This is a genomic window from Flavobacterium sp. KMS (assembly GCF_000813005.1).
In the GTDB taxonomy this organism is placed as follows: domain Bacteria; phylum Bacteroidota; class Bacteroidia; order Flavobacteriales; family Flavobacteriaceae; genus Flavobacterium.
Window position 1 is genome coordinate 57,672 of sequence record NZ_JSYP01000026.1, and the last position, 57,671, is coordinate 115,342.

Genomic DNA, 57,671 nt, shown 5'->3' on the forward strand with positions numbered 1-57,671 from the left:
GTTTACCGTGAATTCATAACCAATCTTTTGCTGTTTTCCTAAGTTAATCGGAGTACTTAAAATAACTGGAATTCCATCAACATTATCTCCTGTTTGTAATCTTACGAATGTAAATACATCGGTTGTGTTTTCATAATACAAGGAAGTATTAAAAGTTACTTTATCCCAACGTTTTATATAACCTACATCATATTTATCGGTAAGCGAAGGATCTAAATCTGGATTTCCTCTAAAGATATTGATATTACTGGCATAATTTGTAGCTGGATTCATGAAACGTCCTCTTGGTCTGGAAATACGCTTACTGTAACTTACAGAAAGGCTACTGTTATCTGATATTTCATAATTAAGAAATGCACTTGGAAAAAGGTTATTATATTTCTTATTATTAAAATTATTGGTGTCCAATAAATTTACATCAATATTACTGTCTTCCCAACGTAATCCTAAAAGGTAGGAGAATTTAGTCTCTTTAATTTTAGACCCAAATTGTGTATAAAGTGCATTTATTTTCTCTTTATAAACTAATGTATTCGACAAGAAACCTTGGATTGGATTTCCTTGATCGTCAGTATTCACATTGTATACGTTATCTAAATCATTGAAATTTCCTTTATAACCAGCCTCAAACTGACTTCCTTCTCCAAATGGCAATACATAATCTGCCTGGATCTGAAATTGTTTCTGAACCTGATTGTTTAATGTTGCATTAAAATTTGGCGAACCTGTGATTGTACCATTGCTATCATCATTATTTTTAGAAATAGATATATCTGCAGTCAATTTATGTCCTTTATCATTAAAGTTTTTAATCAAGTTTGATGTAAACTCGACATTATCACTAGCTATATTAGTATTACTTAATCTATAAGATGATCCTGTATAATCATGATTTACATCAAAATTATTGTAGTCAATCAGGTCTTTATCTTCTCCACTATTTTTTTGATAATTAACGGCGTTTGTCCAAAATATTGTTGGAGTAATTTCCCACTCTGCTCCCACTCTGGCATTAAAACCTTTTCTTAATCTTTTGGTATCTCTTAGTTCATCAAGATAACTTTTAATAGATCCGTCTGGATTTAGATACTCAGAATTTGTTGAACCACCACCTTCAGTTGTTCTGTAACTGTATCCTGCAGTTGTAAAATAGTTTATTTTTTTAGTTTTATAATTTGCATTTGCACTTACTCCGTAGGTTTCTGGGATTCCTGTTGAAGCTATAAAAGTTCCGTTAAACCCTTGATTTTTCCCTTTTTTAAGAATAATATTTATTAATCCTGAACCTCCTTCGGCATCATATCGTGCTGATGGATTTGTGATTACCTCAACTTTATCGATTGCATCGGCTGGGATTTGACGCAAAGCTTCGGCTACATTTATAGCATTTGAAGGTCTTCCGTCTATTAAGATTCTAATATTATCACTTCCTCTTAAACTTACATTTCCTTCGGTATCTACAGAAACTGATGGTACATTATCCAGAACATCACTTACTGTTCCTCCTTTTACAATCATGTCCTGACCTACATTATATACTTTTTTGTCTAGTTTAATTTCTACTGTAGATTTCTCGGCACGAACCACAACTTCATTAAGTTGGTTGGCATCTTCGGATAAAGCAAATTGTCCTAAATTGATATTCTCAGCAATATTTTTCTGTTTGATTTCTATTACCTTAAATGAAATAAACTCAATTTTAATATCATAAACCCCAGGAACAGCATCTACGCTAAATTCTCCTTTGTTATTGGTGATTCCTCCTGCAAGTGCTTTTGGATTTTTGGTATTTACCAAAGTAATTGTAGCATATTCTAGCGGTTGGTTTGTCGTTTTCTCGACAACTTTACCAGTAACTTTTACTTTTGCTCTTTGCCCTTCTGGTTGTTGGGCAAAACTGAGCATGCTTGTAAAAAGACATACAAGCATGATGATTAATTGATTTTTTTTCATTTTTGGTAGTTTCTATTTGGCTTTTAGACTGCAAATGTAACTGTAGGTTTAAAATGAAAAATCATAAAAATATGTTAACAACCCTCTTTATAATGTTTCTAAAAAAGGTTTTAGCAATTCTAAATCTCTACCGATAATAGCTTTCCCGTCTTTAACAACAATAGGTCTTTCGATTAAGATAGGATTATCGACCATAGCTTGTATAACTTCACTATCGGTCATTGTTTTATTCTTGAAGTTCTCTATCCAGATTTTTTCTTTAGTTCGAACCAACTCTATCGGTTTTAAATCTAGTTTTTGAAGCAATTCTTTTAATGCATCAAACGAAGGTGTTTCGGTAAGATATGGGATTATCTCAAAGTCTTGTTTTGTATTCTCGATAAAAGCCAGACAATTTCTTGATTTCCCGCAACGTGGGTTGTGATATATTTGTATCATTTTTATTTTTTTAAAGAAGTAAACGTATTTGAAATAAAAAAAGGTAAATTAGTGCTAGCAAAAATAAGATTTATGCAATAAATCGAAGTACTATTTTAAATTAAAAATACATGTTTCTAGAACAAGGAGTTAAAGAAGAAAACAAATTTTGGAAATATTTATTAGGTTCCGTCTTTATAATAACCGCATCATTTGTTGGTCAAATTCCGCTTACACTCGCCATACTATATCAAACTCTTATAAACAAAATACCTTACCCTACGAGTGAAGCTGGTATTATGAAGATTTTTGAATCGAATATTACCTTGTTTCTTATATTGATTTCGTTTGCATTTGCCTTAGCAGGAATTTACTTTGTGGTACGATATATACATCATCAAACTTTTTTATCGGTAACTACATCCAGACCTAAAGTAGACTGGAATCGTATCTTATTTTCATTCCTTTTATGGGGAATTATTACTGCTGTACTAACTGTTTTATTTTATTATCTAAGTCCTGAAGATTTTGTAATTAATTTTAAACCTATTCCGTTTGCCATTTTATTTATAATAGGAACTCTTTTAATTCCTATTCAAACCAGTACCGAAGAATATGTTTTTCGTGGATATTTAATGCAGGGATTTGCAAATCTAGCCCGAAACAAATGGTTCCCGTTACTAATGACTTCGACCATATTTGGGGTAATGCATATTTTTAATCCCGAAGTGTCTAAAATGGGTTATATCGTTATGGTATATTACATTGGGACAGGATTATTTTTAGGAATTATTACTTTAATGGATGAAGGTATAGAACTGGCATTAGGTTTTCATGCTGCCAATAATCTAGTAGGTGCACTATTGGTTACTTCGGATTGGTCGGTATTCCAAACTCATTCGGTTTTTAAAGATATCTCAGAACCATCTGCTGGCGCAGATATTATCTTGCCAGTAATTGTTATTTATCCTATCATGCTATATATTTTTAGCAAAAAATACAACTGGACGAATTGGAAAGAAAAATTAACGGGTGAAATCGTTACTGAAAATAAGTCTGAAACTATTAAACTATAACCAAACTCAAATGTCAAAAATAACATATAAAAACGTCCACAATTTCTTCAAATTAAATGGAGACCATTTTAATGGAGAAGACTTATCTCAAATAGCCTATAGTTTCGTTAAAGAAGGCGAAGCTTATGAAAGAGCTATTGGTGAGTTTATCTTAGATTGGTTTGATGAGAAATCTTATATCGAGATAACTACTTCGGGAACAACTGGAGCTCCAAAAGTGATTCAGTTAGAGAAACAAGCCATGATTGAGTCGGCACTTGCAACGGGAGATTTTTTTGATTTACATCCCGGAGATAAAGCATTACATTGCTTGCCTACTCAATATATCGCCGGAAAAATGATGATTGTAAGGAGTTTAATTCTTGGACTAGATGTCGATTTTGTTGCTCCTAGCCTGCATCCTCTTACAAACAACAATACCAAATACGATTTTGTAGCAATGGTTCCTTTACAGGTTCAAAATTCATTGCCTGCGCTTAAAAATGTAAAAAAACTTATTGTAGGTGGCGCAGCGATGGATGCTACGCTTATAAAAAGTGTATCTAAGCTAAAAACTAAGGTGTACGAAACTTACGGCATGACCGAAACGATTACTCATATTGCTGCCAAACAAGTTGGAGAAAAGGCTTTTACCGTTTTACCTCATGTACAAATATCTCAAGATGATAGAAATTGTCTGGTAATTAGTGCTCCAACAATTTCCAGCGAAACAATTGTAACCAATGATATAGTCGAGCTAATAAACGACCATCAGTTTCTCTTTTTAGGAAGAATCGACAATGTCATTAATAGTGGCGGAATAAAATTAATTCCTGAGCAAATAGAAGAAAAACTTTCGGGTAAAATAGATACCAGATATTTTGTAATTGGTGTTCCTGATACGGCTTTGGGCGAAAAATTAGTTTTGGTTATTGAAGGCGAAAAACATACTATCGACAATGCAATCTTTGACAGTCTGGATAAATATCAAAAACCAAAAGAAATCATTTTTGTTCCTAAATTTAAAGAGACTGAAAACGGTAAAATAATCAGGAAGAAAAGTTATCTGTATAATATGTAACCCAAGAATCGATTAATAAAATTTTAGTTTAACCATATAAGCTATGTAAGTCCATTTAAGTTTTTAAAACTTATATTTTCTTATATAACTTATATGGTTTTCTTTTAAAATACAGTTTAGCTTTTCACTTCTCCCATTTCACATTCAACACAATTCAATAATTAAGCATTAAACCAAATCCCCAACCCATATCACTATCATAATGTGTAGAGATTCCTGCGTTTTTGGTCAGAATATATTTTAAACCTCCCATATATTCTTTATCTGTATTTACCATAAAAGCCATTCGTATTCTTGGCGAAATCGGAATATCTTCTCGGGATAATTGGAATCTAACATTTCCATCTGTAAAAACTTCGGCTTGAGCGATAACTAGCCAAGGCAAGGTATAATCAGCACCAATACTTAATACGGAACGATTGTCTTTGGTATTTTTTTGTCCGAAGATATTTTTCTCAACCTCATCATGTCCAAATTTTCTATAACGCCAATCGAATCCTATAAATGGCATAAACCACTGATTTTTTCCAATATAACGCCCGATATGAGTTTCGGTTTCATAACCATGCCTATCATTATATCCTAATCTCCACTCGGTACCAAAACTCCAACGTGCATTTTGTATCATTGCACGACCATCATTTCCATTAGTAGCAAAATCATTCTCTGCCATAATATGACTCATATTACTTTCTTTTTGCAATTCTCTGTATGCCCATTCTTTATCTGGTAATAACGGATTTGGTGGGGAGTTCTCATAACTAAAAACGCGGTTCATTCCTGCCATCATATGATATAAAATATGACAATGAAAAAACCAATCTCCATCGGCATTGGCACTAAACTCAATCGTATCGGTTTCCATTGGCATAATATCCAATACGTTTTTTAATGGAGAATATTCGCCTTGTCCATTTAATACTCTAAAATCATGACCATGCAAATGCATTGGGTGTCGCATCATCGAATTATTGTACAATACGATTCGTAATGTTTCTCCTTTTTTAATTAAAATCTTATCAGATTCTGATAATACTTTATTATCCATACTCCATAAATAGCGATTCATATTCCCTGTTAACTCGAAACGTAATTCTCTAACGGGAGCATCTTTGGGCAATGTGGTTACCGTAGGCGATTTAAGCATGCTGTAATTTAATGTTACAATGTCTTTAACGCTATCCATTTGATGGGCAGAATGATCCATTTTTTCTCCGTCGGCCATTTTCATCGGTTCTTCGGGAGTATGTTTCATTTCTTTAGATGCACTTCCTGTAATTTCGGGATACATTACAGCATTCATATCCATCTTTTGCAAGCTCATTCCCATTCCCATCTCGTTCATGGTTCCGTCCATATTCATCATGCCGTTCATCATTTTCATTCCCTCAAAATAATCGAGCTTTGGCAATGGGCTTGTTAATTGTTTTATGCCAGTTCCTAAATAAATCGACGTTGATTTTGTTCGGTCTTCAGGCGTAGCCAAAAATTCAAAAGCAGTATCATCGGCGGGAATTGTTACAACAACATCATACGTTTCGGATACGCCAATTATCAATCTGTCAACCTCAACAGGAACTACGTCGTTTCCATCATTGGCTACGACCGAAATTTTTCCTCCGGCGTATGTAAGCCAAAAATAAGACGAAGCACCTCCATTTGAAATCCTCAATCTAACTTTATCTCCCGCTTTAAATGGACCGGGAAATTCATTTTCTTTTTTACCGTTAATTAAAAATGCATCATAATACACATCGCTTACATCCATTGCCATCATACGTTTCCATTCGTTGTTGACTTTAGTTTTAAAATGACCTGCTTTTATAGCCTCAGTATAACTTTGGGTTGTTCCTTTTTTAATCGCAAACCAGTCCGAAGCATTATGTAGCATTCGGTGTACATTATCTGGATTGTAATCTGTCCATTCGCTTATCATTACAGGGATTGTAGGCAAATCATCGATTCCTTTTCTAAAATCAGGATCATCTATTTTCTTCTTCATTATCAAAGAACCATACATCCCTATTTGCTCCTGCAAACCACTATGACTATGATACCAATGTGTACCATTTTGGACAACAGGGAATTTATACACATAAGTTTCCCCTGGCTTTATAGGCATTTGTGTAAGGAAAGGAACTCCATCTTCCTGATTTGGCAAAAAGATACCGTGCCAATGCAAAGATGTACTTTCCTTTAACTGATTATGCACATGAATATCGGCGATATCTCCCTCGGTAAAAGTGAGCGTCGGCATCGGGATTTGTCCATTTACAGCAATTGCTCTTTTGGACTTTCCTGTAAAATTCACCAACGTATCTTTTACGTATAAATCATACCTCACAATTTTTTGTGCAGTCGTGCTTATCGCAAAAAGCAACAATATGAGTATTGAATAAATTTTCATTTTTTAGTTTTTAAAGTTTCAAACTTCTTAATCGCAATGCATTCACAATAACAGATACAGAACTAAAACTCATTGCCAAAGCAGCAATCATAGGAGAAAGCAATATTCCGAAAAACGGATATAAAACTCCCGCAGCAACAGGCACACCTAATACGTTGTATATAAAAGCAAAAAATAGATTTTGTTTGATGTTTGCCATTACAGCGTGGCTCAGGTTTTTTGCTTTTACAATTCCTTGCAAATCTCCTTTTACCAAAGTAATCTTGGCACTTTCTATCGCAACATCGGTTCCTGTTCCCATCGCAATCCCAATATCCGATTGTGCCAGAGCTGGCGCATCATTGATACCATCTCCCGCCATGGCTACAATTTTTCCTTCGGCTTGTAATTTCTCAATTACTTTTAGTTTATCTTCTGGCAAACAACCTGCCTGAAATGAAGTTAAATGCAGTTCGTCGGCAACCGCTTTAGCAGTATTTATATTATCTCCCGTAAGCATAATTACCTCAACTCCTTGTCGCATTAATTCTTTTATAGCGGCAGCACTGGTTGCTTTTATAGCATCGTTTATAGTAACAAATCCTACTACATTTTTATCTACAGCGATATAAGAAACTGTTTTTCCTAATTTCTGTTCAGCAATAATTTTCTCTTCGATAGCTCCAGAAACAATTACTCCTACTTGCTCCATTAATTTTTTATTCCCTAATGCAACCTTTTTATCAATCGCAGTTCCAATAACTCCTTTTCCTGCAATGTTTTCAAAATCATCTACTTTTATTAAAGAGATGTTTTTAGCTTTTGCAAATTTTACTACGGCTTCCGCCAAAGGATGTTCGCTATACTGATTTAAAGAAGCAATGTATTGTAACAATTCATCCTCTGAATATTGCAACGCAACAATTTTCTCTACCGAAGGTTTTCCCTCAGTAATTGTTCCCGTTTTATCAGTAATCAGAACATTTACTTTGTCCATTTTTTCTAAAGCTTCTGCATTTTTTATCAGAATTCCCGATTGGGCTCCTTTTCCAACTCCTACCATTACAGACATTGGTGTTGCTAAACCCAATGCACACGGACAAGCAATTATCAATACTGCAATTGCATTAATAAATCCGTAAACCATTGCTGGTTCAGGACCAAATTTTGCCCAGATAAAAAAGGTAAGTATCGAAATAATAACAACAATTGGCACAAAGTATTTAGCAATACTATCGGCTAGTTTCTGGATTGGTGCTCTGGAACGACTGGCATTATTTACCATTTGTATAATTTGCGAAAGCAAAGTTTCCGAACCTACTTTTTCGGCAATCATAACAAATGATTTGTTTCCGTTTATAGTTCCCGAAGACACCACATCACCTACTTTTTTATCAACAGGAATAGGTTCTCCAGTAATCATCGATTCGTCTATCGTACTTTCGCCATCGATAATTTTTCCATCTACAGGAATTTTATCTCCGGGTTTTACTCTAAGTAAATCTTCTTTTTTAATATCGTGAATTGCAATTACTTTATCGACTCCATCTATTACCAGAGTCGCTTCTGTAGGAGCGAGTTTTAATAATTCTTTTATTGCACCACTAGTCTGGCTATGTGCTCTTGCTTCTAGCAATTGTCCTAATAAAACCAGTGTAATAATTACTGTTGCAGCTTCAAAATAAAGATGAATTGTTCCGTGTCCCGATTTAAATTCTTCTGGAAATATATCAGGAAAAAACATTCCTACGATACTAAATAAAAATGCCATCCCTGTACCAATCGCGATAAGGGTAAACATATTTAAGTTCCAAGTCACGATTGATTTCCATCCGCGAACGAAAAACATCCAACCTGCATAAAAAATTACAGGAAGCGAGAAAAGCAGTTGCACCCAATTCCATTTCCCAACATCCATTATTTTTAGCAAAGGATTATCATGCATCATTTCTATCATGGCAATAAAAAAGATAGGAACAGTAAAGAGTATTGCAATTTTCATTTTTCGCAATAACTCTTTATAGACCTTATTCTCTTCGCTATCTGTTGGTTCCATTGGCACTAAATCCATACCGCAAATTGGGCATGCACCTGGTATATTACTTATAACCTCTGGATGCATTGGGCATGTATATTGCTGAACCTGAATAGCTGCTAGCTCTTGTATTAAATCCATTCCACACACAGGACAATCTCCCGCTTTGTCATACATTTTATCGCCTTCGCAATGCATGGGGCAATAGTATTTTCCTCCAGCATGATTATGTGGTACAGCTTCTTTTTTATGCTCATGTTTATGTCCGTCAGCACTGCAACACGATTTCTCGGCTGGCTTTTCGTGTGCCTGAACTGTTACTGGTTCTTGTACCAAATGCATTCCGCACACAGGACAATCTCCCGCTTTGTCATACATTTTATCGCCTTCGCAATGCATCGGGCAATAATATTTTCCTCCAGCATGATTATGCGCTACAGCTTCTTTTTTATGCTCATGTTTATGTCCGTCAGCACTACAGCATGATTTCTCAGCTGGCTTTTCGTGTCCATGATTCATAGTCATTTCAATGGTGTACTTTCCAACCGCAGTTAATGCTTCTTGCAGTTGCTCCGTCGGAATATGCTTTTCCATCGTGATCGTTGCCAATGGCGGATTTAAAGTAACACTTGCCTCGATTCCCTCGATAGCATTTAATGTTTTTTCTACTTTAGTACGACATCCATCGCAAGTCATTCCTGTGATTGTATAAGTATGAGTCATTGCTTTATTTTTTTATGAATTTCACTTTAACAAATTTCTAAAATAACGCTTCAATAAGCTTGTACAATTTTGGTTATGATTTATAAGATTTACAAATCCTCTATTTGTTTTCGCTTTTTGTCTTTCAACTTTTTATAATAGCTTGGCGAAAATCCTGTTACTTTTTTAAATTGATTACTCAAATGCGCCACACTACTATATTGAAGCTGATAAGCAATTTCGCTCAGACTTAATTCATCGTATATAAGCAACTCTTTTACCTTTTCTATTTTCTGAGAGATAAAATATTTTTCAATAGTTGTCCCTTCTACTTCCGTAAAAAGATTACTTAACGAGTTGTAGTCGTGTTGCAAATTGGTCGATAAATAATGGGATAAATTGGTGCTGAGGTCATTGTTTTTATAATGAACCAATTCGATGATTAAGGTTTTAGTTTTCTCAATAGTCAAACTTTTTTTATCATCTATAAGTTCAAATCCCAAAGAATGCAAGACATTTACTAGATCTTCTTTTAATGAATTTATCTCTTTTTCTTCTATTTCTACCTCACCCAGCTCTACTGCAATCGGATGAAGCCCGAGTTTTTCCAACTCCGACTTCACGACCATTTTACAGCGACTGCAAACCATGTTTTTAATGTATAGCTTCATTTACTTGATAGTTTCTACAGTACTACCACAGCTCAACATTTTCGAACCATAATATGGGTTTTTAATAGCACTTTCTTTACTCAACCAGTTTGCACCTTTTCCGTTATTTGCCATTGGGCAAAACTGATAATATGTTGGTGTATCCCCTTTTGAAACTTTTAATAACGCATATACATTTTTAGATAATGTTCCAAAATGGTCTCTTTGATGTGTTGCATCTTTTGTATCGGCAATATGTTCAGCATCTTCTTTTAAGTCTTTCAAAACTTTCATCCAAACCATGTGAACATCCATTGGTAAACTTTCCATTTTTACCCCATCAATAGCTGTTACTAATGTTTTGGCTTTCGCCGAAGCAGTAGCACCGTCTGTTTTTACCAATGCATCTTTGATTCCGAAATACGCATCAAAAACTGGTTTTAGAATATTTGCTTTTTGATCCACATCCGAAGAAGCCATTTCGTGACCAGAATGCGCTTCATGGTTCATTTTCTCAGCAGGAACAACCATTGCCATTTTTTTATTATTTCGCTCATATTGGCAACATTCTGGAAGTTTAGCATACGCATCATTTGGCGCTAAAAACTCATTGCTATCATATCCCGCTAAAGCAATACGTTTTAATATCTCCCCTTTGTTCGTTTTGGTGGCATCATAAGTAAGCGTTGCCATTTTAGAATCTTTATTCCAATCTACTTCGGCACTATTTTTTAAGTTACCTGCTTTCTCGATTGTTTTTTTACACATTTCGCAATTACCAAATATTTTTACAGTTTCTGTTTTTGCGTTTTTTATTTTTGCATCACATGCAGTGAATGATAACAATGCAACGATTGCTACCAATAAAGTTTTTATCGATTTCATTTTTTTATAGATTATCTGTCAAGAATGTAAAACTCCTGAACGTTATTTGATATTATTTTTTTGAATACTTAAAGTTAATATTTTCTATTAGACGCACTTATGGCTATAACAGAAAACTTTTAGCTTATTTTTGGCGGAGACCAGATACTATAAAAGCCTGAAGATAAAGCGGCTTCATGAGACTGAAAGAATTGTTTTTTATTCGAAAAATTAAAACAATTTAATGTAGTTTCATTCCATTTTTCGGAAGTAAACATCGAAATAACTGTAACACAACGGCAATTAGAATGATTGCATTTATCGGTACAACCATCTTTTCCTTTTTTATTAGAGCTTGAATCACAACAACCATCAGTTGATTTTGTTTGTGATTTTTCGGTTGTATGCTTCTTTTTTTCAGATTTCATACCACACGCTTCTACTTGCGTTGGCATCAAAAAGAAACCAAGCAAGAAAACAAAAAATAATATGTGCGTTTTTGAAATCATCTAAAATTTTGAAATTCAAAGATACAATATATTTTTTTTAATGATAAAATTATGTGGCTGCTGTGAAAATGGAACGCGGATGACGCGGATTTACTAAAGTAAAGACGCGGATAAAAACGGATTTTTAAAGTAATCCGTAAAGAAAAAAATCCGTTTTTATCCGTGTTTTCGCGATAGCGAATCCGCGTCATCCGTGTTCCGTGTTTTTTTTTGCCACAGATTAAAAGATTAAAATGATTCCTCTCGAAATTTAAAACTTTAAAAATCCGTTTTAATCCGTGTTTTCGCGATAGCGAATCCGTATCATCCGCGTTCCCTTTTTAGACAATCAAAAGAAACACAATACAATTTGAAATTAAAAAAAACTAAACCTCAATCGTAATAACATCTTTAAGTTTTGTAGAGAATTTGGGAGATAATCGTTCTTGTTTCATTTTCCATTGTCTGCCTAATGATTGTACTCCAAATTTGACTTTGTTATCGCCATAACTTAAATTCATCTTATCGATAACACTCATCAATGGCTGATGTTTCGGGTTGGATGTACTGAATAAATTAAGTTGCGTTTCGTCATTTGGCGTTAAGCCCATAACAACAACTCCGGCTCTTTTATAGGAATATCCGGTTTTATAAATTTCCTTTAATCCTCTTTGTGCGGCTTGATTTAACTCGATTGTGGAGTTGGTCGGAAAGTCGGTATTTATGGTAATACTACGCGAATATTGCGATTGGTCGTTTGCCAAATAATTTGTCTGAATAAAAACTGTTACCATATTGCAATGGCAACCTTGGCGTCTTAATTTTTCGGCACACGAAGCTGTAAAGGTGCTTACTCGTTCCGAAATCTCATCGTAAGTAGCATATTTAGTTTCGAATGAGCGTGTAGTCGCAATCATTTTTTTATTTCGAGGTGCTTCTAAATCTAATGTTGGTTTTCCCTCTAACTCATGTTTTAGCCGAAGTCCCACAACAGCCATTTCTTTACGCACCCAGGCATCAGATAATTGTGTAAACTGATAAGCAGTCAGGATATTTTTTTGTTTCAGACGTTTGGCATGCTTTCTTCCTATTCCCCAAACATCTTCTATTTTTGTCCATTTTAGTGCTTTGATTCTTTTCTCATCGGTATCAATCGAATACACATTCTGAGTTCGTTCAGAAAATTTCCTGGCAATTTTATTTGCCACTTTTGCCAAAGCTTTTGTTGGAGCAAAACCTACACTTACTGGAATTCCTGTACCTCTTGTAATCTTTTTTCGCATGTCGAGTCCCAAATTATGTAAATCGAATAATTCGAAACCTGAGAATTTCAAGAAAGCTTCGTCGATACTATACAGTTCAATATCGGGAGTATACGTTCTAAGCATATTCATTACCCGATTACTCATATCGCCATACAAAGCATAATTAGAAGAATACACATAAATATTCTTTTCTTTAAACAATGCTTCAAATTTAAATGCGGGCGCTCCCATCGGAACTCCTGCTAACTTTGCTTCATCAGAACGCGCAATAACGCAACCATCATTATTAGAAAGGATAACGACTGGTTTTCCTATCAAATGTGGCTCGAATACCCTTTGGCAAGAGGCATAAAAATTATTACAATCGACTAAAGCAAACATTGTTTATTTATTTTTGAAACTATTCTTTCTCTCTGTGTGTTGAGACGCACTGCGGTGCGCCTCTACGATTCCTGGATTATGGATTTTTTTTAACCACAAATTACACGAATTTTCACAAATTATATCTTTGTCAAAGTTTTGAACTTTGACAAAGATTGCGTAAAAAAATCCGTTTTTTTCAGCGTTTTTACGGAGTAAATCCATTTAATCCGCGTTCTATTTCAATACAATTAAAAAGATTTTATCGAATGAACTACAATTCCCCAAATTAAAAGTTCATTTTCGGCTGTCACTTTTATAGGTTCGTAATCTTCGTTTTCGGCGATAAGCCAAACAATATCTTTTTCTATTTTAATGCGTTTTACAGTGAATTTACCATCGACTTGGCAAACTGCAATTTTGTTATTTTGGGGTTCTAAACTTTTATCAATAATCAACAAATCACCATCATTTATCCCGACATCTTTCATGGAATGTCCTTTTACTTTGGCAAAAAAAGTAGTGTCTTTGTTTTTAATAAATTCTTTGTTGAGGTCTATCGTTAGCTCGATAAAATCATCGGCTGGAGATGGAAATCCCGCGCTAATTCCCACATCAAAAAAAGGAATTTCTAATTTTGATGAGTAATCCGGAATATAAAATTCTAGGGGTGTGTCGTCGTTATTTAAACTTCGTAATTTCATAGTTTCACAAAATTACGGAAGTTATATTTTCGCTGTTAGTATTTAACACTAAATAGTTATCAACGATACCGATCTTTAATTATTTGGAGATGTTTTCTTGCTTAATCTTCTTCGGAATTTATGATACGTATTATGGTATTTATTATGACTTGGATATTTACGATATGAAGTAAGATTATTAAATATCAAAGCTATAATAAGCAATACTGTAACTCCTGTTAATACTGGTGAGATAACATACCAATATCCCAGATCTTTTATCTGGCTGGAACCTGTAACTGCGATAAGTGCAGTTGCTCCTCCTGGTGGATGTAATGTTTTGGTTACTTGCATACAAACAATAGAAAGTGATACTGCCAATGGTGCTGTAATCCAGATAATATCTGGCGCTAGTTGTTGTACTGTTACTCCTATAATTGCCGAAATAACATGTCCTCCTACAAGGTTACGAGGTTGTGAGAACGGACTTCTAACTTCTCCATAAACCAAAACACTCGAAGCTCCAAACGAACCAATTAAGTACACTAAATCTGAACCTGTAAAATGTTGGGTTTGGGTATAAGCAATCAATCCGATACCTACAAATGAGCCTAAGAATGACCAGAATATCTCTTTAGAATTAACTAAAGTTTCTTTGTAAAGTATATATCTTGTTTTGCGGTAGCTTCTTTTTATTTTGGTAACACCTCCCATAAATTATTTTATTTTGATATGCTTGGTAAAAATGTATAAACTGTATGCGGATAAATCATTTTTGCTGTGTACTTAGAAATCAAGCAAACAACTAAGATTGGCAAAAATAAAGTGTAATCATTCGTTAGTCCGCAAACTAAGAATATTGCTGTAAATGGCGCATGAATACTAGCGCTTAAAACAGCTGCCATACCAATTACCATAAAGTTTAACGGAATTACTTGTGCATTAAAAAACGTATTTAAAACTGATGCCAAAAGCAATCCCAAAAATGCCCCTATAAAAAGACTTGGTGCAAAAACACCTCCGTCACCACCAGAAGCCAATGTTATAGAAGTTACAATAGGTTTTAAAAGTAAAATCCCGATAAAGGTGAAAGTTAATGTAAGCGTTAACGGAATTGCCGAATTTGTAAAAATTCCATTTATTGCATGATATCCTTCTCCGTAAAGTTGTGGAAATATAAATAAGGAAACACTAAGAACAATTGAACCTAAAATGATTTTATAATAATGTGTTTCTATCTTAGAGAACTGACCTTTAAAAAACAAAACACAACGAGTTAAATAAACCGAATTTATTCCTGCTAGAATACCTAAAAGAATAAAATACGGAATCGCCTTTAAGTGCCAAGTTGTAATATTTACAGCAAATAATGGTCCTTCGTTTAAAATTGTAATTAACCCGAAAGCAATAGAAACTGCAATTAAATTGGAGATTATAAAAGCTCGTGTTACTTTTCTTGAAATTACTTCGATTGCAAATAAAATCCCCGCAATTGGACTGCTAAATAATGCCGTAACTCCTGCCGCAACTCCTGCGCAAATTAATTCGGTTTTATATTGGCGAAAGATATTTTCTTTTTGTTGTGCTACCGAACCAATCGTTGCTGTTGCTACAACGGTAGAAACTTCGATTCCTGTAGAACCTCCAAAAATAACCGTCAATAAGCCATTAATAAAATGCGATGGAATTTTATAATTAGGCAAGTTTTTAGATTTCGATTGGGTACTTTCAAAAACTTCTTTGATCCCTTTATTTTCTTTTTTCTTGAATAAATACTGACGCAAGAAATAAATTACTGAAAGTCCGAAAACAGGGAAAATCACATAAAAAATCGGATTTACCGTAGCTTGGTGAAAAAATATTTCTTCGTAGTACTCCGTTATTTTCTTGAGAGAAATTCCTAAAAATGCCGAGAGAAAACCAATTAAAACAGAAACAATAACTAATTTTCGAAATTTAATAAATTGATGATTCTTTTTGATTTGCGCCGTTTTGTTCATCAGAAGTTTGAAGTTTAAACTCACTTTTTATAAGTGGTTTGCAAATTTAGAGAAACAGAACCATATTCGATTTAAAACATACGAATATTGCATTTTTTTAACAGTAAAGTAAGAAAATTACCTTTCATAAAATTCTAACGGTAAATCATCTGGGTCAGCGATAAAAGTAAATCTTTTTTGGGTAGTTTCGTCAATTCGTATTGCTTCATAAGCGACATTCTTTGATGCTAAAAATGCAATTGTTTCGTCTAGATCAGACACCTCAAAAGCTAAATGTCGTAAGCCTGCTCCTTCTGGTCGGGAAGTTCTTGCTGGCGGATTTGGGAACGAAAATAACTCGACAATATACTCTCCATTTAATGCCAAATCAAGTTTATACGACTGGCGTTCTTCGCGGTAAATTTCTCTGATTATAGTTAAACCCATAATCTCGGTATAAAACAATTTGGACTTATTATAATCACTACAAATAATAGCAATATGATGTACTTTATTTAATGAAAGCATTATTTATTATTTTCTGATTCTTGATTTAATTTTCGGATAACTTTTGCCGGATTCCCAACTGCAAGCGAATTATCAGGAATATCTTTTGTTACAACCGATCCTGCTCCTATTACGCAACCTTTCCCAATGGTTACTCCTGGGCAAATTACGGAGTTCCCTCCAATCCAGCAGTCATCTCCTATAGAAATTGGCAACGCATTTTCGAGTGTTTTTCTTAATTCTGCGTCAAGCGGATGTGTAGCCGTATAAATTTGAACATTGGGTGCAAAAAATACATTCGACCCTATAGTTACCGGAGCACAATCCAGAACAACACAATTTACATTAAAGTAAACATTATCGCCACAAGTAATATTGTATCCATAATCGCAATGAAACGGTGGTTCTATATAAAAACTCTTGCCTGTATTGGGGATTAATTCTTCTAAAATTAGTTTGGCTTTTTTAGTCAAACGGTATTCTGTTACATTTAAACGATGCAGCAAATTTTTAGCTCTTCTACGATCTTTTACTAAAATTGAATCACCAGCTAAGTAGTAATCTCCTGCAATCATTTTTTCTTTTTCAGTTTTCATAAATAGTATTACATTTTTTTCTTGGCGATTTTTTCATGAATCTTTAATGTTTCCTGCAAAGCTGCAGTTGCGTACCAAGGTATTAATTCGGCTTCAAGCAAATTTGCATTTATTGCGGGATCTGTTGCTACAAGTGCTTTTGCCTCTTCAATAGTTGCTACATTAAAAATATAAATCCCTCTATAATTTTTATCGTTCTTCATAAAAGGTCCAGCTACAACTAATTTTCCTTCTTTGGCTAATTTGCCAATATTAGCCATATGCCCTTCAAATAATTTCTTGGTTTCTTCTTTTGAAGCTGTTGTATTTGTTCCAGATTTTAAAAGACAGAATACATATTTCTTCATTCCGTAATCGTCCGCATTTAGAGATTTTGCTAAATTCTCATCAAACTTAACTTCTGTTTCCTGCGAAAATACGATAACATTCATAAATAAAAACACGAGTAATACTATTGCTTTTTTCATAAAGTGGATTATAACGTTTTGAGCATTTTTTTAAGAATAACAATTTGACCTAAATGATAAACGTCATGCTGAATGATTCCATGAATATGTTCGTAATAGGTATGATTATTATTGACATATATTTTATCTAAATCGGCATCATCAAAATCATCTAAAAATGAATTCCATAATTCTTGCGATTTTGCCAGACTTTGAAGTGATTGCTCCCAAGCTGCTTCAGATGAATCTAAAATAGGTACAAAATAATTATGATCAGGAGTAGTGACAGTTTCTCCCTGAACGCGTCTTAAAATGTTTCTTCTCCATTGTATAAGATGATTGACAATTTCCCAAATCGTATTTAAATTAGGATTTATTTTCCTGTATGCCTGATCTGCACTTACATCTTTTAATGTATTTGCTAAATTAACTTCTAGCCAAGGATTTCCATTATAAATAGACTGATATAGATTTGAAATTCTTTTATTTTCTGACATAATAAATCGTTTTTTGAAATACAGAAGCTAAGATACAAATAAGTATTTTACAACTCATCCTCAAAATTCTACAATTGGGTTACTTAATATTTTAATGTTAAAATTAACAAAATATATTTGTCTCATCAAAATCAAAAAACATGAAAACCAAGTGTCTAGAATTAAATAAAAACGGAATAGGATTAAAAACCAAATCCCTTTTTACAATCTTATTTTTAGTAATAAGTTCAGTTATTTTTGCCCAAAATACACTTTCGGGAAAAGTAGTTGACGGAAAAGGAAAGCCAATCGCTGGGGCAAACATATATATAGATGGTACTTACGATGGTGCTACAAGTGCCGAAAATGGAGAGTTTTCATTTACAACCGAAACTTCAGGAAATCAAATATTAATAGTAAGTTTTTTAATTTATGAAACTTCAACTACATCAATAGATCCTGCCAATTTTAAAAATCAGACTATAAAACTAAAGGAAAACGTAAATTCATTAGACGCCGTTGTTATTACTGCCGGAACTATGGAGTCTGGCGATAAAGCCAGGGTATCGGTTTTAAAACCTCTGGACATTGTTACCACTGCTGGTTCTGCCGGAAATATTATTGCTGCTCTACAAACCTTACCAGGAACTCAAAGTGTGGGCGAAGATGGGCGTTTATTCGTTCGTGGTGGGGAAGCCAACGAAACACAAACATTTGTTGATGGTATTAGAGTTTCTCAGCCTTATGGCGCAACGGTTCAGAACTTACCTACTCGTGGTCGTTTTTCTCCTTTCTTATTTAGCGGAATTGCTTTTTCTACAGGAGGTTATTCGGCTGAATATGGCGAAGCTTTATCTAGTGTATTATTACTAAATACTCAGGATGAACCTGACCAAAATAAAACAGACATCGCTATGATGACTGTAGGATTGGGTGTTGGACACACAAAAAAATGGGATAAAAGCTCTTTAAGCGTAAATGTGAGCTATATTAACCTGGCTCCTTATCAGGCGGTTATAAAACAAGATGTTGATTGGAACCAACCCTATCAATCTATATCTGGAGAAAGTGTATATCGTTATCATTTTGCCAACGGAACCCTGAAATTATATGCTGCTTTTGATACCGAAAAAATCGACCTTAATCAGAAAAACATAAACTTTGAAGATAAAATAAGAGTCAATTTAGTAAACAACAACTTTTACTTAAACACGGTTTATAACGGAACATTTGGTAGCAACTGGCAAATTACTTCGGGATTGAGTTACGGATATAGCAACAATAAAAAAGATATTGATATTGATCATTTAAACGATGATGAAAATGCTGCTCATCTTAAATTAAAATTAAAAAAGAGTCTTTCTAACAGAGTGAAACTATCCTTTGGAGCTGATTATTTTATTACTAAATACCGTGAAGATTTTGAGGATAATGTAACGCCTACAATTACTAATGGTTACGACTCTAACATTGCTGCCATTTATGCCGAAACGGAGGTTTCTTTTTCTAGTAAACTAGCGGCAAAAGTAGGTCTTAGAGCTTCTAATAATAGTTTACTTGACGAAACAGCATTAGCACCAAGAGTTTCATTGGGATACAAAGTAGCAAAGAACAGTCAGTTTTCAATCGCTTATGGAGACTTTACACAAACTCCTGTTGTTGATTACATCAAATACTCAAAATACCACCAGTTTGAAAGCGAAAAAGCAGCGCATTATATCTTAAACTTTCAATACAACAAAACGGGACGCACTTTTAGAGCCGAAGCCTACTATAAAGATTACAGCAATCTGGTAAAATACGACACGCAAAACATTCAATACAATTCGGTTTTTAATAACAATGGTTCTGGTTATGCTAAAGGAATCGATATATTCTGGAGAGATAGTAAATTATACAAAAATCTGGAATACTGGATTTCCTACTCCTACATTGATACCAAAAGAGATTATAAAAATTTCCCAACTAGTGTAACTCCCGATTTTGTTGCCGACCAAAACTTATCGGTTGTAACTAAATATTTTATTACCGATTGGAAATCGCAAGTTGGCTTAACAAATAGTTTTAGCACAGGAAGACCTTACAACAACCCAAATGAAACAAAATTCATGAACGGAAAAACAAAATCATATAATAGTTTAAGTCTTAGCTGGGCGTATTTATTAACCACTCAAAAGATTTTATACTTCTCAGTTTCGAATGTATTAGGAACTCAAAATGTATTTGGATACGATTATGCCAAAAATCCCGATGCAACCGGAGTTTATAACCGACAAGCCGTAACGCCTACAGCAGACCGTTTTTTCTTTATTGGTTTCTTCTGGACTATTAGTGATAATAAAAATGAGAATCAGTTGAAGAATCTTTAGAGGAAAGGTACTGAGGTTCTGAGTGACAAAGGTTCAAAGGTTTTACCAATATTGTGTAGAAGAGGTCCTGAGAAACTAAGTGACTAAGTTTCTCAGAAGCTAAAAAACTTAGTACCTAAGAACCTTAGCCACTTAGAACCTTAAAGAAAACCTTTGAACCTTTGAACCTCTTTTAAAAAACCTTTGAACCTTCCTCAAACAACTCATCCCTAAAAATCAACAACTCAGTAACATAAAATTTAAAGAGAATAAATTCTATAATACTTTTGAAGTATAAATTAACAAACGTTTCAATCATCAAAAAATAACTAAACCTTAAAACAAGAAATCATGACAAAATTTATTACCGCGATTACATTATTTATTTGCAGTTTTTTATCTGCTCAAACTCAATTTGAACAAGGAATGGGAAAAGCTTTTGGGCTTTGGAAAGAAGGAAAAAATACGGAAGCATCAGATTTATTTGAAAGAATTGCTGCTGCCGAAAAAACAAGTTGGTTGCCTAATTATTATGTTGCATTAGTAAATACAACATCGGCTTTTAAAACTCAAGATAAAACACAAATAGATTTGTTACTTACAAAAGCGCAAAATGCATTGAATATCGAAATGATAAAAGATCAAAACAATGCAGAACTTTATGTTTTACAAGCTTTAATTTACACTGCTTGGGTTGTAGCTGATCCTATGACTAACGGAATGAAATATTCGGCTAAAACGATGGAAACATATAACAAAGCTGAAGCATTGGCTCCAGAGAATCCTAGAGTTGTTTTTGGTAAAGCCGATTTTCAATTGGGTGGTGCAAAATGGACAGGAGTTGACACGAAACCTTTGTGTGCTCAGGTTGAAAAAGCTATCGGACTTTTTGCTACTTTTAAACCTGAAACTCCTTTTTCTCCAAAATGGGGTTTAGACAGAGCGCTTGAAGTTCAAAAAACTTGTAAATAAAATTTGTTAAGATCACTAATTATTTTCTAAAGTAATTAGTGATCAATAACTCTAAAAAAGAAAATAATGCATTTAAAACCACATATAATTAAAGCTTTATTCATTGGGACTGTAATTTTTTTAGTGTCTTTTTTAATCAAATTCATTTCGATTGGAACTGAAGTTTTTACTCCTGATTTATATATTTATTTTTTATGCTGCATGTTGTATAGCATTACATTATATATTGTTAATGCTTCCTTATTTGCTTTTTTAGACAAAGTTTTTAAAGCTGACCCTTATACACTAAAACGTATAATTATTGGTTTTGTAAGTTCTTTTTTTCTCTCTATAATCGCCATATTCTTTCTTCGTATTTTTCTAGAAGTTATCTTAGGAGGAAAACCTATAGCAGCTTTTTTGGCAAATGAAAACCCCACAGATTATATAGAAACTTCGATTATTACTTTTATTGTACTGCTTATTTTTCATGCATTACATTTCTATAAAGCATACAATGAGAATCGGGTTAAGGAACAAAAAATTATTGCAGGAACCGCTTCTGCAAAATTCGAAAGCTTAAAAAACCAAATTGATCCACATTTTCTTTTTAATAGTTTAAATGTTCTAAGTTCATTAATAGAAGAAAATCCAGATAATGCACAACGTTTTACAACCTCATTATCTAAAATTTATCGTTACGTTTTAGAACAAAAAGACAAAGAACTGGTATCGGTAGATGATGAATTGGCTTTTGCAAAAACGTATATGAATTTATTAAAAATGCGTTTTGAGAATAGTTTATTTTATGAACTACCAACTAAAGATATTAATCCAGAAGCAAAAGTAGTTCCGCTATCCTTACAACTTTTACTAGAAAACACGGTAAAACATAATGTGGTAAGTGAACAGAGACCGTTACATATCCGAATATTCATTGAGAAAGATTATTTAGTCGTTCAAAATGATTTTCAAAAGAAAGAAGTATTACAAGATCGCCAAGGTGTAGGATTGCAAAATATTGTAAACCGCTACGGCATTATTACCAATCGAAAAGTATTGATTGAGCAAAATGCAGCAACATTTACCGTTAGAATACCAATTTTAACAAAACAAATTACTGTTATGGAAACAACATCCGATTATAGCGAAAATAGTGCTTATTACAGAGCCAAAAAAAGAGTGGAACAACTTAAAGGTTTTTATGGAAACTTGATTTCCTATTGTTGTGTAATTCCATTTCTAATTTTTATAAACTTACAATTTTCACCAGGATTTCAATGGTTTTGGTTCTCTGCCTTAGGTTGGGGATTTGGATTACTTATGCATGCTTTTAAAGTATTTGGATATAGTACTAATTGGGAAGAAAGAAAAATTCAGGAGATTCTAAGAAAACAAGAGAATAAACAAAACTGGAAATAATGGAAGATAATAATCAACATGACGACCGTTATCTAAAAGCTAAAAAAAGAGTTGAAGACATTAAAGGATTCTATAGTAATCTGGCTTCATTTATAATAGTCAACCTTATTTTACTTTTTATTAATTTAAACTACAGCCCTAATCATTTATGGTTTTATTGGCCATTACTATGGTGGGGATTAGGAGTATTATTTCACGGATTAAAAGTTTTTAATTGTTTTCCTGTTTTTGGTAAAGAATGGGAAAAACAAAAAATAAAAGAATTAATGGATAAAGAAAAATCCAAAAATGAAAAATGGCAATAACATTAAATTAAATCAAGATGGGACGATTTAGAAAACGCATGTTTGAAGATTACGATGATTATGACGGAAACATAACAAATGACGAACGTTATAATTTAGCATACAAAAGAATGAAAAGGATAAAAGGTTTTTACTCTCACCTAATGATATATGTTCTGGTAAATATATTCATTCTTATCGCTAGTGCAAATCGAGGTATTATAGGTAATGAAGAGTTCTGGAGATGGGAAACATTCTCTACAGCAATATTTTGGGGTATCGGTCTGGTAATTCATGCTTTTACAGTATTTGGAAGAAACATATTCTTTAGCATAGACTGGGAAGAACGAAAAATAAAAGAATTTATGAAAAAAGAAGCCAACCAAAAATGGGAATAATTCTCATTTAAATAAAAAGATAAAAATATTTTCTGATTAAATTTTAACTACTACTTTTAACCAACCAAAACTTTTGCCAAACCAAAAAATGAGAACAATAATTATAGAAGACGAAAAGCCAGCCGCGCGGTTATTACAACGTAAGCTTGATAAAATAAATGTTCCCGTAGCTGTAATGCTTCACTCAGTTGTAGAGGCAATTGATTGGTTTTCGCAAAACGAACATCCAGATTTAATATTTCTTGATATTCAGTTATCCGATGGATTATCGTTTGAAATTTTCGAAAAGATTGACATCAAAAGTGCCGTGATTTTTACAACTGCTTATGATGAATATGCCTTAAAAGCTTTTAAACTCAATAGTATTGATTATCTCTTGAAACCAATAGACGAAGATGATTTAGAAGTGGCAGTTACTAAATTTAAATCTCGTTTGCCAAAAGTAGAAAATACTACCCAAAACCTTGAAATAGATTTTGAGCAAATTAAAAAAATGCTTTCGAATCCATTCGAGAAAATCTATAAAAAGAGGTTTACTGTTAAAATTGGACAGCATTTAAAAGTAATAGGAACTGATGAAGTAGAATGTTTTTTTAGCGAAAACAAAGGCACTTATTTACATACTACAGATAATAGAAATTACTTAATCGATTCTACTCTAGAAATTCTAGAACAAGAACTTGACCCAAAAGATTTTTATCGTGTAAGCCGTAAGTTTATTATTCCGCTTCCGGCAATCAAAGAAATTGTATTGTATAGTAATTCACGCCTGAAAATAATTTTACCTACTTATAAAGATGATGAGGTAATTGTAAGCCGCGAAAAAGTTTCTGATTTTAAAAACTGGATTGGGTAATTTTTCTAGCCACAGATTTAAAAGGTACAGAGGTTCATAGGTACAAAGGTTCAAAGGAAGGAAACTTTGCGCTCTTTGCGGCTAATTTTTTTTGCCACAGATTAAAAGGATTAAATGGATTTTAAACTTTGCGAACTTTGTGTAAAACTTCGCGAACCTTGCGGTTAAATCACTGCGTCACAGGATATAAATACTTCCTAATTCCTATCATTACAAAAATCAGGATAGAATATCCGATGAAAAAAGGTGCGATATATTCAATGCCATCCATTGCCAGCATAAGTGCGATGAGCAATAACTGAAAACCTAAACCGTATAAAGAAACAAAGGTCATAAACCAGTTCGGAAATGTTTTAACTTTATAAGCATCGCTATCAAGTGCATGAATTATTTTATCAAAAAGTCCATATACAATAATATAAACCTGATGCAAAAAAACGACAGATTTTTGACTTTCTCCTGGTAATGCTTTAGGGATTTTATCTTCGAAAATCTTACTAGTTCTATCTCCTCCTACCGATTTATTTCGCAGAATCACATAGTAATAGTTATATAATGTACCTTGTAATTGTATGCATAAAAAGGCAAGGATTGTAATAGGAAGAGTCGTTTTAGAAACGTAACATATACTTATTAAGAACAAAAAATTCAAAATAATATCAAATATACTATCGAGATATCTTCCTGTATAAGATGGTGTGTTTTTTATACGTGCTAATTCTCCGTCGGCAGCATCAATAATAGATTTTAATATTATAAAAAATCCTGCCCAATAAAAGTGTTTTTCCAGAATACAATAAATCGCAACCAACCCCGAAATTCCAAAAAGCAAGGTTACATCTATAGGTGTAAATCGTGTATTTTGTAACTTTTTCGCAAAAAACCTTCCAAAAGGTCTTCCATAATCTGATAAATCATAAAATTTATCTTGTGCAGCAAGTTTAGACATCTATGTTATTATAAACAAAAGAGTTGCGACAATATAGTCAGTGTAATTTACGAAAAAAAATATTATTTATAATCTATTGATTACAAATTAATAACATTTAAAATCTTTCTAATCTGTGGTAAAAATTTAACTGCAAAGGCCACAAAGCTTTCGGTCTTAGCGACTCAGAAGCTTAGCAACTTAGCACCTTTAAAAAAAACCTTTGTAGCTATGAACCTCTGTTCCTTTTCTTTAAAGTAACCTCCGTAACTTTATTCTGCTGGAGTAATCTCTATTGCTCCAAATTTCCAATCAGGATTTAATTTCTGAGAATCTGAGGGTTTAATAAAAACTATCGATTCTATTTTTTCAATTTTATTATTGACTGTATTTGTATCAATATACCTCAACAATTCATCATAAGTCTGATTCTTACTCTTTGGTTTATCTGATACAACTCCTATTTTTGATAGATATTCAGCTGATGGAATTTCTAATTTCAGTGGAGAATTTTCGATATTGTTTTTATAAAAAGTATCCAGAATAAATTTCTTGGTGGTGATTATAATTACTCCAGAATCTGATCCGTATTTCTTCGAATTAGCATCTTTATATACTGTCATTGTCGAAATATCATTTGGATTTATTGGTTCCAAAATATTTTGTACCTCATCCATATAGCCTATTTTTTTTGCATCCAAAATAACTAAAGGCTGAGGTTTCTTTTGAGCATATGCAAAACACACAAAAACAAGAGAAAGGAATAGATATACTTTTTTCATGAGATCGAATATTGGGCTATTACTTACTTAATCTGTGTAAAGTATAAGTCATCGCGCTTAAAAGGAAAAATGCCATTATTTGGTGAATCAAACCTAATGCAAGTGGCACATGATATAAAAGTGTAAAAACACCTAAAATAAACTGTAAAAACACAAAGACAACCAAAGTTTTAATTCCATTTGATTGTGTTTTGCTAAGAGCAAATTGTGTACTTTTAAAGTATAAGAAAAGAATAATAGCAACAACAACATAAGCAAATGTTCTGTGTACAAACTGTACACCACTTTTACCTTCTATTAAATTTTTTACAAGTGTAGATTGTTCGATAAAAACTGAATCATGAATAAATTGTCCGTCACTCATTAATGGCCAATGATTGTGAATTAACCCAGCGTTTAAACCTGCTACAAATCCTCCATAAATAATTTGTATTAAAAGGAGAACCAAGGCAATCCTGGCAATATTACGAAGGGTAACATTAATGGTAATTTTATTTCTTTCAGGATAAATTAAATCCAATGCAACCCATAATGTATAAGCAAAGGTTACAAAAGCAAAAGTTAAATGCAGCGAAAGTCTAAAATGGCTTACATCTGGATTATCTATTAATCCGCTACGTACCATAAACCATCCCAAGAAACCCTGAAAAGCTCCCATTGCCAGAAGAACAATACATTTTTTTATTGTCGAACTGTCTAATCTCTTCTTTATTAGAAAATAAACAAAAGGAATAAAGAAAACCAAACCAATGATACGACCGATAAAGCGGTGAAACCATTCCCAGAAATAAATCATTTTATAATCTGAAAGTTGGAAATCATTATGAATATTAATTTTTTGATATTCTGGAAACTTCTTGTATTGCTCAAAAGCTTCATTCCATTTTGCCTCACTCATAGGCGGAAAAGTATCTGTTACCAAATGCCAATCGGTCATTGATAATCCAGAGTTTGTTAGTCGGGTAATCCCTCCTACTACAACCATTAAAAACAATAAAAAACATCCTGACAAAAGCCAAATGATTACTGATTTATTTTCTCTTTTCATTTTTTTTACTTGAGGTGCAAAATTGCAAAAATGCAAAGTTGCAGAGTCTCCTATTTTGGGTTAATAATTCTCTAATATATTTTTAATTAAGGCTCTAAGATGCTAAGGTTCTGAGGTTCTAAGTTTTTTATTTTTTTCAGAAACTTATTCACTTAGTTTCTCAATGCCTTAGCACCTTTTCTACGCATATTTGGTAAAACCTTTGTGCCTTTGAACCTTAATTACTTTGAACCTTTCGTTAATCCAAGCTTTTCTCCTCTTTTGAGCATAAAATCATAAGCCGCTTGATATTCATTTGGAATTTCACCTTCTAGAATAGCTTCTTTAATGGCTTCTTTTAAAACTCCTATTTCTCTGGAAGGTTTTAGATTATAAATTTCCATAATCTCTTCTCCCGAAATTGGTGGCTGAAAATTACGAACGTGATCACGCTCTTCTACCTCAACGATTTTCTTTCGTACAACCTCAAAATTCTTATGATATTTCTTGAATTTACTTGGATTTTTGGTTGTGATATCGGCTTCACATAAAATCATTAAATTTTCTACATCTTCTCCCGCATCAAAAACCAAACGACGAACGGCGCTATCTGTCACAATATCTTGCGATAAAACAATAGGTCGCGAACTCATGATTACCATTTTTTGCACAAATTTCATTTTGTGATTTAATGGCATATGCAAACGTTCGAATATCTTCTTGGCCATTTTTCCTCCTAAAAACTCATGTCCGTGAAACGTCCATCCTTGTTTTTTACTGAAACGTTTTGTTGGAGCTTTCCCAATATCATGCAATAAAGCAGACCAACGCAACCAAACATCATCAGTATTTGGGCAAATATTATCGACAACCTCTAAGGTGTGGTAAAAATTATTCTTGTGTGTATGTCCTTCTATTTCTTCTACTTGATTTAATGCCGTTAATTCGGGCAAAATAATATCAAGAAGTCCTGTTTGGAATAACAATAAAAATCCAACTGAAGGTTTATCTGTAGAAAGGATTTTGTTTAATTCATCGACAATACGCTCACCCGAAATAATATTAATTCGCTCTGCGTTTTTAGTAATTGCCTGTAATGATTTTTCTTCAATTTCAAATCCTAATTGGTTTGCAAAACGAATAGCACGCAACATACGCAATGGATCATCAGAATAAGTAATATCTGGATCTAAAGGAGTTTTGATAATTTTATTTTCTAAATCACTCAATCCATCAAAAGGATCTGACAAATCTCCGAAAGTATCAGGATTTAAAGATAATGCCAATGCATTTATAGTAAAGTCACGACGATTCTGGTCATCTTCTAGCGTTCCGTTTTCTACAACAGGATTACGGCTATCAAAATGATAAGATTCTTTTCTTGCACCAACGAATTCAATGTCTGTATCTTCAAAACGCAACATTGCGGTTCCGTAAGTTTTAAAAACTTGTACTTTGGGTTGTTTTGGAAGTAATTCTGAAACTTTTAATGCCAATTCGATTCCGCTTCCTACGGCAACGACATCAATATCTTTTTTAAAATCTCGTTTTAAAAGTAAGTCTCTTACGAAACCTCCAATTACGTAACTATCTACATTAAGTTCTTGAGAGGCTTGCGAAATAATTTCGAAGATTTTATTTTGCAAAGCACCTTTATAATTTGTTTTTTTAGCCACGAATTCTCTAATTTTTATAAAATAACAGTAAAATAATATATTGATAATTTTACCGTGCGCAAATTTACAACATACTGTACGCCTTTTACAATCTAGAGCGTATTTTTTTTAGTATTTAGCATTTTCAACTTCATAATTTCGTCAAAAACTATCCGTTATCGATAGCAAACTACTTTTCAGATATAAATTCCCACTAATTAATCTATCCTCGAGGCAAAAAAACAACTATCAATATGATGTCTTTATGATAGTATCAAACAAATCAATCTGTATCTGTTATTCTTTTGATTTCAATTTGTACTTTTGAATCTGTACAAAAAAGTAGAAAATGAAAATTGTTATATCGCCTGCAAAGTCTTTAAATTTCGAAAAAGAATTACCAACTTCTCAATATACCGAAGCTAGCTTACTAAAAGAAGCCAGACAAGTTCATAAAGTTTTAAAACACAAAAACCCTGCAGAATTATCTGAATTAATGGATATTTCGGATAAATTAGCTCAGTTAAACTGGCAACGTAATCAGGATTGGAAAACTCCTTTTACGCCAGAAAATGCACGTCCTGCAGTATTTACTTTTGATGGTGATGTATATACTGGTTTAGATGCTTATACAATTCCGGTAGAGAAACTAGATGTTTTGCAAGATAAATTACGCATACTATCTGGTTTATATGGAATTTTAAAACCATTGGATTTAATTCAGGCTTACCGATTAGAAATGGGAACTAAATTACCTATTGGTGAAGCAAAAAACCTATATGAATTCTGGAAAGAAACGGTTACTAAAACATTAAACAAGGAACTTAAAAAAGGTGAATTGTTTGTAAATCTTGCCAGTAATGAATATTTCTCGGCTGTAGATGTTAAGGCTTTAAAAGTGCCTGTAATTACTCCTGACTTTAAAGATTATAAAAACGGAAAACTAAAAATAATTAGTTTCTTCGCCAAGAAAGCAAGAGGAATGATGGTGCGTTATATTATAGATACTAATGCCGAAACTATTGATGATTTAAAAGGTTTTAATTACGAAGGATATCAATTTGATGCTAATCTTTCTAAAGGAAATCATTTGGTTTTTACCCGATAAAAAGAAAACTTATTATAAAACAAAACCGTCTCATTCTATAAAAGAAAGAGACGGTTTTTTATTTTCTGGTCTTAAAATTATTATTTAGCTGACCAAGTATTATTTCTTGGTGTTGCATCTACAAAAATTCCACCATCTATAGTTACAGATTTTACTTCTTTGGTTGTATTAAAATTGACAGAAGTTTTCTTTTGGTTGCCTTTCCATGTTGCAGGAGTTTCGTGTAATGTATCTGTTGTACCATCTGCATACACAACAATTACATCAAAAGGAATTGCAAACCCGCCTTTATTTTTAATATAAACCACCGTGTTTTTAGCCTTTATATCAACTTTATCAATAGCGATATCAATATAATTATTTGTAAAGAACCAATTTTCAAAAAACCAATTCAGATTTTTACCTGAAGCTGTATTAAATGAATTAAAATAATCCCACGGAATAGGATGTTTACCATTCCAATTATCCATATAAGCATGTAGTGATTTCTTAAAAAGATCATCTCCCAGCAAATCTTTTAAGGCGATATAAGATAATGATGCTTTACCATAAGAATTGTTTCCATATCCTGCACCCGAAACTTGTGTAGACATGGAGATTATCGGCTGATCTTCCTCTGTAGATGGATCATTTATATAATTATTTACTCTAAATTTTTTATAAAATTCATCGGCAGCTTCTTTACCGTGTTGCGAAATACCAATTAAATATTCGAATGTGGTTGCCCAACCTTCATCCATAAATGCATAACGCGTTTCGTTTATTCCCATATAAAAAGGGAAATAAGTATGTGCCACTTCATGATCCTGAACCAATTGCGCAAAAATAGGATCTCCCATTTGAGAATCATTACACATCATTGGGTATTCCATATCGGCAAAACCCTGAAACGCTGTCATTTTAGAAAATGGATATGGAACTCCTGGCCAATTGTTAGAAAACCAATCCAGCGCATATCTGTTATTTTTTACAGAAACTACAAAATCAGTTCCTTTTATATCGTAAGCCGCCTGAACGCTTGCACGACGATTTGTTTTTTTATCTACAACAACGCTACTTGCATCCCATAAATAATGATCACTTAAACCGAAACAAACATCTGAGATATTTTTGGCTTCAAATTTCCAGATATTCCAATCGTTTTGTTTGGTAACAGAACCGCTTTTCATTTCTTGTTCATTTGCTATATGCAAAATCTCATCTGTAGTATATGATTTTTTTAATCGTGCCGAAAATTCTGGTTGCAAAACCTCATCAGGATTTAATAAATCTCCTGTTCCGTAAACCACATAGTTTTTGGGTGCTTTTACTGAATATACATAATCATTAAAATCATTGTAAAATTCCTGACGATCAGTATGTGGCAATCTATCCCAATTGTTGTAATCATCAAAAACTGTGACACGAGGATAACTATATGCAACAAAGAATGTTGTATTATCTATTTGTCCTTCTCTCCCGCTTTCTTTAGATAAAGGATAGTTCCAATCGATATTAATTGTAATTTTAGAATGAGGAAGCATTGGCTTATTCATTTTTACATTCCCAACTGTTCCCCAACTTCTTCCATCTTCTTTATATATTTCTCCTTCTATTTTTAAAGATGTAATTGTTAATCCATCACTCAAGAAATCATTACTAACGTCTCCACTTCTTGGCGAAGATGGTTTATGAAGATTATTTACAAACCTAATTGGTAAATTCTGCAATGTATCATTACTATTGTTTTCGTAAATAATAGTTTCTGTACCGCTTACAATTTTAGTATCAGCATTTACTGTTATATCAATTGTATATTTTCCATGATTCTGCCAATAGTTTTTCCCAGGTTTCCCATCCATAGAACGAGTTCCTTTTGCGTAAGCTTCTTTTATATTTCTTGGCATATATAGTTCTTGTGCAAAACTATATTGTGCCATACCTATAAATGCAAATAGCAGTAATTGAGATATTTTTCTTTTCATAGTTGGTTATTTTTGATGATTATCAATAGTATTCTTGATTAGTTATGAATAGCATAAAGTTGTTACAATTATTCTTCAAATTTATTCTATTATCTTATACTTTAACCAAATAATTATCTTAAATCACTCAAATAAACCAACTTACAGTTCTTTCTTTAACAGAATAAAAAAACCGCCTTATTCCAAATGGATTAAGACGGTTTAAAATACTATCGTTTATTTTGTATCCTGATTGATTCGTTCATAATATATTTCTTCATTATCTAAATCAATTTTAGCTTTACCCGAATCTGTTATTTTTCCAGTATTAATAGCTCGGAGATTTTTTGAATATTCATCTATATAATAACTCCATAATCGCTTATCCGAAGTTAACATTTCTGTTATGTGATTGTTTTTTTCAAAAGAATCATAAAAAATAATCTCTTCTGTTTTAATCAATTTCATTTCTTTCGTACTCTTATTCTGCAAATAATACGAAATTTTATCGGCATCAATAATCATCAACTCATTTTCAACCTTATCACTTTTTAAATTCTTATGTGACCAACTCGGAATATTTCCGTTCATTTTCCATGTTCCAACCAATTTATCGATTAGTTTTTTTCTGATAACTGGTTTTAACGAATCAAATTTATTTTTAGAAATTTTCCCTAATTCAGAATCTGGTTTTATTTTATAAGCAAATAAAAAAAAGTCTGCCGCTGCAGCAAATTCATTTTTATCAAAATAAGAAATAGCCGAATCATATTTATTCTTTTGGAGCCACATTTTTTGATCTGACTGTGACCAAGATTGAAATGAAAATAAGAAAAGAAAAAGGAACGTAAAATTTTTCATGGTATTTTTTGTAATTCTATATATAATATATTGAAGCAAAAATACTACAAATTAAACAAACTCTCTTATATATAAAACAAAAAAACCGCCTTACTCCAGATGGATTAAGACGGCTTTAAACATTAAAAAATAGCTACTACAAGATATAATCGGTATTTATAAAATTCGATTCTTTACTATTTAATAATTCTTGCAAAATGGCATTATTGTAATCATTATCTTTTGATGCTACGAATGTTCTTATAGAGAACGAACGTAAGGCATCGTGAATGCTTAAGGTTCCTACAGCCGAATCTTTACGACCTGTAAATGGGAAAACATCTGGTCCTCTCTGGCAAGAACTATTCAGGTTTACTCTGCACACTAAATTTACCAAAGTATCAATAAGTGGTGCAATCGTTTTAATGTCTTTACCAAACAAACTTACTTGTTGTCCGTAATTAGACTCGGCCATATCATTTAATGGTTCTTGAATATCCTTAAAGGTCAAGATAGGTACAACTGGGCCAAATTGTTCTTCGTGATATACACGCATTTTTTTATTTATCGGGAATAAAACAGCTGGAAATATATAATTCTCTGTGTGTAACCCTCCTTTTTCATTAATTATTTTTGCTCCTTTATGAGTAGCATCATGTATTAATTCCTGGATATAATGTGGTTTCTCTGGCTCAGGAAGCGGCGTAAGCGAAACTGATTTATCCCATGGATTCCCAAAAATCAAAGAATCTACTTTTGCTGCAAAGCGTTTATTAAATTCTTCGGCTATAGATTCATGCACATATAAAATCTTTAGTGCAGTACAACGTTGTCCGTTAAACGATAAAGTACCAACAACACATTCCTGAATAGCCAAATCTAAATCGGCATCTGGTAAAATAATCGCAGGATTTTTTGCTTCTAGTCCTAATACTAAACGTAACCTGTTTTTATTAGGATGCTGATCTTGTAATGCAATAGCCGATTTACTATTTCCTATTAAAGCCAAAATATCTACTTTTCCAGATTTCATAATTGGCGATGCTACTTCTCTACCTCTACCATATACAATATTAATTGCTCCTTTTGGGAAACTACTTCTAAAAGCTTCTAATAAAGGTGACAATAATAAAACACCGTGTTTTGCAGGTTTAAAAATTACAGGATTCCCCATAATCAATGCCGGAATAAGCAATGAAAATGTTTCGTTTAATGGGTAATTATAAGGTCCAAGACATAATACAACCCCTAGAGGCCCTCTTCGTACCATGGCGTTTATTCCTTGTACTTTAGAGAAACTTGCTCCACGAGAATTTAATTCCTTGTAACTATCGATAGTATCGTAAATATACTCTACCGTTCTATCAAACTCTTTCTCAGAATCCCCTAATGATTTCCCGATTTCCCACATCAATAGTTTTACAACTTCGGCACGAGTGGTTTTCATTTGAGAAACAAAATTCTCCATACATTTTATACGATCCACAACTTTCATTGTCGGCCATAAACCTTGTCCTTTATTGTAGGCTGCAGTTGCAGATTCTACAACTTCCATAGCTTCGGCCTCTCCCATAAAAGGAATAGATCCCAATAAAGTTGGCGTATATTTTTCGGTAGATGATATGGTAGAAAAAACAGGTGTGGTTTGCCCTGTCCATTTTTTTAACTCTCCGTTTACAAGATAGGTATCCTGTACCAATGGAGTATTTATTTGGTATTCCTCTGGTATAAAACTCATTATTTGGTTATTTAGTTTTTGGTTATTTAGTTTATAGAAAATAAAAAAGAGGCACGCGCCTCTTCTTTATTTATGGTGTAACGGTTTCTCCGTCCCAGTCTAGTATACCTCCTAATAAATTGTAGGCGTTATCAAACCCCATCTCATTCATTATTTGGCACGCTTTTGCACTTCTGGCTCCAGAACGACAGTACACATAATAATTTTTATTTTTATCTAATTCCTCTAGCTCATAAATAAAAGCCTGTCCTTTATTGATATCAATATTAAGAGCATTTTCTATATAGCCATCATTGTATTCGTCTTCAGTTCTTACATCAAGTATAACTGCATTTTCGTCAGCTTCAAATTGAGCTACCCAATCTTCTTGTGATAAATTCATGATATCGTATTTTTAGGTAAAATTACAACGTTTTTGGCAAACTATAAACCTCCTATTTGTGATTTATATTATAATTCGTAGAAAACGTTTTAGCAAAGATATAATAATCAACGAATTCTGTTTTCTACAAATAATTTTTAAAAATACAGTCTACAAAACCCATAGAAAATAGGATATTATTATTTGAGTAAATTGGCTTTTAAATAAAAAACACTACCTAATTAATACCATAATAATCGGTTATCTTTGTAATAAATTATACTTTTAAAAGTCATTTTAACAAAAACATCTGAAACAGATTTCATAAATCAACACAAATTAATTCATGACTCTAGACTAAAAGTCGAAGAGGCGAAGCAAATTCGTGGCAAAAAATAAAATCTCAATATAAGAGTTTTTAAAATTTTCTAAGTGTTTAAAAAACAACATCAATGCAAACTCCTTTAAAAAACATATTTCCAAACTTTTCTAACGAATTAATTTCAGCTATCGAAAGTAATGCTACTATGCAGGATTCCGAAGCAGGAACTATCTTAATGCGAACGGGACAATACATAAAAAATACGGTTTTAATAACCAAAGGCAAAATCAAGATTTACCGTGAAGGCGAAGATGGTGGCGAGTTTTTTATGTATTATTTACAACCAGGTCAGGCTTGTGCCATATCTATGATTTGTGCTACCAAGAGCGAGAAAAGTCAGATTATGGCAAAAGTAGTCGAAGATGTTTCAGTAGTTATGATTCCGTTAACCTTAATGGATAAATGGATGATGGAACACCGCAGTTGGTACGAATTTGTTATCGAAACTTACAGAAGTCGTTTTGAAGAAGTCCTGGAAGTTGTAGATAGTATTGCATTCCGATCTATGGATGAACGCTTAGAGTTTTATCTGAAACGTCATAAAGATGCTTGCGGATGTACCGAACTAAAAGTATCTCATCAAGAAATTGCAACCGAACTTAATACCTCACGAGAAGTAATTTCGCGCTTATTAAAAAAAATGGAACAACGAGGTTTGGTTAAGTTAAACCGAAACCAAATTGAGCTTTTGAAATAAAACATTTCATTTAAAATTGAACCATTAAGAGATTAAGAAAAGTTAAGTCTTGCTTCTTAATTAAACTTAATCTCTTAATGGTAAAACTCCCTAACAGCAAAGCGAAATTTGCATTTAATAAACCCAATGTGATAAATGTTACTGTAGCTTATGTTTTAAGAAACAACCTTTGTATCAAAAAAATCATCAATGGAATATTTAGGTTACTTTGCTTCAATTATTATAGGACTTTCATTAGGCTTAATTGGCGGAGGGGGATCTATTCTTACTATCCCAATTTTAGTCTATTTATTTAAGATAAATCCAGAGCAAGCCACTACATATTCATTGTTTATAGTAGGAATCACAGCGTTATTTGGGAGTTATAGCCATTACAAAATGGGGAATCTCAAGCTTAAATCGGCATTGTATTTTGCCATTCCATCGGTTGTTTCCATCTTGATTATTAGAGAAGTAATCTTTCCTCAGATTGCAGCAACATTATTTTCAGTTGCTTCCTATACCGTTTCCAAAGATTTCCTAATCATGCTTATTTTCTCGGTATTAATGATAGCAGCAGCCATCTCGATGATTAAGAAAAACAAAGCCGAACTAAAACCAACAGAAACCAATTACAACAAACTAAGTATAATAGGATTTATAGTTGGTATCGTAACAGGATTTCTAGGTGCTGGCGGAGGTTTTTTAATTATTCCTGCGCTAATATTCTTTGCCAATTTGCCAATGAAACAAGCCGTAGGAACATCATTGCTTATAATTTTTATTAATTCCTCCATAGGTTTTGGAGGAGATTTATACATAGGAACTCCCGTAGATTATATCTTTTTATTAGAAATTTCGGGCATTGCTCTTTTAGGAATGCTTATAGGAACACAACTCTCCAAAAAAATCGATGGTACTAAATTAAAACCCCTATTTGGATGGTTTGTATTAGTAATGGGATTTTATATAATTACTAAAGAAATTTTCTTTTAAGATAATTTCAATTTAATCTTTGTTGTCTTTCTGATTATATATTAAAGAGTCAAAACTTTTTTAATTCATTAAATAAAAATAAGCTTGAGGAAACTTTTTTCAGTACATTTAACTTAATACTGGTATTACGAATTAACCTTATGGCAAAAACAATCAAACAATACGAAGAAAGTTTATTTACTGAAGACGATGGAAGTAAATTCTCTAAAATAAAAGACAAACTAATAAAAAGCTTCTCCTCTACCGACAGAGAAAAAGTCATCGAAATTTTAATTCAATATTCAAAAGATGGCAAAATGCTACATTGGAGAAATTTCTTGTTGACTGACATTATTGATCTGGCAAAAGAAGACGAAACAAATTACATTGACTTCTTCAAATGGACAATTACAAAACCCGAACTTACTTATTGGGGAATCGATGGACTCATAAAAACAAAAGGAGAAAAAGCATATAAAACGCTGATTGAGTTAGCTCAAGACGAAAACTTACCAACAGACGTTCGCGCAAAAGCAATCAAAAGTATTGCAATACATAGCAAACAACCTTTTGACCGTGATTTACCAAAAGATCCTGGTTATTGGAAAATTGAAAACTTTAGGATTAACGAATTATTAGATTGGCAAAGCAAAGCCTACAAACAAGGCTCAGGTCATAAAGAACCCAAAATTCATCCAACATTAAAAAATCCAAAAACAGAACTAGAAAAAGCAGTTTCTAAACTAGACGACAAATTAAAAATAGAAAGAGATAAGCAACAAGATTTATCAAATCCTTCGGATTGGCTTGCAATTGCCGACGAAAACAAAATTGCAGCAATAGAACAAAAATGGAAACTACCAGAAAATTATCTGCTATTTCTTAAGAACTATTCCCCAATTAATGTATTTATCGACGATGAAAAATTCTTTCAAGGATTAAATTTATATGGAGCCAATGATTTAATCAAATCCCAAAATGGTTATTCATTCAACTCAATGACATCTGAAATTCTTACCGATTGGCCTCCTAATTATATTGTAATTGCCGATGCAGGCGCTGATCCATACTGTATTGATATTGCAAACATTACAAACAACGACGCACCAATTTATACAAGTATGCATGGAAATGGAAAATGGGAATTCGAAATATATGCAGACTCATTCGTTGATTTTTTAAAAGACATCGTAGAGTAATCTTTTTCAAAGTTCTTTTTACTTTGACAAAGATTATAACTCATATTTCCATTTCATTTCTTTATTATCAAACTCAATTTTCAGATAACGAATATGGCTAACAGGAATCTTAGTTATATTATGGCGCTTTATTTCCCAATCTTTAACTGACATAACTAAGTCAATTGCATCTTTTTCGAATTCAGTATATGGGCGTTTCTTTTTAATGTTTAATTCCCTTTGCAAACCATATATAGAATCATACTTAAACTCCCCTTCCGAGTTTACCAGATCTATACCTGTAAAAAGAGAAATTAATTTTCCGTTTTTGTCTATATACAATCCCAATAAAACATGTCGATTTCCATAATCTTTAAGCTTTCCTGCTTTAAAAATAGAATCAATGTTAGAAATCGGATTAGGGAGATTAAAATCACTTTCGAATTGATAAATAAAATCATCAATTTTAAATTTATTCCCATTTTCCAACATCTTCTCATTGAGAACAACATTATTAGTCCATTTCAATGAAGCCGAATTAGAACAGTTTTTTTCAAACACTAATTTCCCATTCCTTTCAGAGGCATATACAACCCATTCCTCATTTACAAAAGCTTCCCAATAACAAGAATTTTGAGCGCCTTTCTTTTGGTATCTAAAAGTAAATGACAATTCATTTGGAATATTCTCGTTTTTATAACTTTTCAGAACCTTAAATGTGATCGTATAATTAGAAGAATCTTTATCAAAACTCTTTTGTATTATTCTTCCAGTAAATACCTCTTTTGAGGAATAAAATTCTAATATAGCTTTCGGAATATCGCAATCACATGCAAAACTATTAATACATCCGAAAAAGAAAAAAAACAGCGTAATTATGTATTTCATTTATTAAAATAATTCGTTCGAAACTAAATAACTAAAATTATTATTTAGAATTATATTTGGGGCGTTCCCTTTGGTCGGGCTATCCGCTATATCTTTTTATTAGAAAAAAATAAAAAGGATAACGCTCCTATCCCTAACGCGACCATAGAGATAATAATTTTTTGATTTTATAAAACGTTAAAAAAACAACTTTCAACACAAAAATAGCGCGGATTTTCAATCCGTGCCCATTCCAACCAAAGCACTATTTTTTTGATTTAGATTGTGGGCACGGATTAAAAATCCGCGCTATCGTGTTTGCTTTACTATTTAATACCAAAAGAAATTATTAGCTCCAAAAGGATTTAAACTAAATGCTCTATTTTCTACTTTAACTAAAATTAAAAGTCTTTCTAAAAATATTAAATGCCTTTGGGCACTTGACACAAATACATCAATTAAAGTGTGAGCATCTTTTATATTCATATTATTAAAATTATCGAATATAACTACAAGACCATTCTCCTGAATTTCTATTTCATTTAAACATTCTTGTAATGCGTCCCAATTATTTCCATAATAGTTCGGAAAATCAAATTGATTATGCAATGAATCATGCATTGCTTTTTTATCAGTCCATTCTGTACAATCAAACGTAATAATTTTATATCCTTCAGAAACAAACCATTCTGTATTATCCTTTAAAACTTGATAATCATTATATGGTTTTAAAAAACCTCTAGACATAATCTCATAATCTAATCTCTTCCATGTTTCAGGTTCATTCTTAAATTTAATCATAATTGCTTAAAATTATTATCAACTTGTTTTCCCATTGACTTCATCCAAAACAATTTCTAATTTTAGCTAAAACCAACTGCTAATCACATAATTAATTCGTGAAATTCGCGGCTAAAAAAACTTAATGTTCCCCATATCCAATATCATCCATTTTACCACTAAAAACACGGTATTGAATAATAAAATAAACAATTACCAAAGCCAAAGCGATAAAAAACCAGCTCATTCCGGCTTCTAATCCGTATTCGTGCGCTGCAGTATTATAAATCGTTAAAGAAGGATTTACATTATTGGTAGATGGCAAAACATTTGGAAAAATTGAAACTGCCGTAGAAGCAAAACCTCCCACAAGAAACAATGTAGAGAATACAAATCCTAAACCGTCTTTTTTGTACGAGCGTACCTTAAATAATCCTATAATACCAATAAAAGTAATTAATGGGAAAACCCACAATATTGGCGTTTCAATAAAATTATGAAAAGGTTTTGGCTCTATAAAATGCCAAATTTGCAAGGATATAAACACCAAAATAAGCAATACGATATTGAGTTTAAAAACTACATTTTTTAGCTTTTCATTTAAAGAAGAATTGGTTTTAAAAATAATCCAGTTTGCACCATGAATCGTTAAAGCTACAACACTTACAATCCCCAAAAACAAAGTAAACCAATCGATAATTCCTAATTCAGCCGCTTGCGGGCTAAAAGTAGGATTCCATAAAGGCAAAAAGAAAAAATGAGCTTCCTGAGTAGAAACACCGTTTACAACCATACCTAAATTTACACCACGAACAATATTCCCTAAAGCAATCCCAAAGAATAAAGCCAATAGTAAACTCGCAATCCCAAATGCTTTATCCCAAATTACCTCCCACATCGGATGATGAATTTGTCCGCGCATTTCAAGTCCAATTGCTCTAAAAATAAGCAACCACAAAATCATAATCAATGGCAGATAAAACCCGCTGAACGAAGATGCATATAAAATCGGGAAAGCAAAAAACAAAACACCTCCCGCAGCAATAATCCATACCTCATTGGCATCCCAAAAAGGGCCAATCGCACTGGTTATCGCTTTCTTATCTTTTTCTGTTTTGGCAAAAAATAAATGAATAATTCCTGCACCAAAATCATAACCGTCTAATACAATGTAAACGGCTAGAATTCCCATTAAAACTACGTACCAAAAAAATTCCATAATTATATTTTTTCTGTGTGAGGTCCTTTATTGATGATTTTTCCAACCATTAGCAAAAACAACATGCCCAATAAAAGATACAATCCTATAAATCCTAATAATGTAAATAATGTATTCCCAGAGGAAACCGTTGGCGAAGCACCTTCGGCAGTGCGTAATAAATTATAAACCAACCACGGCTGACGACCTAATTCGGCAGTGTACCATCCTGTAGTATTGGCGATATACGGAAACGGAAGCATAAAAAGCAACGACCATAAGATCCATTTGGTTTCAAAAAGTTTTTTACGGCAAAGCTGAAAAACAGCAAAACTCATCAAGCCTATAAAAATCGTACCCAATCCTACCATAATATGATAAGCATAATACAATCCCGATATATTCGTTGGGTGAACACTTTCGTCAAACTGGTCCAATCCTTTAATTTCTTCATGCCAGCTGCCATAAGTTAGGAAACTCAAGATATTAGGAACGGCTATTTTATTATCTAGTTTTTTATCTTTTACATCGGGCTGACCGATAAGAACAATCTCTGAACCTTTTTTCTCAGTATGAAAAATTCCTTCCATAGCTGCAAAAGTCACAGGCTGGTATTTTACCACATTCTTAGCCAGTAAATCACCCGTAGGAACGGCTACAATTACACACGAAATCAATCCGAAGATAACACCCGTTTTTACGAATAGTTTTCCGTAAGTCAAATTCTTTTTACTCAAAATATAAAAAGCACCAATTCCTGCAACAACAAATGAACTTGTTACCATCGAAGCTGCCTGATTGTGTAAATATGAAGGCCATAACCAAGGATTAAGGAACAAGGCTTGAAAATTGGTTAATACAAATCTTCCGTTTTCAAGAATTTCATATCCTACAGGATTTTGCATCCATGAATGTGTAGCAATAATTAAAAACCCACTAGCCCACGAACCAATGCATATTAATAATCCAGTAACAAAATGCCATTTATGTCCGAGTAGTTTTTCTCCAAATAGAAATATTCCAAGAAACGATGATTCTAAGAAAAAGGAAAACATCCCTTCCATGGCAAGAGTTTGCCCAATAATTCCACCAGTTAATTCCGAAAACTTAGCCCAATTGGTTCCAAACTGAAACTCCATCGGAATTCCCGTAACAACACCCATTGCAAAATTCAAGGCGAAGATTCTCATCCAAAAATGAGTAGCGTGATTGTATTGTTCGTTTTGAGTTTTTAAATATTTCCATTTAAAATATACAATGATTAAGGAAAGTCCCATTGTAAGTTGCGGAAAGAGGTAGTGAAAAGTTATTGTAAATGCGAATTGCATTCGGTCATAAAAAAGCATTTCTTCCATACTAGCGTATTTTATTTTATTATGAGGTTTCGCAAATTTACCTATTAAATGTAACATTTAATGACATAAAAAAAACTTTATCACCTTGCCTTTATAAAAAATTTTAGTTAGTTCAAAACAGCTAAAACACTAATTACATAAAAACCACACAACTAAAAACAAGCATTACTTACTTAAACACTATACCATTATTTTTTTAAACCATTTAAGTCATTTAAGCCCATTTAAGTTTCACTCAAATAGCTTAACTTACATTTACTTATATCACTTATATGGTGAATTACTTACTTAACTACCCTACCATTATTTTTTTTTAGATTATAAGTGATCTAAGTTAATTTAACTTTTATATAAATAGGCTGACTACTATTTACTTATATCACTCATACTGTTCAATTTTTCTTTTTTTTAGCTCAAAAAAAATTCTGTAACATTAGTCACTTATTTTCCAAAAAAACAAAGTTACCTTTGTAAAACATTATTTAAGATTACACAACAATGAAAATTGAACAAATTTATACCGGATGTTTAGCACAGGGCGCCTATTACATTACTTCAAATGGCGAAGCTGCGATTATAGATCCACTTAGAGAAATACAACCCTACTTAGACCGTTTAAATCGTGACCAAGTAAAATTAAAATACATCTTCGAAACTCATTTCCATGCCGATTTCGTTTCAGGACACGTTGATTTAAGTAAAGAAACTGGTGCACCGATTATTTATGGTCCAAATGCCGAATGTGGATTCGATTGTGTTTCTGCAACCGATGGACAAGAGTTTAAATTAGGAAACATCACAATAAAAGCGTTGCATACTCCTGGGCATACCATGGAAAGCACTACTTATTTATTAATTGATGAAAACGGAAAAGATTATGCGATTTTTTCTGGAGATACTTTATTTATTGGAGATGTTGGTCGTCCCGATTTAGCTCAAAAAGCCACTTCGATGACACAAGAACAATTGGCAGCCATATTATTTAATTCGTTACGAACTAAAATAATGACTTTGGCAGATGATGTTATTGTATATCCAGCTCACGGTGCAGGAAGTGCTTGTGGTAAAAACATGAGTAAAGAAACGGTATCGACAATTGGTAACCAAAAAGCAACCAATTATGCCTTGCGTGCTAATATGACCGAAGCTGAATTTATTACCGAAGTAACCGATGGTTTACTACCTCCTCCTGCTTATTTTAGCATGAATGTGGCTATGAACAAAAGTGGTTATGAAAGTTTTGAATCTGTTTTAGATAACGGAATGAAAACTATAAAAGTTGACGAATTTGAAGCAGTAGTAGAAGAAACTGGTGCTTTGATTTTGGATACTAGAAATAATGGCGATTTTAGCAAAGGATTTATTCCGCAATCGGTAAATATCGGAATCAACGGTGATTTTGCTCCTTGGGTAGGAACTTTAATTGCCGATGTAAAACAACCTATAGTATTAGTAACCGAAAAAGGACTGGAAGAAGAAGCTGTAACCCGATTAAGTCGTGTAGGTTTTGATTCGATTATCGGACATCTTGAAGGTGGTTTTGATGCCTGGAAAAATGCAGGTTACGAAATTGATACGGTAAACAGAATTACACCTGACCAATTTGCAAATGAATTTAAGGTTGAAGAAAACAAAGTAATCGACATTCGTAAAGAAACTGAATATAGTGCCGAACATATAGAAGATGCTTACAACAAACCATTAGCTTATATTAATGACTGGGTAAAAGATATCGACCCAAAAGAGCATTTTTATTTGCATTGCGCTGGCGGATACAGAAGTATGATTGCTGCATCAATATTACAAGCACGCGGATTTAGAAACTTCACCGAAGTTGAAGGTGGTTTTAATGCTATTGCAAAAACTACAATTCCAAAATCAGATTTCGTTTGTCAAAGCAAAGTTTTAAAGTAAATAAGTAACAAAGGTACAGAGGTTCAAAGCAACAAAGGTTTTAGTCCTAGAGTGTAAGAAACTTTAGTTTTACATAAAACAACCCCAAGCTTGTCATTTCGACGAAGGAGAAATCTCCGCAAGAAACTAACTCACCGTTTTTTTCTTAAATTGTCGAGCTACTCGTGGAGATTTCTCCTTCGTCGAAATGACAAAAATGCGCAGACTAAGTTTAAACTTGAGTTTTTCTCAAAGTTCCTTATTCTCTTGGTTTTTAACCTCTGAACCTTTGCCTCTTAAAACCTAAAAAAAAGAAAAATGAATTTAATTGAAATCATAAAAGAACCTTGGCCTTGGTACGTTTCGGGTCCGCTAATAGGATTGACCGTGCCTATTTTATTAATTTTTGGTAACAAAGCATTTGGTATTAGTTCATCATTACGCCATATATGTGCTATGTGCATTCCTGCAAATATTTCATTCTTTAAATATGATTGGAAAAAAGAAAGTTGGAATTTATTCTTTGTCTTCGGAATATTCTTAGGCGGAATAATAGCAACTGTTTTCTTATCGAATCCAAATGCTATCGAAATAAACTCAAAACTTACAACTGAGTTAGCGACTTATGGTATTACCGATAATTCGGGATTAATGCCAGTTCAGCTTTTTTCATGGGAAAGTTTATTAACCCTACGTGGTTTTATAATGATTGTAGTAGGTGGTTTTCTTGTAGGTTTCGGAACGCGTTATGCGGGAGGATGCACAAGTGGACACGCAATCATGGGAATTTCTAATTTGCAATGGCCTTCGCTGGTAGCAACTATTTGCTTTATGATTGGCGGATTTGTTATGGCAAACCTGATTCTTCCTTATATACTTTCACTTTAAAACTTTAAAAATGAAAATTTCAAACTTAAAATATATGCTTGTCGGAATTGTATTCGGCATAGTATTCGTAAAAGCCGAAATCATCAGTTGGTATCGTATTCAGGAAATGTTCCGTTTACAATCTTTCTTTATGTACGGCGTAATCGGAAGCGCAGTTGCAGTAGGAATGCTGTCTGTTTTTTTGATAAAAAAATTCAAGGTAAAAACTATTCAGGGAGAAGAAATCAAGATTGAGCCTAAAACATTTAGTAAAGGTCAGATTTATGGCGGATTGTTATTTGGATTTGGTTGGGCAATTACCGGAGCTTGCCCTGGTCCCCTATTTGCACAAATAGGAACTGGAGTTACAGTAATTGCAGTAACATTGGTAAGCGCAATATTAGGAACTTGGGTTTATGGTTATTTTAAAGATAATTTGCCTCATTAATATTTTTCCTAAACTTAATTATTAGATATCCTCACAAACAAAATTTATAGAAGCATAGCTAAATGACCAAAATATATTCTCAGATTTTACTTTGCTTACTATTGATAAGTTGTTCAGGCAATAAGAAAACGAATAGTCAAGTATCAAATACTACTTATGACGTTAAGTTAGACAACATAGAAATATTTGATAATTCAAGAGATAGAAAAATTCCTGTTGCCATATATCATCCAAATACAGACAAGAAAATAAATAACCAACAGGCAATAATTTTCAGTCATGGATATGGAGAAAACAAAGGTGGAGATAATATGATTTATTCCCATTTAACTGAAAATTTAGCGTCAAAAGGATATTTTGTTGTCAGTATTCAACACGAATTACCAACAGATGATCTTCTTGCAATGGAAGGAGATTTAAAAATTACCAGAAGACCTAATTGGGATCGAGGCGTTGAAAACATTCGATATGTATTGAATGAATTTAAAAAAACAAATCCTGAGTTAGATTTCAAACATCTAACCTTAATTGGACATTCGAATGGCGGAGATATGACGGCTTTATTTGCTGATAAATATCCTGAATTGGTTTATAGAATTATAACAATGGATAACCGAAGAATGCCTCTTCCCAGAGTTTATAAACCTAGAGTATATACGTTGCGTTCTAAAAACTATAGCGCAGACGAAGGCGTATTACCTACGGAGCAAGAACAAAAAAAATATGGAATCAAAGTTCTATTTACAACTATTAATCATAATGATATGGACAATGACGCAACAATCGAAGAACAAAAAACAATAAATACCTTTATAGAAGAATCCTTAAGCGAAAAATAACTTATATTATATTTCACTTATTTAAGACAGTAACCCCGACAAATTTTTAAAATCTGTCGGTTTTTTTTTTTACACTTCAACCAGAAATTTTTGTCAAAATTTAAACCCTACACAAAGTCTCACGCCACTTTAAGAAACAATTAAACTTCAATTAATCAATACCTTAAATTCAAATTATAAATTATATTTTCCTAATTTTAAACTCGATTTCCAACCACGAAAAAATCCCTTCAATAATATTAACGTAAATTTAACAACACATTTGTATATACAACAATAAAAACATACTACATTTGTATATACAAATTACACACTGACGACTATGACAATTGAAGATGTAATAAAAAGTACCGTTAAGATGGATAATCCAAAAAGAGTTATTCTGAATATCATGTATACACAAAATGTACTTCAGGATAAATTTAATGAGGTTTTAAAACCTTATGATTTATCGGGAGAACAATATAATGTGTTACGTATATTAAGAGGTCAAAAAGGAAATCCAGCTAACATGTGTGTTATACAGGACCGAATGCTGGCAAAAACAAGCAATACAACCCGATTAGTCGATAAATTATTACTTAAGGATTTTGTCACTAGAAATGTATGCCCAAATAATAGAAGAAAAATAGAAGTATCGATTACAGAAAAAGGATTGGGTGTTTTAAAAGAACTAGACCCAAAAGTAATTGAACACGAAACTGTTTTTTCTGAAAACCTGACAACAGAAGAATTAGAATTATTAAATGAATTATTAGAGAAATTTAGAAATCAAAAAAATTAATACAAACAAATAACATGAATACTTTCCTAGAAAATCAAAATTGGAGATACGCAACCAAAAAGTTTGATGCGACCAAAAAAATCTCAACAGAAGATTTAAATACACTTAAAGAAGCGATACGTTTAAGTTCGTCTTCATACGGATTACAACCATATAAAGTAATTTTTGTTGAGTCACCGGAATTAAGAGCAAAATTACAACCAGTTGCTTGGGGACAATCTCAAATTGTTGAAGCATCTCATTTGGTTGTTTTTGCAAATGACACTAATATTGGTGATGCTGAAATTGATGGTTTTATCAAAAACATTAGCGAAACAAGAGGAATCCCAGCTGAATCATTATCTGGATATAGCGATTTTATGAAATCTAAAATCTCTACGCTTCCAGCAGATGTAAAAAATACCTGGGCATCTAAACAAACTTATTTAGCTTTAGGTAATTTATTGAATGCTGCTGCAGAATTAAAAATTGACGTTACGCCAATGGAAGGTTTTGACCCAGCTGCATTTAATGAAATCTTAGGCTTAGATGCTTTAAATTTAAATGCTTCTGTTATCGCAACTGTAGGATACAGACACGAAGAAGATGCAACACAGCATCATAAAAAAGTAAGAAAATCTCAAGAAGAATTATTTATCACACTATAATTATTAATCCAAATTTATTAAAATCAAACAAAATGAAAAATTTAAAATCAATCGCTTTAGCTCTAGTAGTAGCTTTATCATCAGTTTCAATTAACGCACAAACTAAAAAAGTTGACGTTAAAACAAGTACTGTTAAATGGGTAGGAAAAAAAGTAACTGGAGAACACTCTGGGACTGTAAACCTAAAAGATGGTGCTTTAGTATTTAAAGGGAAAAAATTAGCTGGTGGAACTTTCACTGTAGATATGACATCTATTAACGCAACTGACCTTTCTGGTGAATACCAAGGAAAATTAAACGGTCACTTGAAAGCAGATGATTTCTTTGGAACTGAAAAATTCCCAACTGCTAAATTAGTTTTCAAAACTATCGGAGCAAAAGCAACTGATGTTTATACTGTAACTGCAGATTTAACTATCAAAGGAATTACTAAACCAGTAACTTTTGATATTACTGTAAATGGTAACACTGCTACAACTGCATTTAAAGTTGACAGAACTAAATATGATATTAAATACAACTCAGGAAACTTCTTTGAAAACTTAGGAGACAAAACCATCAATGATGATTTTGAATTAACTGTAGCTTTAAAATTCTAATATCACACAAGCTTACTAATTCTTAAAATCCCATTCGCCACGGCGAATGGGATTTTTTTATGCCTTAATTTTTGATATTTAAATACAACAATCGCTTTACGAACAAATAAAATAACGTTCTTAAAGGTATAATAACACTTTCATAATATCTTACCATTCTTTGATTAACAAACCACTTTTACTTTTGGGACAATTAAAAAAGAGTCTTTGTCTCAACCAAAAGACTTTTATCCAAAAATCAAATTTTGCTAAAGACACCACTATGAAAAAAAATTTACACCTTGTAATTATTTGTTTAGTAAGTAGTATTATAGTCAATGCACAACAACAAAAAGGGATTGTTGGCGCATCAAACTGGATGAATAAATGGACAAATTTTAAACCTGCATCAATAGAATATAATGAAGCTACAAATATTCTGGCAGGAACTATCGACAAGGATACCAAATTATATAAGCGAAATACATATCAATTAGTTGGTGTTGTATATTTAACCAATAATGCTGTATTAACAATCGAACCCGGAACGGTAATAAGAGGAGATGATAAAACTTGTGGTACACTGGTAATAACAAATGGCTCTAAGATAATGGCAGAAGGGTTAGAAACTGACCCAATTATCTTTACATCTAACAAGAATGTTGCCGAAAGAAAACCTGGAGATTGGGGCGGAATAATCCTTCTGGGAAAAGCACCGATTAATAAAATGGGTGGAGTTAGTTTCTTAGATTTTAATCTAGATCCTGTTGTAAATCACTATGGCGGACAAGATGCTGACGATAACTCTGGTATTTTAAAATACATACGTATCGAATACTCTGGTAGAAAATTAAATGCTCTAAAAGAAATTAATGGTTTATCATTGGCTGGAGTTGGTCGTAAAACCAAGTTAGAATATATTCAGATCAGTTATTCTAATGATGATTCTTTTGAATCTTATGGCGGAGATGTCGTTATGAATAACTTAGTTTCCTACCGAGCTACCGATGATGATTTTGATTTTACACAAGGAGTACAATGCACTATAAATAATAGTATTGCCATTCGTCATCCCTACTCTTCGGATATTTCAGGTTCAAGATGCTTTGAAATCGATTCGTATGACAAAATAGAAAGTACAGATACAAGCAAAAAACTAACCAAGATAACTGCCAATAATATCACCTTGGTAAATCTGGAAGAAAGCAATCAAGGACTTGTTCGCGAAGCTGCACATATAGGAGAAAATAGTTATTTTACCTTAAATAATAGTGTAATCTCAGGTTTTACACCCTTTATGGTTTTTCAAGGAAAAATTGGAGATGGAATAGTTAACCTTGAAAAAATTAAACTAAACGGATTAATAATCAATAACTGTCAAGGTGCTATTTTAAGCGAAAATTCTAACTTCGATTCGGGCATCAAAAACTGGTATCAAAACCCTGCATTTAACTTAGAATATACAACTATAAGAAATGTCGCATTATTTACAGAACCTAATATTAAAGCAAATCCAGATTTTAGAATGAACTTAAATAATACATTAGTCAGTGGAAATTAAGCCATTAAAATGGGATACTTAAATTAAATTTAACAAAAAACTCAAAAAAATAGAGATTTTTTTTAAAACAATGTATACGAATACTCAAATTACATTTATATATTTGTACCAACAAAAAAGTTTATGAAAACAATTACAAATAATACTTGGTGGTGGAACAATTTACGTCAGACGTCGTGAACTAAGCTTCCTATGGTATTATTCAAACTATAAATATGAAAGGCTTGTCATCACGACAAGTCTTTTTTTTTGTTCATAATTTTCCGGAAAATAATATATTAAATCTTAAAAAAATCAACACATTGAAACCTTTTATACTCAACACACACTACAAACAAATCCTTGCAGACACTGTAACGCCTGTGAGCATTTACTTTAAAATTAGAGATAAATTTCCTAATAGTTTATTGCTGGAAAGTAGCGATTATCACGGAAACGATAATAGTTTCTCTTACATATGCTGCAACCCAATTGCAAGTATTAAAATCGAGAACGAAACTATTTCTAAAGCTTATCCTGATGGAACTACAGAAAAAATAGCAATTGATGATTCGACTAATATTCCAGAAATTATTCAGGAATTTTCAGGACAATTTAAATCGGAGAAAAACGATTTCAAATTTATCAACAACGGATTATTTGGCTATATCTCTTACGATGCCGTTCGTTATTTCGAAAAAGTAACTATTGCAAAAAAAGACAATAGCATTTCTATTCCTGATGTATATTATGCAGTTTATCAAAATATAATTGCAATAAATCATTTTAAAAACGAAGCTTATATCTTTTGCCATAGCGTAGATGGAAGAAATAATATTTCTGAAATAGAACAATTATTGCAATCAAGAAATATTGCTTCATACCAATTCTCTAAAGAAGGCGAAGGATTCTCAAATCTAACCGATGAAGAATTTAAGCATAATGTAGCTTTAGCAAAAAAACATTGTTTCCGTGGCGATGTGTTCCAGTTAGTTTTATCACGTCGATTCACACAAGGATTTAAAGGTGATGAATTTAATGTGTACAGAGCATTACGAAGCATCAATCCTTCACCTTATTTATTCTTTTTTGATTATGGTGATTTCAAAATATTTGGTTCTTCGCCAGAAGCACAAATTATTGTAAAAAATCGTAAAGCCGAAATTCATCCTATTGCCGGAACTTTCAAAAGAACAGGAAATGATGAACAAGATGCCATTCTTGCCAAACAATTATCTGAAGATAAAAAAGAAAATAGTGAGCACGTAATGTTAGTCGATTTAGCCAGAAATGATTTAAGCCGAAACGGACACGATGTAAACGTAGAGAAATATCGTGAAGTACAATTCTTCTCTCATGTAATACACTTAGTATCAAAAGTTACAGGACATTTACATGAAAAAGCAACTACAATGCAAGTCGTAGCCGATACTTTTCCGGCAGGAACATTAAGCGGAGCACCAAAACACAGAGCCATGCAACTTATAGAAGAATACGAAAAAACCAATCGTACTTTTTATGGTGGTGCTATCGGTGTTATGGATTTTGAAGGCAACTTTAACCATGCCATCATGATTCGAACTTTCCTGAGTAAAAACCACCAATTGCATTGCCAGGCTGGAGCTGGAATCGTAGCAAACTCAGACGAAGAAAGCGAAATGCAAGAAGTATATAATAAATTAAGAGCATTAAATACCGCTCTTGAAATGGCAGAGAAAATTTAGTACTCGGTCGCAGTTTTTTAGTCTTAAGTTCCGAACGAAAAGCTTAAAAATTACAACTTAACAAACCAAACATTAAATAAAAATTAAACAACTAAAAACTATGAAAAACACTATTGGATTATTATTGGTTATGGTATTTTTAACTTCTTGCAACGAGAAAAACAAGCAAGAGACTACAAGTATTAAAAAAGACATTGAAGGAACCTGGCGACTTATATCGGCAGAGACAACCGAAAAAGATTCAACTTTTTCAACATTCAATCCAAAAACCAAAATGATTAAAATTATAAATGACTCCCACTTTGCATTCTTTAACCATGACTTAAATAACGGGAAAAAAGCAGATGCACTATTCTTCGGAGGTGGAGGAAAATATACTTTAAAAGATAGTACATACACAGAGAATTTAGAATATTTCAATAATAGAGACTGGGAGAACAACAAATTTGAATTTACAGTAAAATTTAAAAACGATACCTTAATTCAAAAAGGAGTTGAAAAAATTAAAAAACTTGGAATAGATAGAATAATCATCGAAAAATACGTTCGAGAAAAATAAAATAAAAAATTAGTTGCCAGTTTCAGTATTCAGTCACAGTTTAAAACTTAGCACCTCAGTCCCGAAACTTCGGGATAGCAACTTAGAACCTCAAAAAAATGAAAAAAATACTAGTAATAGATAACTACGATAGCTTCACTTATAATCTTGTACATTATCTGGAAGATTTAAATTGCGAAGTAACAGTGTACAGAAATGATGAATTTGATATTGATGAAATAGCAAGTTTCGACAAAATATTACTTTCACCAGGACCAGGAATTCCAGACGAAGCAGGTTTACTAAAAGCTGTTATTCAAAAATATGCATCAACCAAAAGCATACTAGGCGTTTGTTTAGGACAACAAGCCATAGGAGAAGTTTTTGGAGGAACATTATCAAACCTTGACAAAGTATATCATGGCGTAGCTACCAATGTGAAAACGGTTGTAGATGATGAACTTTTATTTGAAGGTTTAGGAAAAGAATTTGAGGTAGGACGTTATCACTCATGGGTTGTCGATGCAACTTTACCCGATGTTCTCGAAGCTACATCTTACGACGAAAACGGACAAGTAATGTCATTAAGACACAGAACCTATGATGTACGTGGAGTACAATTTCATCCCGAAAGTGTATTGACACCAAACGGGAAAAAAATGTTAGAGAACTGGGTTAAGAGTTAGTCTTTAGTTTACAGTAATCTGTCGCAGTATTCAGTCGCAGTTTACCATTTAAAGAAAAAACTTAGTAACTCAGAACCTTAGAACCTTAGCAACTTAAAAAAAATGAATATCAGAATTTTAGAAACCAAAGAAATTAATATCGAAGATATAATAACATTGTATAAAGCCAATGAATGGAGTTCGGCAGAAAAACCTGATTTATTATATAAAGCACTTTTAAATTCTGAAACTTTAATTACTGCTTGGGATGACAAAAAACTTGTTGGACTTGGAAATGCAATTTCCGACGGTTATCTAACTGTTTATTATCCACATTTATTAGTACTCCCAGAATATCAAGGAAAAGGAATAGGCAAAATGATTTGTGATAAAATGCAGGAAAAATATCGTGACTTCCATATGCAAATGTTAACCGCTGATGGAAAATCAATAGAGTTCTATACCAAAAATGGATTTGAACGTGCAGGACAAACAGAACCAATGTGGATTTATCAAGGAAACGAACATTAAATCAGTATTCAGTAAGCAGTACGCAGTCACAGTAAAAAACTTAGAGCCTAAAAAAAAATGAAAAATATATTAAACAAATTAACCAATCACGAAGTCCTTACTAAAGATGAGGCTAAAAACGTATTGATTAATATATCAAATGGTGATTATAACCCAAGTCAGATATCGGCATTCTTGACCATATTTATGATGCGAAGTATTAACATCGAAGAATTAGCAGGCTTTCGCGAAGCCTTATTAGACTTATGCATTCGCGTAGATTTATCGGCTTACAATACCATCGATTTAGTTGGAACTGGTGGAGACGGAAAAGATACTTTCAACATTTCAACTCTGGCTTCATTTGTTACGGCTGGTGCAGGAATAAAAGTAGCCAAACATGGTAATTACGGAGTTTCTTCTATTTCGGGTTCTAGTAATGTCATGGAAAAAATGGGAATCAAATTCTCCAATGATCCTGATTACATTGAAAAATGCATCGACAAAGCTGGAATTGCCATACTTCACGCCCCATTATTTCACCCCGCAATGAAAAATGTAGGTTCAATAAGAAAAGAATTGGCAGTAAAAACATTCTTTAATATGCTGGGACCAATGGTAAATCCATCGTTTCCAAAAAATCAATTATTAGGTGTATTTAACCTTGAATTGGCTAGAATGTATGCGTATTTATATCAAAATACCGATGTAAATTTCACAATATTACATTCGCTAGATGGTTATGATGAGGTTTCATTAACTGGTCCAACAAAGATTATTACAAACACGATGGAAGGTATGTTAAATCCGAGTGATTTTGGCGTTCGTCTTTTAGCACAAAGCGAAATACACGGAGGAAATTCTATCGAAGAATCAGCCGAAATCTTTGCATCAATCATTTCAGGAAAAGGAACCGAAGCTCAAAATAATGTGGTTTGCGCTAATGCAGCATTGGCAATTGCAACGGTTACAAAATGTACACCGCTAGACGGTTTTGGATTAGCAAAAGAAAGTTTACTTTCTAGAAACGCACACAAAGCGTTAAAGAAATTGCAAGAATTAAGTAAATTGAAAAATTGAAAGATTTAATGATTTAAAAATTAAAAAATTGCTAGACGAAATAAAACCATTTAAAATTTTGAAAACATTAAAATATCAACCCTACATATTTTTAAATCTTTCATTATTAAATAAAAAAATTATGACAAAATCTTTCGAAGAATTTGAAGTTTATAAAAAAGGTATTCAATTAGCAAAATTAATTTTTCAATTATTAAATCACAAACCGTTTGAAAAGGAATTTGGTTTTAAAGATCAGATAAAACGAGCCGTAATTTCTATTACAAACAACATTGCAGAAGGCTCTGAATATAACAATAACAAACAATTGATAAGGTATTTAAAAATTTCAAAAGGAAGTTGTGCAGAAGTAAGAAGTATGTTGATATTATCTCGTGAACTTGGTTTTTGTAACCAAACAGAAATTCAAGAAAGTTATCAAATAAGCATTGAGATTTCACAAAATTTATCAAATTTTATAAAATATCTAAGTACAAAAATTAAAGATTAATTTATAAACACACTGAATTTTTAAATCATTAAATCTTTCAATTTTAAATAAAAAAAATAACAATCATGAATATTTTAGACAAAATAATTTTCGATAAAAAAAGAGAAGTTGTTCTTAAAAAATCAATAATTCCAGTTTCGCAATTGGAAAGTTCTGTGTTTTTTGAAAGAAAAACTATTTCTTTAAGTCAAAAACTAAAAGTAAGCTCAACAGGAATCATTGCCGAACACAAACGTCGTTCTCCATCTAAATCTGTCATAAACCAAAGTTTTACGGTAGAAGAAGTGGTAAAAGGATACGAAAATGCAGGCGCTTGTGGAATTTCAGTTTTAACCGATGGGAAATATTTTGGAGGTTCACTCGATGATTTACTTTTGGCAAGAGCATCGGTAAATATTCCGTTATTGCGAAAAGAATTTATTATTGATGAATACCAAATATTAGAAGCCAAAGCTTATGGAGCCGATTTAATTTTGCTTATCGCTGCGGTTTTAACAAGAGAAGAAATCAAGTCATTATCTGAATTTGCAAAAAGCTTAGGATTAGAAGTTTTACTAGAAGTTCATAATCAGGAAGAATTAGAAAAATCGATTATGCCAACGCTGGATATGATCGGAGTTAATAACAGAAACCTAAAAACGTTTGAAGTTAGTCTGGATTTCAGCAAACAATTAGCAGCACAAATTCCTGATGATTTTATAAAAGTTTCCGAAAGCGGAATCTCCTCTGTCGAAGCCATTAACGAATTAAAACCTTATGGTTACAAAGGTTTCTTAATTGGTGAAAACTTTATGAAAACCGATAACGCAGGACAAGCAGCTATTGACTTTATTAGTCAGCTATAAGCTTTATGCTGTAAGCAATAAGCCTTCTTAACATTACTAATTTAGCTTAAAGCCTAAAGCTTAAAGCCAAAAGCATCAAAAAAATGAAATTAAAAATCTGTGGTATGAAATATCCCGACAATATAACCGAAGTAGGCTCGCTCCTACCCGATTATATGGGATTTATATTCTGGGAGAAATCGGCTCGATATTTTGACGGAATCATTCCCGATTTACCAAAATCGATTAAGAAAGTTGGTGTTTTTGTGAATCAAAGTCAGAAAGATATTCTAGATAAAATTTCGAAATACGATTTGCAGGCCATTCAATTACACGGTCACGAATCAGTTGAATTTTGTCAGGAATTAAAAAATAACATTGATCCTAAAATCGAACTTATCAAAGTGTTTTCTGCCGATGAAAATTTTGATTTTGAAGTATTAAAACCATACGAATCAGTTTGTGACTATTTCCTTTTTGATACCAAAGGAAAGTTACCCGGCGGAAACGGAACTGCATTCAATTGGAGCATATTAAACAAATACAATTCGAAAAAACCATTCTTCCTTAGTGGCGGAATCGGAATAGAAGAAGTAGCAACAATAAAAGAGATTTCGAAAACCAATTTACCTATTTATGCCATCGATGTAAACAGTAAATTCGAAATCGAACCAGGGTTAAAAGATAAAAACATATTATATAGTTTCAAACAAAACTTACAACTTTAAACAGTAAAGACGCACCAAATGCATCTCTACACATAACATTATAAAAAAATAAACTATGTCATACAACGTTAACGAAAAAGGCTATTATGGAGAGTTTGGAGGAGCCTACATTCCAGAAATGTTATATCCAAACGTAGAAGAACTACGCCAAAACTACCTAAAAATTACTGCCGACCCAAGCTTTCAAGCCGAGTTCGATGCACTATTAAAAGATTATGTAGGTCGCCCTACTCCATTATATTTTGCCGAAAGACTTTCGAAAAAATACAATACCAAAATCTACTTAAAAAGAGAAGATTTATGTCATACAGGAGCACATAAAGTAAACAATACTATTGGACAAATTTTGCTTGCAAAACGTCTTGGTAAAAACCGAATTATTGCCGAAACCGGTGCAGGTCAACATGGAGTTGCAACGGCTACAGTTTGTGCATTAATGGGATTGCAATGTATTGTATATATGGGCGAAATCGACATTAAGCGTCAAGCGCCAAATGTGGCTCGTATGAAAATGTTAGGCGCAGAAGTTCGTCCGGCACTTTCAGGTTCTAAAACCTTAAAAGATGCTACAAACGAAGCCATTCGCGATTGGATCAATAATCCTGTAGATACCTATTATATCATCGGTTCTGTGGTTGGTCCACATCCTTATCCCGATATGGTAGCACGTTTTCAAAGTGTGATTTCTGCCGAGATAAAAACGCAATTATTAGAAAAAGAAGGTCGCGAAAACCCAGATCACGTTATTGCTTGTGTTGGTGGAGGAAGTAATGCTGCCGGAGCTTTTTACCATTTCTTAGACGAAAAAAACGTAAATATTATTGCTGTCGAAGCAGCAGGTCTAGGAGTTGATTCAGGCGAAAGTGCTGCAACATCGGCATTAGGAAAAATCGGAATCATTCACGGAAGTAAAACATTATTAATGCAAACTCCCGACGGACAAATTACCGAGCCATATTCTATCTCGGCAGGTTTAGATTACCCAGGAGTTGGTCCAATGCATGCTCATTTATTTGCATCTGGCAGAGCCGAATTTATTTCGATTACCGATGACGAAGCAATGCAATTTGGCTTGCAATTATCCAAAACCGAAGGAATTATTCCAGCAATCGAAAGCGCGCATGCCTTTGCCGTTCTGGAAAAAAAGAAATTTGGACCAGACGAAATCGTAGTTATTAATTTATCAGGTCGTGGCGATAAAGATTTAAATACGTATATCGATTATTTCAAGTTATAGTTGGGCGTTACCGTCAGAAAAAGACGGTCGGATTTCCCGATAGCTATAGGGACGCTATATCTTTTTAAGGCTAAAAAAAAAAACTAAAAAAGGATGTCGCTTTTATCCCTAACGCAAATCGAGCATCAGTAGAATTAGTTCCAAAAAAAACAATTAAAAATTAAGAATATGAACGGTATAATTCATTATGAAACTTTTATTTTAACGGGATTACTTTTAAATATAACTCCTGGTAATGATACTATTTTCATATTAAGCAGAAGTATGGCACAAGGAAAAAAAGC

Annotated in this window: 57 protein-coding genes (2 of these 57 cut by a window edge); 30 read left to right on the forward strand and 27 right to left on the reverse strand. The window is 32.8% G+C overall.

Features of this window, described 5'->3' with window-relative positions; all coding sequences use genetic code 11:
• Together OA93_RS21005 and arsC are read right to left on the reverse strand one after the other, a co-directional pair.
• A protein-coding gene (locus OA93_RS21005) for an outer membrane beta-barrel family protein (protein WP_039115987.1) crosses the window boundary here: on the reverse strand, positions 1 to 1,953 show its 5' portion. It extends 504 nt beyond the left edge of the window; 1,953 of the gene's 2,457 nt are visible here — the first part of the coding sequence; the start codon lies at positions 1,951 to 1,953; its stop codon lies off the left edge, out of view.
• Between the two features lie 87 nt (positions 1,954 to 2,040).
• A complete protein-coding gene (arsC, locus tag OA93_RS21010) occupies positions 2,041 to 2,391 on the reverse strand; it encodes an arsenate reductase (glutaredoxin) (RefSeq protein ID WP_039115988.1) in 351 nt (116 codons plus the stop codon).
• Positions 2,392 to 2,501: 110 nt separating this feature from the next.
• On the opposite strand from arsC, the gene OA93_RS21015 reads away from it, so the two are divergent.
• Together OA93_RS21015 and OA93_RS21020 are read left to right on the forward strand one after the other, a co-directional pair.
• Positions 2,502 to 3,446, forward strand: coding sequence for a type II CAAX endopeptidase family protein (locus tag OA93_RS21015; RefSeq protein WP_039115989.1), 945 nt, complete (start codon positions 2,502 to 2,504; stop codon positions 3,444 to 3,446).
• A 10-nt stretch (positions 3,447 to 3,456) separates the two neighbouring features.
• Complete coding sequence (locus OA93_RS21020) at positions 3,457 to 4,506, forward strand: AMP-binding protein (protein WP_039115990.1); 1,050 nt, start codon at positions 3,457 to 3,459, stop codon at positions 4,504 to 4,506.
• Between the two features lie 154 nt (positions 4,507 to 4,660).
• Here OA93_RS21020 and OA93_RS21025 read toward each other — a convergent pair whose 3' ends face one another.
• The 13 genes from OA93_RS21025 to OA93_RS21090 all read right to left on the reverse strand — a co-directional run bounded on the left by OA93_RS21025 (position 4,661) and on the right by OA93_RS21090 (position 17,964).
• Positions 4,661 to 6,913: a multicopper oxidase domain-containing protein gene (locus tag OA93_RS21025; RefSeq protein WP_039115991.1), complete on the reverse strand. Its 2,253-nt coding sequence runs from the start codon at positions 6,911 to 6,913 to the stop codon at positions 4,661 to 4,663.
• Between the two features lie 10 nt (positions 6,914 to 6,923).
• Positions 6,924 to 9,650 carry a heavy metal translocating P-type ATPase gene (locus OA93_RS21030; RefSeq protein ID WP_039115992.1) on the reverse strand — a complete coding sequence of 909 codons (2,727 nt, stop codon included), beginning with the start codon at positions 9,648 to 9,650 and terminating at the stop codon, positions 6,924 to 6,926.
• A gap of 89 nt (positions 9,651 to 9,739) precedes the next feature.
• Positions 9,740 to 10,300 (reverse strand): AraC family transcriptional regulator, encoded by a 561-nt coding sequence (locus OA93_RS25285; protein WP_039115993.1) that lies wholly within the window; start codon positions 10,298 to 10,300, stop codon positions 9,740 to 9,742.
• On the reverse strand, positions 10,301 to 11,164 hold the full coding sequence (locus tag OA93_RS25290) for a DUF3347 domain-containing protein (RefSeq protein WP_039115994.1): 864 nt from the start codon (positions 11,162 to 11,164) through the stop codon (positions 10,301 to 10,303).
• A gap of 119 nt (positions 11,165 to 11,283) precedes the next feature.
• Entirely contained in the window at positions 11,284 to 11,652 is a 369-nt protein-coding gene (locus OA93_RS21045) for a hypothetical protein (protein WP_039115995.1), read from the reverse strand.
• A gap of 365 nt (positions 11,653 to 12,017) precedes the next feature.
• Complete coding sequence (locus OA93_RS21050; RefSeq protein WP_039115996.1) at positions 12,018 to 13,277, reverse strand: Y-family DNA polymerase; 1,260 nt, start codon at positions 13,275 to 13,277, stop codon at positions 12,018 to 12,020.
• 230 nt (positions 13,278 to 13,507) lie between these two features.
• A complete protein-coding gene (gene umuD, locus OA93_RS21060) occupies positions 13,508 to 13,960 on the reverse strand; it encodes a translesion error-prone DNA polymerase V autoproteolytic subunit (RefSeq protein WP_039115998.1) in 453 nt (150 codons plus the stop codon).
• Between the two features lie 75 nt (positions 13,961 to 14,035).
• Positions 14,036 to 14,653 carry an HPP family protein gene (locus OA93_RS21065; RefSeq protein ID WP_039115999.1) on the reverse strand — a complete coding sequence of 206 codons (618 nt, stop codon included), beginning with the start codon at positions 14,651 to 14,653 and terminating at the stop codon, positions 14,036 to 14,038.
• 8 nt (positions 14,654 to 14,661) lie between these two features.
• On the reverse strand, positions 14,662 to 15,939 hold the full coding sequence (locus OA93_RS21070; RefSeq protein ID WP_052259557.1) for a chloride channel protein: 1,278 nt from the start codon (positions 15,937 to 15,939) through the stop codon (positions 14,662 to 14,664).
• A gap of 117 nt (positions 15,940 to 16,056) precedes the next feature.
• Positions 16,057 to 16,446, reverse strand: a complete 390-nt coding sequence (locus OA93_RS21075; RefSeq protein ID WP_039116000.1) for a VOC family protein — start codon at positions 16,444 to 16,446, stop codon at positions 16,057 to 16,059.
• Complete coding sequence (locus OA93_RS21080) at positions 16,446 to 17,021, reverse strand: sugar O-acetyltransferase (RefSeq protein ID WP_039116001.1); 576 nt, start codon at positions 17,019 to 17,021, stop codon at positions 16,446 to 16,448. The genes OA93_RS21075 and OA93_RS21080 overlap by 1 nt, the downstream gene beginning before the upstream one ends.
• Positions 17,022 to 17,029: 8 nt before the next feature.
• Entirely contained in the window at positions 17,030 to 17,488 is a 459-nt protein-coding gene (locus tag OA93_RS21085; protein WP_039116002.1) for a YciI family protein, read from the reverse strand.
• 8 nt (positions 17,489 to 17,496) lie between these two features.
• The gene (locus tag OA93_RS21090) at positions 17,497 to 17,964 is read right to left on the reverse strand and encodes a DinB family protein (RefSeq protein WP_039116003.1); all 468 of its coding nucleotides are present in this window, start codon (positions 17,962 to 17,964) and stop codon (positions 17,497 to 17,499) included.
• 140 nt (positions 17,965 to 18,104) lie between these two features.
• Here OA93_RS21090 and OA93_RS21095 point away from each other — a divergent pair, with 140 nt between their 5' ends.
• The 6 genes from OA93_RS21095 (at position 18,105) to OA93_RS21120 (ending at position 24,202) form a co-directional block, all read left to right on the forward strand.
• Positions 18,105 to 20,312 carry a TonB-dependent receptor gene (locus tag OA93_RS21095; protein WP_052259558.1) on the forward strand — a complete coding sequence of 736 codons (2,208 nt, stop codon included), beginning with the start codon at positions 18,105 to 18,107 and terminating at the stop codon, positions 20,310 to 20,312.
• Between the two features lie 330 nt (positions 20,313 to 20,642).
• Entirely contained in the window at positions 20,643 to 21,263 is a 621-nt protein-coding gene (locus OA93_RS21100; RefSeq protein WP_039116004.1) for a hypothetical protein, read from the forward strand.
• Positions 21,264 to 21,329: 66 nt separating this feature from the next.
• Positions 21,330 to 22,664, forward strand: a complete 1,335-nt coding sequence (locus tag OA93_RS21105; protein ID WP_039116005.1) for a 2TM domain-containing protein — start codon at positions 21,330 to 21,332, stop codon at positions 22,662 to 22,664.
• On the forward strand, positions 22,664 to 22,969 hold the full coding sequence (locus OA93_RS21110) for a 2TM domain-containing protein (RefSeq protein ID WP_039116006.1): 306 nt from the start codon (positions 22,664 to 22,666) through the stop codon (positions 22,967 to 22,969). Before OA93_RS21105 ends, OA93_RS21110 begins: the two co-directional genes overlap by 1 nt.
• A 17-nt stretch (positions 22,970 to 22,986) precedes the next feature.
• Positions 22,987 to 23,346: a 2TM domain-containing protein gene (locus OA93_RS21115; protein WP_039116007.1), complete on the forward strand. Its 360-nt coding sequence runs from the start codon at positions 22,987 to 22,989 to the stop codon at positions 23,344 to 23,346.
• An 88-nt stretch (positions 23,347 to 23,434) separates the two neighbouring features.
• Complete coding sequence (locus OA93_RS21120) at positions 23,435 to 24,202, forward strand: LytTR family DNA-binding domain-containing protein (protein ID WP_039116008.1); 768 nt, start codon at positions 23,435 to 23,437, stop codon at positions 24,200 to 24,202.
• Between the two features lie 169 nt (positions 24,203 to 24,371).
• On the opposite strand, the gene OA93_RS21125 is transcribed toward OA93_RS21120, so the two are convergent.
• From OA93_RS21125 to OA93_RS21140, 4 genes are all read right to left on the reverse strand, one after another.
• A complete protein-coding gene (locus tag OA93_RS21125) occupies positions 24,372 to 25,151 on the reverse strand; it encodes a CDP-alcohol phosphatidyltransferase family protein (protein WP_039116009.1) in 780 nt (259 codons plus the stop codon).
• A gap of 251 nt (positions 25,152 to 25,402) precedes the next feature.
• Positions 25,403 to 25,912, reverse strand: coding sequence for a hypothetical protein (locus OA93_RS21130; RefSeq protein WP_039116010.1), 510 nt, complete (start codon positions 25,910 to 25,912; stop codon positions 25,403 to 25,405).
• 19 nt (positions 25,913 to 25,931) lie between these two features.
• Positions 25,932 to 26,960, reverse strand: a complete 1,029-nt coding sequence (locus OA93_RS21135; RefSeq protein WP_039116011.1) for a COX15/CtaA family protein — start codon at positions 26,958 to 26,960, stop codon at positions 25,932 to 25,934.
• 221 nt (positions 26,961 to 27,181) lie between these two features.
• The gene (locus tag OA93_RS21140; protein ID WP_039116012.1) at positions 27,182 to 28,615 is read right to left on the reverse strand and encodes an HD domain-containing protein; all 1,434 of its coding nucleotides are present in this window, start codon (positions 28,613 to 28,615) and stop codon (positions 27,182 to 27,184) included.
• Positions 28,616 to 28,943: 328 nt separating this feature from the next.
• On the opposite strand from OA93_RS21140, the gene yaaA reads away from it, so the two are divergent.
• Positions 28,944 to 29,702, forward strand: coding sequence for a peroxide stress protein YaaA (gene yaaA, locus OA93_RS21145; protein ID WP_039116013.1), 759 nt, complete (start codon positions 28,944 to 28,946; stop codon positions 29,700 to 29,702).
• Between the two features lie 80 nt (positions 29,703 to 29,782).
• On the opposite strand, the gene OA93_RS21150 is transcribed toward yaaA, so the two are convergent.
• The 4 genes from OA93_RS21150 to OA93_RS21165 form a co-directional block, all read right to left on the reverse strand.
• Positions 29,783 to 31,666 carry a M1 family metallopeptidase gene (locus OA93_RS21150; RefSeq protein ID WP_039116014.1) on the reverse strand — a complete coding sequence of 628 codons (1,884 nt, stop codon included), beginning with the start codon at positions 31,664 to 31,666 and terminating at the stop codon, positions 29,783 to 29,785.
• A gap of 216 nt (positions 31,667 to 31,882) precedes the next feature.
• Positions 31,883 to 32,506 carry a hypothetical protein gene (locus OA93_RS21155; protein WP_039116015.1) on the reverse strand — a complete coding sequence of 208 codons (624 nt, stop codon included), beginning with the start codon at positions 32,504 to 32,506 and terminating at the stop codon, positions 31,883 to 31,885.
• Positions 32,507 to 32,642: 136 nt separating this feature from the next.
• Complete coding sequence (locus OA93_RS21160) at positions 32,643 to 34,223, reverse strand: NADP-dependent glyceraldehyde-3-phosphate dehydrogenase (RefSeq protein ID WP_039116016.1); 1,581 nt, start codon at positions 34,221 to 34,223, stop codon at positions 32,643 to 32,645.
• Positions 34,224 to 34,293: 70 nt separating this feature from the next.
• Positions 34,294 to 34,605, reverse strand: a complete 312-nt coding sequence (locus tag OA93_RS21165; RefSeq protein ID WP_039116017.1) for a rhodanese-like domain-containing protein — start codon at positions 34,603 to 34,605, stop codon at positions 34,294 to 34,296.
• A gap of 431 nt (positions 34,606 to 35,036) precedes the next feature.
• Here OA93_RS21165 and OA93_RS21170 point away from each other — a divergent pair, with 431 nt between their 5' ends.
• From OA93_RS21170 to OA93_RS21180, 3 genes are all read left to right on the forward strand, one after another.
• Entirely contained in the window at positions 35,037 to 35,663 is a 627-nt protein-coding gene (locus OA93_RS21170; RefSeq protein WP_039116018.1) for a Crp/Fnr family transcriptional regulator, read from the forward strand.
• A gap of 189 nt (positions 35,664 to 35,852) precedes the next feature.
• The gene (locus OA93_RS21175) at positions 35,853 to 36,638 is read left to right on the forward strand and encodes a sulfite exporter TauE/SafE family protein (RefSeq protein ID WP_039116019.1); all 786 of its coding nucleotides are present in this window, start codon (positions 35,853 to 35,855) and stop codon (positions 36,636 to 36,638) included.
• Positions 36,639 to 36,778: 140 nt separating this feature from the next.
• Positions 36,779 to 37,816, forward strand: coding sequence for an SMI1/KNR4 family protein (locus tag OA93_RS21180; protein ID WP_039116020.1), 1,038 nt, complete (start codon positions 36,779 to 36,781; stop codon positions 37,814 to 37,816).
• A gap of 33 nt (positions 37,817 to 37,849) precedes the next feature.
• Here the strand turns inward: OA93_RS21180 and OA93_RS21185 are convergent, their stop codons facing one another.
• The 4 genes from OA93_RS21185 to OA93_RS21200 form a co-directional block, all read right to left on the reverse strand.
• A complete protein-coding gene (locus tag OA93_RS21185) occupies positions 37,850 to 38,683 on the reverse strand; it encodes a hypothetical protein (RefSeq protein ID WP_039116021.1) in 834 nt (277 codons plus the stop codon).
• 309 nt (positions 38,684 to 38,992) lie between these two features.
• Positions 38,993 to 39,463: a barstar family protein gene (locus OA93_RS21190; protein ID WP_039116022.1), complete on the reverse strand. Its 471-nt coding sequence runs from the start codon at positions 39,461 to 39,463 to the stop codon at positions 38,993 to 38,995.
• Between the two features lie 121 nt (positions 39,464 to 39,584).
• Positions 39,585 to 40,661 (reverse strand): cytochrome d ubiquinol oxidase subunit II, encoded by a 1,077-nt coding sequence (gene cydB, locus OA93_RS21195; protein ID WP_039116023.1) that lies wholly within the window; start codon positions 40,659 to 40,661, stop codon positions 39,585 to 39,587.
• A gap of 2 nt (positions 40,662 to 40,663) precedes the next feature.
• A complete protein-coding gene (locus OA93_RS21200) occupies positions 40,664 to 41,995 on the reverse strand; it encodes a cytochrome ubiquinol oxidase subunit I (RefSeq protein ID WP_039116024.1) in 1,332 nt (443 codons plus the stop codon).
• A 498-nt stretch (positions 41,996 to 42,493) separates the two neighbouring features.
• Here OA93_RS21200 and OA93_RS21205 point away from each other — a divergent pair, with 498 nt between their 5' ends.
• The 18 genes from OA93_RS21205 to OA93_RS21290 all read left to right on the forward strand — a co-directional run.
• A complete protein-coding gene (locus OA93_RS21205) occupies positions 42,494 to 43,909 on the forward strand; it encodes an MBL fold metallo-hydrolase (protein WP_039116025.1) in 1,416 nt (471 codons plus the stop codon).
• Positions 43,910 to 44,206: 297 nt separating this feature from the next.
• Positions 44,207 to 44,776 (forward strand): YeeE/YedE thiosulfate transporter family protein, encoded by a 570-nt coding sequence (locus tag OA93_RS21210; RefSeq protein WP_039116026.1) that lies wholly within the window; start codon positions 44,207 to 44,209, stop codon positions 44,774 to 44,776.
• Between the two features lie 10 nt (positions 44,777 to 44,786).
• Positions 44,787 to 45,203, forward strand: a complete 417-nt coding sequence (locus tag OA93_RS21215) for a DUF6691 family protein (RefSeq protein ID WP_081912428.1) — start codon at positions 44,787 to 44,789, stop codon at positions 45,201 to 45,203.
• Between the two features lie 62 nt (positions 45,204 to 45,265).
• Positions 45,266 to 46,042: an alpha/beta hydrolase gene (locus OA93_RS21220; RefSeq protein WP_039116028.1), complete on the forward strand. Its 777-nt coding sequence runs from the start codon at positions 45,266 to 45,268 to the stop codon at positions 46,040 to 46,042.
• Positions 46,043 to 46,364: 322 nt separating this feature from the next.
• Positions 46,365 to 46,826 (forward strand): MarR family transcriptional regulator, encoded by a 462-nt coding sequence (locus tag OA93_RS21225; protein WP_039116029.1) that lies wholly within the window; start codon positions 46,365 to 46,367, stop codon positions 46,824 to 46,826.
• A 14-nt stretch (positions 46,827 to 46,840) separates the two neighbouring features.
• The gene (locus OA93_RS21230) at positions 46,841 to 47,473 is read left to right on the forward strand and encodes an NAD(P)H-dependent oxidoreductase (RefSeq protein ID WP_039116030.1); all 633 of its coding nucleotides are present in this window, start codon (positions 46,841 to 46,843) and stop codon (positions 47,471 to 47,473) included.
• A gap of 32 nt (positions 47,474 to 47,505) precedes the next feature.
• A complete protein-coding gene (locus tag OA93_RS21235; protein WP_039116031.1) occupies positions 47,506 to 48,072 on the forward strand; it encodes a YceI family protein in 567 nt (188 codons plus the stop codon).
• Between the two features lie 262 nt (positions 48,073 to 48,334).
• Positions 48,335 to 49,612 carry a hypothetical protein gene (locus OA93_RS21240; protein ID WP_039116032.1) on the forward strand — a complete coding sequence of 426 codons (1,278 nt, stop codon included), beginning with the start codon at positions 48,335 to 48,337 and terminating at the stop codon, positions 49,610 to 49,612.
• A 302-nt stretch (positions 49,613 to 49,914) separates the two neighbouring features.
• Complete coding sequence (locus OA93_RS21245) at positions 49,915 to 51,315, forward strand: anthranilate synthase component I family protein (protein ID WP_039116114.1); 1,401 nt, start codon at positions 49,915 to 49,917, stop codon at positions 51,313 to 51,315.
• 100 nt (positions 51,316 to 51,415) lie between these two features.
• Complete coding sequence (locus OA93_RS21250; RefSeq protein ID WP_039116033.1) at positions 51,416 to 51,874, forward strand: hypothetical protein; 459 nt, start codon at positions 51,416 to 51,418, stop codon at positions 51,872 to 51,874.
• Positions 51,875 to 51,972: 98 nt separating this feature from the next.
• Positions 51,973 to 52,539: an aminodeoxychorismate/anthranilate synthase component II gene (locus tag OA93_RS21255; protein WP_039116035.1), complete on the forward strand. Its 567-nt coding sequence runs from the start codon at positions 51,973 to 51,975 to the stop codon at positions 52,537 to 52,539.
• Between the two features lie 102 nt (positions 52,540 to 52,641).
• A complete protein-coding gene (locus OA93_RS21260; protein WP_039116037.1) occupies positions 52,642 to 53,049 on the forward strand; it encodes a GNAT family N-acetyltransferase in 408 nt (135 codons plus the stop codon).
• Positions 53,050 to 53,106: 57 nt separating this feature from the next.
• The gene (gene trpD / locus OA93_RS21265; protein WP_039116038.1) at positions 53,107 to 54,108 is read left to right on the forward strand and encodes an anthranilate phosphoribosyltransferase; all 1,002 of its coding nucleotides are present in this window, start codon (positions 53,107 to 53,109) and stop codon (positions 54,106 to 54,108) included.
• A gap of 28 nt (positions 54,109 to 54,136) precedes the next feature.
• Positions 54,137 to 54,598 carry a four helix bundle protein gene (locus OA93_RS21270; protein ID WP_240474774.1) on the forward strand — a complete coding sequence of 154 codons (462 nt, stop codon included), beginning with the start codon at positions 54,137 to 54,139 and terminating at the stop codon, positions 54,596 to 54,598.
• Between the two features lie 65 nt (positions 54,599 to 54,663).
• Complete coding sequence (gene trpC / locus OA93_RS21275) at positions 54,664 to 55,443, forward strand: indole-3-glycerol phosphate synthase TrpC (protein WP_039116041.1); 780 nt, start codon at positions 54,664 to 54,666, stop codon at positions 55,441 to 55,443.
• Between the two features lie 83 nt (positions 55,444 to 55,526).
• Complete coding sequence (locus OA93_RS21280) at positions 55,527 to 56,150, forward strand: phosphoribosylanthranilate isomerase (RefSeq protein WP_039116043.1); 624 nt, start codon at positions 55,527 to 55,529, stop codon at positions 56,148 to 56,150.
• A gap of 55 nt (positions 56,151 to 56,205) precedes the next feature.
• Positions 56,206 to 57,387 carry a tryptophan synthase subunit beta gene (gene trpB, locus OA93_RS21285; RefSeq protein ID WP_039116046.1) on the forward strand — a complete coding sequence of 394 codons (1,182 nt, stop codon included), beginning with the start codon at positions 56,206 to 56,208 and terminating at the stop codon, positions 57,385 to 57,387.
• A 168-nt stretch (positions 57,388 to 57,555) separates the two neighbouring features.
• Positions 57,556 to 57,671, forward strand: the start of a protein-coding gene (locus tag OA93_RS21290) for a LysE family translocator (RefSeq protein ID WP_039116047.1). 520 nt of this gene lie beyond the right edge of the window; only the first 116 of its 636 coding nucleotides appear in the window; its start codon is at positions 57,556 to 57,558; its stop codon lies off the right edge, out of view.

Coding starts and splice junctions, on each gene's coding strand:
- arsC (WP_039115988.1), bottom strand. CDS start 2,391: ATGATACAAATATATCACAACCCACGTTGCGGGAAATCAAGAAATTGT.
- OA93_RS21015 (WP_039115989.1), top strand. CDS start 2,502: ATGTTTCTAGAACAAGGAGTTAAAGAAGAAAACAAATTTTGGAAATAT.
- OA93_RS21020 (WP_039115990.1), top strand. CDS start 3,457: ATGTCAAAAATAACATATAAAAACGTCCACAATTTCTTCAAATTAAAT.
- OA93_RS21025 (WP_039115991.1), bottom strand. CDS start 6,913: ATGAAAATTTATTCAATACTCATATTGTTGCTTTTTGCGATAAGCACG.
- OA93_RS21030 (WP_039115992.1), bottom strand. CDS start 9,650: ATGACTCATACTTATACAATCACAGGAATGACTTGCGATGGATGTCGT.
- OA93_RS25285 (WP_039115993.1), bottom strand. CDS start 10,300: ATGAAGCTATACATTAAAAACATGGTTTGCAGTCGCTGTAAAATGGTC.
- OA93_RS25290 (WP_039115994.1), bottom strand. CDS start 11,164: ATGAAATCGATAAAAACTTTATTGGTAGCAATCGTTGCATTGTTATCA.
- OA93_RS21045 (WP_039115995.1), bottom strand. CDS start 11,652: ATGATTTCAAAAACGCACATATTATTTTTTGTTTTCTTGCTTGGTTTC.
- OA93_RS21050 (WP_039115996.1), bottom strand. CDS start 13,277: ATGTTTGCTTTAGTCGATTGTAATAATTTTTATGCCTCTTGCCAAAGG.
- umuD (WP_039115998.1), bottom strand. CDS start 13,960: ATGAAATTACGAAGTTTAAATAACGACGACACACCCCTAGAATTTTAT.
- OA93_RS21065 (WP_039115999.1), bottom strand. CDS start 14,653: ATGGGAGGTGTTACCAAAATAAAAAGAAGCTACCGCAAAACAAGATAT.
- OA93_RS21070 (WP_052259557.1), bottom strand. CDS start 15,939: ATGAACAAAACGGCGCAAATCAAAAAGAATCATCAATTTATTAAATTT.
- OA93_RS21075 (WP_039116000.1), bottom strand. CDS start 16,446: ATGCTTTCATTAAATAAAGTACATCATATTGCTATTATTTGTAGTGAT.
- OA93_RS21080 (WP_039116001.1), bottom strand. CDS start 17,021: ATGAAAACTGAAAAAGAAAAAATGATTGCAGGAGATTACTACTTAGCT.
- OA93_RS21085 (WP_039116002.1), bottom strand. CDS start 17,488: ATGAAAAAAGCAATAGTATTACTCGTGTTTTTATTTATGAATGTTATC.
- OA93_RS21090 (WP_039116003.1), bottom strand. CDS start 17,964: ATGTCAGAAAATAAAAGAATTTCAAATCTATATCAGTCTATTTATAAT.
- OA93_RS21095 (WP_052259558.1), top strand. CDS start 18,105: ATGAAAACCAAGTGTCTAGAATTAAATAAAAACGGAATAGGATTAAAA.
- OA93_RS21100 (WP_039116004.1), top strand. CDS start 20,643: ATGACAAAATTTATTACCGCGATTACATTATTTATTTGCAGTTTTTTA.
- OA93_RS21105 (WP_039116005.1), top strand. CDS start 21,330: ATGCATTTAAAACCACATATAATTAAAGCTTTATTCATTGGGACTGTA.
- OA93_RS21110 (WP_039116006.1), top strand. CDS start 22,664: ATGGAAGATAATAATCAACATGACGACCGTTATCTAAAAGCTAAAAAA.
- OA93_RS21115 (WP_039116007.1), top strand. CDS start 22,987: ATGGGACGATTTAGAAAACGCATGTTTGAAGATTACGATGATTATGAC.
- OA93_RS21120 (WP_039116008.1), top strand. CDS start 23,435: ATGAGAACAATAATTATAGAAGACGAAAAGCCAGCCGCGCGGTTATTA.
- OA93_RS21125 (WP_039116009.1), bottom strand. CDS start 25,151: ATGTCTAAACTTGCTGCACAAGATAAATTTTATGATTTATCAGATTAT.
- OA93_RS21130 (WP_039116010.1), bottom strand. CDS start 25,912: ATGAAAAAAGTATATCTATTCCTTTCTCTTGTTTTTGTGTGTTTTGCA.
- OA93_RS21135 (WP_039116011.1), bottom strand. CDS start 26,960: ATGAAAAGAGAAAATAAATCAGTAATCATTTGGCTTTTGTCAGGATGT.
- yaaA (WP_039116013.1), top strand. CDS start 28,944: ATGAAAATTGTTATATCGCCTGCAAAGTCTTTAAATTTCGAAAAAGAA.
- OA93_RS21150 (WP_039116014.1), bottom strand. CDS start 31,666: ATGAAAAGAAAAATATCTCAATTACTGCTATTTGCATTTATAGGTATG.
- OA93_RS21155 (WP_039116015.1), bottom strand. CDS start 32,506: ATGAAAAATTTTACGTTCCTTTTTCTTTTCTTATTTTCATTTCAATCT.
- OA93_RS21160 (WP_039116016.1), bottom strand. CDS start 34,223: ATGAGTTTTATACCAGAGGAATACCAAATAAATACTCCATTGGTACAG.
- OA93_RS21165 (WP_039116017.1), bottom strand. CDS start 34,605: ATGAATTTATCACAAGAAGATTGGGTAGCTCAATTTGAAGCTGACGAA.
- OA93_RS21170 (WP_039116018.1), top strand. CDS start 35,037: ATGCAAACTCCTTTAAAAAACATATTTCCAAACTTTTCTAACGAATTA.
- OA93_RS21175 (WP_039116019.1), top strand. CDS start 35,853: ATGGAATATTTAGGTTACTTTGCTTCAATTATTATAGGACTTTCATTA.
- OA93_RS21180 (WP_039116020.1), top strand. CDS start 36,779: ATGGCAAAAACAATCAAACAATACGAAGAAAGTTTATTTACTGAAGAC.
- OA93_RS21185 (WP_039116021.1), bottom strand. CDS start 38,683: ATGAAATACATAATTACGCTGTTTTTTTTCTTTTTCGGATGTATTAAT.
- OA93_RS21190 (WP_039116022.1), bottom strand. CDS start 39,463: ATGATTAAATTTAAGAATGAACCTGAAACATGGAAGAGATTAGATTAT.
- cydB (WP_039116023.1), bottom strand. CDS start 40,661: ATGGAATTTTTTTGGTACGTAGTTTTAATGGGAATTCTAGCCGTTTAC.
- OA93_RS21200 (WP_039116024.1), bottom strand. CDS start 41,995: ATGGAAGAAATGCTTTTTTATGACCGAATGCAATTCGCATTTACAATA.
- OA93_RS21205 (WP_039116025.1), top strand. CDS start 42,494: ATGAAAATTGAACAAATTTATACCGGATGTTTAGCACAGGGCGCCTAT.
- OA93_RS21210 (WP_039116026.1), top strand. CDS start 44,207: ATGAATTTAATTGAAATCATAAAAGAACCTTGGCCTTGGTACGTTTCG.
- OA93_RS21215 (WP_081912428.1), top strand. CDS start 44,787: ATGAAAATTTCAAACTTAAAATATATGCTTGTCGGAATTGTATTCGGC.
- OA93_RS21220 (WP_039116028.1), top strand. CDS start 45,266: ATGACCAAAATATATTCTCAGATTTTACTTTGCTTACTATTGATAAGT.
- OA93_RS21225 (WP_039116029.1), top strand. CDS start 46,365: ATGACAATTGAAGATGTAATAAAAAGTACCGTTAAGATGGATAATCCA.
- OA93_RS21230 (WP_039116030.1), top strand. CDS start 46,841: ATGAATACTTTCCTAGAAAATCAAAATTGGAGATACGCAACCAAAAAG.
- OA93_RS21235 (WP_039116031.1), top strand. CDS start 47,506: ATGAAAAATTTAAAATCAATCGCTTTAGCTCTAGTAGTAGCTTTATCA.
- OA93_RS21240 (WP_039116032.1), top strand. CDS start 48,335: ATGAAAAAAAATTTACACCTTGTAATTATTTGTTTAGTAAGTAGTATT.
- OA93_RS21250 (WP_039116033.1), top strand. CDS start 51,416: ATGAAAAACACTATTGGATTATTATTGGTTATGGTATTTTTAACTTCT.
- OA93_RS21255 (WP_039116035.1), top strand. CDS start 51,973: ATGAAAAAAATACTAGTAATAGATAACTACGATAGCTTCACTTATAAT.
- OA93_RS21260 (WP_039116037.1), top strand. CDS start 52,642: ATGAATATCAGAATTTTAGAAACCAAAGAAATTAATATCGAAGATATA.
- trpD (WP_039116038.1), top strand. CDS start 53,107: ATGAAAAATATATTAAACAAATTAACCAATCACGAAGTCCTTACTAAA.
- trpC (WP_039116041.1), top strand. CDS start 54,664: ATGAATATTTTAGACAAAATAATTTTCGATAAAAAAAGAGAAGTTGTT.
- OA93_RS21280 (WP_039116043.1), top strand. CDS start 55,527: ATGAAATTAAAAATCTGTGGTATGAAATATCCCGACAATATAACCGAA.
- trpB (WP_039116046.1), top strand. CDS start 56,206: ATGTCATACAACGTTAACGAAAAAGGCTATTATGGAGAGTTTGGAGGA.